At 47.2% G+C, this 57671-nt stretch carries 55 protein-coding genes and 1 tRNA gene; 21 read left to right on the top strand and 35 right to left on the bottom strand.

Annotated features, from left to right (window positions below):
* Window positions 1-90 precede the first annotated feature (90 nt).
* From NDA06_RS13445 to NDA06_RS13435, 3 genes are all read left to right on the top strand, one after another.
* Window positions 91-1023 (top strand): hypothetical protein, encoded by a 933-nt coding sequence (locus NDA06_RS13445; RefSeq protein WP_190985862.1) that lies wholly within the window; start codon window positions 91-93, stop codon window positions 1021-1023.
* 165 nt (window positions 1024-1188) lie between these two features.
* Window positions 1189-1362, top strand: a complete 174-nt coding sequence (rpmF, locus tag NDA06_RS13440; RefSeq protein WP_190410231.1) for a 50S ribosomal protein L32 — start codon at window positions 1189-1191, stop codon at window positions 1360-1362.
* Between the two features lie 124 nt (window positions 1363-1486).
* Window positions 1487-2080 carry a sulfite oxidase-like oxidoreductase gene (locus NDA06_RS13435; RefSeq protein WP_190440199.1) on the top strand — a complete coding sequence of 198 codons (594 nt, stop codon included), beginning with the start codon at window positions 1487-1489 and terminating at the stop codon, window positions 2078-2080.
* Between the two features lie 112 nt (window positions 2081-2192).
* On the opposite strand, the gene NDA06_RS13430 is transcribed toward NDA06_RS13435, so the two are convergent.
* Both NDA06_RS13430 and NDA06_RS13425 read right to left on the bottom strand, forming a co-directional pair.
* Window positions 2193-3569 (bottom strand): aldehyde dehydrogenase, encoded by a 1377-nt coding sequence (locus tag NDA06_RS13430; RefSeq protein ID WP_190985861.1) that lies wholly within the window; start codon window positions 3567-3569, stop codon window positions 2193-2195.
* Between the two features lie 78 nt (window positions 3570-3647).
* Entirely contained in the window at window positions 3648-4787 is a 1140-nt protein-coding gene (locus NDA06_RS13425; RefSeq protein WP_190985860.1) for a hybrid sensor histidine kinase/response regulator, read from the bottom strand.
* A 608-nt stretch (window positions 4788-5395) separates the two neighbouring features.
* Between NDA06_RS13425 and NDA06_RS13420 the strand changes: the two genes are divergently transcribed.
* Window positions 5396-5830, top strand: a complete 435-nt coding sequence (locus tag NDA06_RS13420) for a hypothetical protein (protein ID WP_190426776.1) — start codon at window positions 5396-5398, stop codon at window positions 5828-5830.
* Window positions 5831-5889: 59 nt separating this feature from the next.
* Here the strand turns inward: NDA06_RS13420 and ureC are convergent, their stop codons facing one another.
* The 7 genes from ureC to NDA06_RS13385 form a co-directional block, all read right to left on the bottom strand.
* On the bottom strand, window positions 5890-7614 hold the full coding sequence (gene ureC / locus NDA06_RS13415; RefSeq protein WP_190985859.1) for an urease subunit alpha: 1725 nt from the start codon (window positions 7612-7614) through the stop codon (window positions 5890-5892).
* A gap of 88 nt (window positions 7615-7702) precedes the next feature.
* The gene (locus NDA06_RS13410) at window positions 7703-8239 is read right to left on the bottom strand and encodes a DUF1349 domain-containing protein (protein WP_190985858.1); all 537 of its coding nucleotides are present in this window, start codon (window positions 8237-8239) and stop codon (window positions 7703-7705) included.
* Between the two features lie 18 nt (window positions 8240-8257).
* Window positions 8258-8716, bottom strand: coding sequence for a cupin domain-containing protein (locus tag NDA06_RS13405; RefSeq protein WP_190985857.1), 459 nt, complete (start codon window positions 8714-8716; stop codon window positions 8258-8260).
* A 20-nt stretch (window positions 8717-8736) separates the two neighbouring features.
* Entirely contained in the window at window positions 8737-9042 is a 306-nt protein-coding gene (locus tag NDA06_RS13400; RefSeq protein ID WP_190985856.1) for an urease subunit beta, read from the bottom strand.
* A 137-nt stretch (window positions 9043-9179) separates the two neighbouring features.
* Window positions 9180-9737, bottom strand: coding sequence for a DJ-1/PfpI family protein (locus NDA06_RS13395; protein WP_190985855.1), 558 nt, complete (start codon window positions 9735-9737; stop codon window positions 9180-9182).
* A 27-nt stretch (window positions 9738-9764) separates the two neighbouring features.
* Entirely contained in the window at window positions 9765-10067 is a 303-nt protein-coding gene (gene ureA, locus NDA06_RS13390; protein WP_190440229.1) for an urease subunit gamma, read from the bottom strand.
* Window positions 10068-10116: 49 nt separating this feature from the next.
* Complete coding sequence (locus tag NDA06_RS13385) at window positions 10117-11004, bottom strand: urease accessory protein UreD (RefSeq protein ID WP_190440233.1); 888 nt, start codon at window positions 11002-11004, stop codon at window positions 10117-10119.
* 112 nt (window positions 11005-11116) lie between these two features.
* Here NDA06_RS13385 and NDA06_RS13380 point away from each other — a divergent pair, with 112 nt between their 5' ends.
* Complete coding sequence (locus tag NDA06_RS13380; RefSeq protein WP_190985854.1) at window positions 11117-11938, top strand: hypothetical protein; 822 nt, start codon at window positions 11117-11119, stop codon at window positions 11936-11938.
* Window positions 11939-12061: 123 nt separating this feature from the next.
* Here the strand turns inward: NDA06_RS13380 and NDA06_RS13375 are convergent, their stop codons facing one another.
* The 11 genes from NDA06_RS13375 to holA form a co-directional block, all read right to left on the bottom strand.
* Window positions 12062-14182 carry an ATP-binding protein gene (locus tag NDA06_RS13375; RefSeq protein WP_190985853.1) on the bottom strand — a complete coding sequence of 707 codons (2121 nt, stop codon included), beginning with the start codon at window positions 14180-14182 and terminating at the stop codon, window positions 12062-12064.
* A gap of 178 nt (window positions 14183-14360) precedes the next feature.
* Window positions 14361-15062 (bottom strand): urea ABC transporter ATP-binding subunit UrtE, encoded by a 702-nt coding sequence (urtE, locus tag NDA06_RS13370; RefSeq protein ID WP_190688519.1) that lies wholly within the window; start codon window positions 15060-15062, stop codon window positions 14361-14363.
* A 62-nt stretch (window positions 15063-15124) separates the two neighbouring features.
* Complete coding sequence (urtD, locus tag NDA06_RS13365) at window positions 15125-15904, bottom strand: urea ABC transporter ATP-binding protein UrtD (RefSeq protein ID WP_190410217.1); 780 nt, start codon at window positions 15902-15904, stop codon at window positions 15125-15127.
* Entirely contained in the window at window positions 15879-17009 is a 1131-nt protein-coding gene (gene urtC, locus NDA06_RS13360; RefSeq protein WP_348251747.1) for an urea ABC transporter permease subunit UrtC, read from the bottom strand. Before urtC ends, urtD begins: the two co-directional genes overlap by 26 nt.
* Before the next feature lie 63 nt (window positions 17010-17072).
* Window positions 17073-18233 carry an urea ABC transporter permease subunit UrtB gene (gene urtB / locus NDA06_RS13355; RefSeq protein WP_190986281.1) on the bottom strand — a complete coding sequence of 387 codons (1161 nt, stop codon included), beginning with the start codon at window positions 18231-18233 and terminating at the stop codon, window positions 17073-17075.
* A 295-nt stretch (window positions 18234-18528) separates the two neighbouring features.
* Window positions 18529-19866 (bottom strand): urea ABC transporter substrate-binding protein, encoded by a 1338-nt coding sequence (gene urtA / locus NDA06_RS13350; protein WP_190986282.1) that lies wholly within the window; start codon window positions 19864-19866, stop codon window positions 18529-18531.
* 141 nt (window positions 19867-20007) lie between these two features.
* Complete coding sequence (ureG, locus tag NDA06_RS13345) at window positions 20008-20625, bottom strand: urease accessory protein UreG (protein ID WP_190524213.1); 618 nt, start codon at window positions 20623-20625, stop codon at window positions 20008-20010.
* 92 nt (window positions 20626-20717) lie between these two features.
* Window positions 20718-21419, bottom strand: coding sequence for an urease accessory protein UreF (locus NDA06_RS13340; RefSeq protein WP_190535981.1), 702 nt, complete (start codon window positions 21417-21419; stop codon window positions 20718-20720).
* 146 nt (window positions 21420-21565) lie between these two features.
* Window positions 21566-22009: an urease accessory protein UreE gene (ureE, locus tag NDA06_RS13335; protein ID WP_190410211.1), complete on the bottom strand. Its 444-nt coding sequence runs from the start codon at window positions 22007-22009 to the stop codon at window positions 21566-21568.
* Window positions 22010-22107: 98 nt separating this feature from the next.
* Window positions 22108-22587 carry a DUF4168 domain-containing protein gene (locus tag NDA06_RS13330; protein ID WP_190410210.1) on the bottom strand — a complete coding sequence of 160 codons (480 nt, stop codon included), beginning with the start codon at window positions 22585-22587 and terminating at the stop codon, window positions 22108-22110.
* A gap of 339 nt (window positions 22588-22926) precedes the next feature.
* Entirely contained in the window at window positions 22927-23946 is a 1020-nt protein-coding gene (gene holA / locus NDA06_RS13325; RefSeq protein WP_190986283.1) for a DNA polymerase III subunit delta, read from the bottom strand.
* A gap of 34 nt (window positions 23947-23980) precedes the next feature.
* On the opposite strand from holA, the gene NDA06_RS13320 reads away from it, so the two are divergent.
* From NDA06_RS13320 to cbiE, 3 genes are all read left to right on the top strand, one after another.
* Entirely contained in the window at window positions 23981-24766 is a 786-nt protein-coding gene (locus NDA06_RS13320) for a DUF1868 domain-containing protein (protein WP_190410208.1), read from the top strand.
* Between the two features lie 52 nt (window positions 24767-24818).
* On the top strand, window positions 24819-25436 hold the full coding sequence (locus NDA06_RS13315; protein WP_190426908.1) for a cobalt-precorrin-8X methylmutase: 618 nt from the start codon (window positions 24819-24821) through the stop codon (window positions 25434-25436).
* A gap of 94 nt (window positions 25437-25530) precedes the next feature.
* Window positions 25531-26814: a precorrin-6y C5,15-methyltransferase (decarboxylating) subunit CbiE gene (gene cbiE / locus NDA06_RS13310; protein ID WP_190986284.1), complete on the top strand. Its 1284-nt coding sequence runs from the start codon at window positions 25531-25533 to the stop codon at window positions 26812-26814.
* An 11-nt stretch (window positions 26815-26825) separates the two neighbouring features.
* Here cbiE and NDA06_RS13305 read toward each other — a convergent pair whose 3' ends face one another.
* Together NDA06_RS13305 and NDA06_RS13300 are read right to left on the bottom strand one after the other, a co-directional pair.
* Window positions 26826-27707 carry a type II CAAX endopeptidase family protein gene (locus tag NDA06_RS13305; protein WP_190986285.1) on the bottom strand — a complete coding sequence of 294 codons (882 nt, stop codon included), beginning with the start codon at window positions 27705-27707 and terminating at the stop codon, window positions 26826-26828.
* Between the two features lie 229 nt (window positions 27708-27936).
* Entirely contained in the window at window positions 27937-28362 is a 426-nt protein-coding gene (locus NDA06_RS13300) for an AbrB family transcriptional regulator (protein WP_190410204.1), read from the bottom strand.
* 453 nt (window positions 28363-28815) lie between these two features.
* On the opposite strand from NDA06_RS13300, the gene NDA06_RS13295 reads away from it, so the two are divergent.
* Together NDA06_RS13295 and NDA06_RS13290 are read left to right on the top strand one after the other, a co-directional pair.
* The gene (locus NDA06_RS13295; protein WP_190986286.1) at window positions 28816-29835 is read left to right on the top strand and encodes a succinate dehydrogenase/fumarate reductase iron-sulfur subunit; all 1020 of its coding nucleotides are present in this window, start codon (window positions 28816-28818) and stop codon (window positions 29833-29835) included.
* Window positions 29836-29865: 30 nt separating this feature from the next.
* Complete coding sequence (locus NDA06_RS13290) at window positions 29866-30066, top strand: chlorophyll a/b-binding protein (RefSeq protein ID WP_190426897.1); 201 nt, start codon at window positions 29866-29868, stop codon at window positions 30064-30066.
* 148 nt (window positions 30067-30214) lie between these two features.
* Here the strand turns inward: NDA06_RS13290 and NDA06_RS13285 are convergent, their stop codons facing one another.
* The 6 genes from NDA06_RS13285 to NDA06_RS13260 all read right to left on the bottom strand — a co-directional run bounded on the left by NDA06_RS13285 (window position 30215) and on the right by NDA06_RS13260 (window position 38019).
* Window positions 30215-31402, bottom strand: a complete 1188-nt coding sequence (locus NDA06_RS13285) for a TRC40/GET3/ArsA family transport-energizing ATPase (RefSeq protein ID WP_190426895.1) — start codon at window positions 31400-31402, stop codon at window positions 30215-30217.
* Window positions 31403-31435: 33 nt separating this feature from the next.
* Window positions 31436-31837, bottom strand: coding sequence for a DUF2358 domain-containing protein (locus NDA06_RS13280; RefSeq protein ID WP_190524184.1), 402 nt, complete (start codon window positions 31835-31837; stop codon window positions 31436-31438).
* A 23-nt stretch (window positions 31838-31860) separates the two neighbouring features.
* Window positions 31861-32430: a hypothetical protein gene (locus NDA06_RS13275; RefSeq protein ID WP_190410199.1), complete on the bottom strand. Its 570-nt coding sequence runs from the start codon at window positions 32428-32430 to the stop codon at window positions 31861-31863.
* Between the two features lie 99 nt (window positions 32431-32529).
* Window positions 32530-33798, bottom strand: a complete 1269-nt coding sequence (locus NDA06_RS13270; RefSeq protein WP_190426891.1) for a DUF4912 domain-containing protein — start codon at window positions 33796-33798, stop codon at window positions 32530-32532.
* Window positions 33799-34529: 731 nt separating this feature from the next.
* On the bottom strand, window positions 34530-35492 hold the full coding sequence (locus tag NDA06_RS13265; protein WP_190986287.1) for an AEC family transporter: 963 nt from the start codon (window positions 35490-35492) through the stop codon (window positions 34530-34532).
* Window positions 35493-35580: 88 nt separating this feature from the next.
* Window positions 35581-38019 carry an IMS domain-containing protein gene (locus NDA06_RS13260; protein WP_190986288.1) on the bottom strand — a complete coding sequence of 813 codons (2439 nt, stop codon included), beginning with the start codon at window positions 38017-38019 and terminating at the stop codon, window positions 35581-35583.
* Between the two features lie 169 nt (window positions 38020-38188).
* Between NDA06_RS13260 and pdhA the strand changes: the two genes are divergently transcribed.
* The 3 genes from pdhA (at window position 38189) to purF (ending at window position 43425) form a co-directional block, all read left to right on the top strand.
* A complete protein-coding gene (gene pdhA, locus NDA06_RS13255) occupies window positions 38189-39223 on the top strand; it encodes a pyruvate dehydrogenase (acetyl-transferring) E1 component subunit alpha (protein WP_190410195.1) in 1035 nt (344 codons plus the stop codon).
* Window positions 39224-39409: 186 nt separating this feature from the next.
* Window positions 39410-41767, top strand: coding sequence for a phosphoribosylformylglycinamidine synthase subunit PurL (purL, locus tag NDA06_RS13250; RefSeq protein ID WP_190986289.1), 2358 nt, complete (start codon window positions 39410-39412; stop codon window positions 41765-41767).
* Between the two features lie 164 nt (window positions 41768-41931).
* Window positions 41932-43425, top strand: coding sequence for an amidophosphoribosyltransferase (purF, locus tag NDA06_RS13245; RefSeq protein WP_190410193.1), 1494 nt, complete (start codon window positions 41932-41934; stop codon window positions 43423-43425).
* A 245-nt stretch (window positions 43426-43670) separates the two neighbouring features.
* Here the strand turns inward: purF and NDA06_RS13240 are convergent, their stop codons facing one another.
* Window positions 43671-44294: a chorismate lyase gene (locus tag NDA06_RS13240; protein ID WP_190536009.1), complete on the bottom strand. Its 624-nt coding sequence runs from the start codon at window positions 44292-44294 to the stop codon at window positions 43671-43673.
* 167 nt (window positions 44295-44461) lie between these two features.
* Window positions 44462-44542: transfer RNA gene (locus NDA06_RS13235), tRNA-Leu, on the bottom strand.
* 192 nt (window positions 44543-44734) lie between these two features.
* Here NDA06_RS13235 and accC point away from each other — a divergent pair.
* Window positions 44735-46087 carry an acetyl-CoA carboxylase biotin carboxylase subunit gene (accC, locus tag NDA06_RS13230; RefSeq protein ID WP_190672824.1) on the top strand — a complete coding sequence of 451 codons (1353 nt, stop codon included), beginning with the start codon at window positions 44735-44737 and terminating at the stop codon, window positions 46085-46087.
* Window positions 46088-46147: 60 nt separating this feature from the next.
* Here the strand turns inward: accC and NDA06_RS13225 are convergent, their stop codons facing one another.
* The gene (locus NDA06_RS13225; protein ID WP_190410190.1) at window positions 46148-46441 is read right to left on the bottom strand and encodes a YggT family protein; all 294 of its coding nucleotides are present in this window, start codon (window positions 46439-46441) and stop codon (window positions 46148-46150) included.
* A 271-nt stretch (window positions 46442-46712) separates the two neighbouring features.
* On the opposite strand from NDA06_RS13225, the gene NDA06_RS13220 reads away from it, so the two are divergent.
* From NDA06_RS13220 to NDA06_RS13195, 6 genes are all read left to right on the top strand, one after another.
* On the top strand, window positions 46713-46832 hold the full coding sequence (locus NDA06_RS13220; protein ID WP_190410189.1) for a photosystem II reaction center X protein: 120 nt from the start codon (window positions 46713-46715) through the stop codon (window positions 46830-46832).
* Window positions 46833-47069: 237 nt separating this feature from the next.
* Window positions 47070-47900, top strand: a complete 831-nt coding sequence (locus NDA06_RS13215) for a Ycf66 family protein (protein ID WP_190986290.1) — start codon at window positions 47070-47072, stop codon at window positions 47898-47900.
* 163 nt (window positions 47901-48063) lie between these two features.
* Window positions 48064-48558, top strand: coding sequence for a PD40 domain-containing protein (locus NDA06_RS13210; protein WP_199324142.1), 495 nt, complete (start codon window positions 48064-48066; stop codon window positions 48556-48558).
* Window positions 48559-48560: 2 nt separating this feature from the next.
* Complete coding sequence (locus NDA06_RS13205) at window positions 48561-49085, top strand: PD40 domain-containing protein (protein ID WP_190986291.1); 525 nt, start codon at window positions 48561-48563, stop codon at window positions 49083-49085.
* A 215-nt stretch (window positions 49086-49300) separates the two neighbouring features.
* On the top strand, window positions 49301-49786 hold the full coding sequence (locus NDA06_RS13200) for a PD40 domain-containing protein (RefSeq protein WP_190986298.1): 486 nt from the start codon (window positions 49301-49303) through the stop codon (window positions 49784-49786).
* A gap of 127 nt (window positions 49787-49913) precedes the next feature.
* Window positions 49914-51353, top strand: coding sequence for a trypsin-like peptidase domain-containing protein (locus NDA06_RS13195; RefSeq protein ID WP_190986292.1), 1440 nt, complete (start codon window positions 49914-49916; stop codon window positions 51351-51353).
* Here the strand turns inward: NDA06_RS13195 and dnaN are convergent.
* Both dnaN and dnaA read right to left on the bottom strand, forming a co-directional pair.
* Entirely contained in the window at window positions 51350-52522 is a 1173-nt protein-coding gene (dnaN, locus tag NDA06_RS13190) for a DNA polymerase III subunit beta (RefSeq protein ID WP_190986293.1), read from the bottom strand. The genes NDA06_RS13195 and dnaN overlap by 4 nt on opposite strands.
* A gap of 417 nt (window positions 52523-52939) precedes the next feature.
* Complete coding sequence (dnaA, locus tag NDA06_RS13185) at window positions 52940-54322, bottom strand: chromosomal replication initiator protein DnaA (protein ID WP_190688557.1); 1383 nt, start codon at window positions 54320-54322, stop codon at window positions 52940-52942.
* Between the two features lie 80 nt (window positions 54323-54402).
* Between dnaA and def the strand changes: the two genes are divergently transcribed.
* Window positions 54403-54939, top strand: coding sequence for a peptide deformylase (def, locus tag NDA06_RS13180; RefSeq protein ID WP_190986294.1), 537 nt, complete (start codon window positions 54403-54405; stop codon window positions 54937-54939).
* 67 nt (window positions 54940-55006) lie between these two features.
* Here the strand turns inward: def and argS are convergent, their stop codons facing one another.
* Both argS and nadC read right to left on the bottom strand, forming a co-directional pair.
* Window positions 55007-56764 (bottom strand): arginine--tRNA ligase, encoded by a 1758-nt coding sequence (gene argS, locus NDA06_RS13175; RefSeq protein WP_190986295.1) that lies wholly within the window; start codon window positions 56762-56764, stop codon window positions 55007-55009.
* On the bottom strand, window positions 56748-57671 hold a 924-nt coding region (gene nadC / locus NDA06_RS13170; RefSeq protein ID WP_348251745.1), incomplete at its 5' end, for a carboxylating nicotinate-nucleotide diphosphorylase. The genes argS and nadC, both read right to left, overlap by 17 nt.

Genomic DNA, 57671 nt, shown 5'->3' with positions numbered 1-57671 from the left:
CCCTCTACAGTGGGAGGTAATTCTCAGCCATGATGTAGATGAACTACATTTTTGTTGGGCATTATCTTTAAAGTAGGAAGGCGAAAATCGGTGATTCTAGGGCGGGGCAAAAACCGGGTGGCAACTATGCACGAATCGGGTTCTGATGGTTTGAAGGTTTTATCAGCAATCGAGTTTCAAGGGAGAGGGTGGAGTCAGAGGACTGCTAATTTGATGAAGTCTTTTGCTCGCAAGCGAATTGCACCCATTAGTTTAGTGACATTGCTCGGTTGTGGGGGAGCAACTTGGCTGGCAACGGCTGCTTTTATACCGCAGATTGCCCAAGCTTACACTGCTCGCTCTGAAGTTGCCCTGGTTCGTCAGCCAGCAGAAACTTACGAAGGTTTTGTCCGCAGAGCCGAGGTGGTGGCTAGGGCGGCGGCGCAGCGCAGCTTCGATCGCGACATCTTAGTGACTGATGTTGCCGTGATGATTCTGGGGCAAAATCAGGGAGCGATCGCACCGATTCTTTCTTTAAAAGTAACTCGTGGAGCCTGGAGAAGCCGCCCCGATACCCCCCGCTGGGCAACCTACTTTCCCAATACCAAGTCTTTACTCGGTTTTGTCGATGACGTGACGCCTTCCAATCAGCCCGTCCCCGCTACTGCCGAACCCCCCCCAGCACCAGCACAGGGGGCACCTGCTACACCTCCCCCACCAACCGCAGTGCCCGGTAACATTAGGGATGTCGCGCCCGGAGCGCCTACAGGGACTCCTCAGAACCAGACACCGGGAACAGCCGCTCCCGCAGCCCCCGGTACTCCTCAGAACCAGGCACCCGGAACCGCAGCCCCAACTGCACCAAATGCACCAACTGCTCCCACCTCGCCAACGATTCCCTCTTCACCAGCATTTCCTGGCGGTAATGTAAATCCCACGGAAACGATTCCCAATCCAACAGAAAACATTCCCAATCCAACAGAGAACATTCCCAATCCCACTACGCCAACCACTGGAACGGGAACCACCGGACAGGGGCGATAAAAACCGCCCAAATCAGCGTGTGAACCACCGCGCACACCTCTCTGCTCAGTGCCTCATCGGGAACGAACAAGGGTGAGACAGTCGAGAAATTCGCCCGACTAGATTGAACTGGTCAAGGGATCTCTTAGAATAGGAAGGCTGTAAACGATTGCTGGAGTTACGATCATGGCGGTTCCTAAGAAGAAAACATCAAAATCCAAGCGCGATAAGCGCAAAGCCACCTGGAAGCACAAGGCGACAATTCAAGCTCAGAAAGCTCTGTCTTTGGGCAAATCGATTCTGACTGGGCGTTCTAAGTTTGTGTATCCAACCCAGGAAGAAGAAGCCGAAGAAGAATAATTATCCTAGAGGTTGCTTTTCGTCTCAGCCTCCTAGAATTTCCGAGCGCCTTTGGGCGCTATTTTTTTGGATATAAGTGCATATTAAGAATTAGAGTACACAAAACGCCATCTCTACTAGACTCATGCTAGGAAAATTTTTCAAAAAACCAGAATCGGAGCAGAGCGAACGGGTTCCTCCCGGTCAATATCTGACGAAAGGCTTCCCGGTGCTGACCTACGGCAACACTCCGCAGATCGATACTGACAACTGGCAATTTCGCGTCTGGGGTTTGGCAACCGAAAAGACTTTCAGCTTGGCAGATTTTATGGCTCTGCCCCAACATAACTTTACTGCCGATTTCCATTGCGTCACCCGCTGGTCTAAACTCGACGTGCAGTGGACTGGCGTTAAGGTGACAGACTTTATGAAGCTGGTGGAAGTTGACCCGAAAGCCGTTCATGTTATGGAACACTGCTACGGCGACTACACCACGAATATTCCTTTAGAAGACTTTCTGCGAGAAGAAAACTTTTTTGCTCACACTCTATTTGGGGAACCCCTACCGGCGGAACATGGCGGACCGATGCGGCTAGTTGTCCCTCACCTTTATGCCTGGAAAAGCGCCAAATGGATTAACGGCTTAGAATTTCTCCCGCAAGAGGAATCGGGTTTTTGGGAGCGCAATGGCTACCACCGGCGGGGAGAACCGTGGGCAGAAGAGCGATATAGCTATTAAGGGACTAGGAAAAGAGAGTTTTGAGTTTTGAGTTATAAAAGAATTCTTTAATTCAAAACTCAGACGCAATAAATCGCGCCTCTACAATTTAAAACTTTTTTCTCATTACTAATTATTTCATTAGCCACTTCAGGATCTTGAGCTTGTCTTTATAGGGAGCGTATCTCAACTTCACATCAACGAGAAAAGATTTGTTGAGTACGCTTTTTTGATGGGAGAATGTCTCAAAACTTGCCTTGCCGTGATAACGACCGATGCCGCTCTCTCCAACGCCACCGAAGGGTAAATCTAGGACGCCAACTTGCATAACGGTGTCATTGATGCAAACACCCCCTGAAGAGGTTTGTTGCAAGACGGTTTGTTGCTTTTGTTTGTCTTTCGAGAAGAAGTAGAGGGCTAAGGGTTTCGGCTTGGCGTTGACAAGCGCGATCGCTTCGTTCAACTCTGTATATTCTAGGACTGGCAGAATTGGACCAAAGATTTCTTCTTGCATGACTGGATCTTCCCAGCCCACGCGATCGATGACGGTAGGAGCAATGTATCGCTCAGATGGATTAGTCTCTCCACCAATCAAAACATCCCCATCTAGATATTTACAAAGACGGTTAAAGTGTTTTTGATTAATAATTCTGCCATAATCAGGGCTTTTTTCCGGTTCATCCCCATAAAAATCGTGAATACAATTTTTGATTTGTGCGAGCAAATCTCTTTTAATTCTTTTATCTACTAAAAGATAATCTGGGGCAATACAAGTTTGACCTGCATTCATGAATTTACCCCAAACAATCCTTTTGGCAGTGTATTCCAGATGAGTATCGGCATCTACAATACAAGGACTTTTGCCGCCCAATTCTAGGGTAACGGGCGTCAGATGTTTGGCTGCTGCCGCCATAACAATTTTTCCAACTTCGCTGCCGCCTGTAAAAAAGATATAGTCAAACTTTTCTTCCAGTAGCTGCTGGCTGGTTTCGATACCGCCTTCTACAACAGCCACTACTTCTGGATTAAAGTATTTAGGGATAATCTCAGCTAATAGATGCGATGTATTTGTAGCGAGTTCTGACGGTTTTAGAATCGCACAGTTACCGGCTGCGATCGCACCCACGAGAGGCGAAATTAGTAGCTGCAAGGGATAGTTCCAAGCTCCGACAATAAGAACTACGCCCAACGGTTCAGAATAAAGCTGAGCTGAGCCTAAAAATTGGGTAATCGGTGCCTTTATCTTTTTAGGCTTTGTCCAGATATTAATATTTTTTAAAGCATAATTAATTTCCTCTAAGCAAACTCCTATTTCTGATAAAGCAGCTTCAAACACTGACTTGTTCAGGTCGATTTGCAGAGCCTTAAAAATAGCGGCTTCATTCTCTAATAATGCTCTTTTTAAAAGCTTTAAATGGTGAATTCTAAACGATATGTCTTTAGTTTTTCCAGTTGCAAAAAACTTTCGTTGCTGAAATACGATGTTACTAACTTTTGGTGGTACTAGCATTTTTTCTCCAATGTTGGATTTTAAATTTTAGACTCTATACCCTTTGAAATCCAAAATTTAAAATCCAACAGTAAAATTTCATATTTGAGCAGGCAAGCGAACTCTAAATAAACTACCTTTACCCAACTCGGATTTGACCTCTATTTCACCTTGATGAGCTTCCACAATTCTACGCGATAGATGCAGCCCTAAACCGCTGCCAGAACGCTTGTGGTTCCCTTGGCGAAATCGCTCAAATAAAACTTTCTGGTCTTCTAGGGTGATACCAGGGCCTGTGTCGTTAACGTCAATAACAATGGCAGGATTAGCGGAGTTACTTGTATGGGAGCCTACCGACGCATGGACAGCAACTGAACCGTTATCTGTAAATTTGATAGCATTTCCGATTAAGTTCGTTAAAACCCGATGGATTTCCATGCGATCGCCGACTACTTTGAAATCAAGCGGATGATTGTCGGCGCTGTCCCCTAAATCCAGCTTCAGGGTGAGGTTCTTTTCCTCTGCCAAGGGAGAAAGTTCTTGAACTACTTCCTGAAGTAGTTTCCGCAGGTCAATTGGTGAGAAGCTCAGGGTTTTACGACCGGCTTCATAGCGATAGACTTCTAATAAAGTATTCACCATCGCCAGCAAGTTGCGGTTGCTGCGATCCATTGTAGCGATCGCTTCTTGCATTCCTGGCGAGAGTTCTCCTAAGGCTCCTTGCCTAAATAAAGCCAGCATCCGCTCTGCGGCGACGATCGGCGTCCGCAAGTCGTGGGTGAGCCAGGAAACGAAATCTTCTCGCTGACGGGCAATTTGATCGCGTTCGTCCACACTATGCTTCAGCCGCAGAAGCGATCGCACCCGCGCCAGCAATTCGTCAACTTGCACTGGCTTGCGAATAAAATCATCTGCTCCGGTATCTAATCCCTCTACCACGCTGGCGTGATCGTGGGCTGTGATCAGTAAAATCGGGATAAATGGCAACTTAGTATTATCACGGACTCGCCTCGTGACTTCATATCCATCCATCCCCGGCATCATCACATCCAACAAGACCAAGTCTGGTGGAGATTGTTCAATCTCGTTTAAGGCAGAACGACCATTTTCCGCCAAGGTAATTTCATATCCCTCTTCTTCTAAAATGGTTTGAACCAAAAACAAGTTATCGGGAGAATCATCCACAACGAGAATGCGGTCAGTTTTAGAAGGTTGATTGAGACTCGAATGATTCTTCATGGAAGCGATAGGTTAACAACTCAAGTTTATTGAAATTAATTTTTGTAAATTAATCGTGCATCACGTAACATTCTTTACGCCTAAGGTATCATTTTGCCTCATTCTACAGAAGGATTGTTGGGGATCTTTACCGAATCTTTGCTTCTTTGGCTTCTATCCAGTGTTTGGACTAGCCCAATGACCTTAGCAACAGAAAATTAATTATAAACCTTTAGGATGACGGTCATACTTTTCTGTCATCTGATACATCTGGCTGCTCATTGCTGGAAAGAAAAAATCGCAGATATCTAGTTTATTTACATCTATAAATTAAGCAAAACGGGAAAGATAGGCAGTAGCGAAGTCAATTTCCTCGTGCGGATGGATAGGTAAAAGAGGTCTTTTGGGCGATCGCGCTCAAGATAGAAATTTGAGTGGTTGGTAATGAGACAGCTTTATCTACAGGATGGACGTGGAAGCGATCGCTTTAAACTCTCCGCTACTTGGCGGTCTGCGTTCTATGTTGACTGCGTTGTTTCCCCTCTGTTTAAATTTTTACGCCTCCGGATAGATTGACCGACCCCCCCAATTTCAGTCATCAATGAAGAGCAGATTCAAAGTTGGAAAGTATGGGTCGCTTAGCACCTGAATCTAGTCGAACCATTCGCAAACAACAACGCCCTGATTATCGTCCTTCGCCTAAAGTTCCTGTAAAACTGATCGCGGGCATCTACTTTTCTATACTTTTATCTATCTTTCTAGGGGTGCTACTGCTGAGCAGTGGCAGGATGACGATTGGCGGGGTTCCGTTGCCAATCTTGATGAGCTTCTTGAGCGATGATGCGGCACGAAATGCTTATTTAGCAGGAGAACCCGCAGCACTTCACGACCGTCTTGAGGTGATGGGCATCGAGGAGCAAATCAAAGAATATTATCGACCTCAAATTTCTGATGAAGCAAAACTAGACCAACACATTCACCAAATTCTGTATGACCGCACTGGTTATGTGGGGGCACAATACGAGGTGAATCCGGAAGGGGTATTAGTTTTGAAAAATAGATAAGTAGAGAAGCGATTAGTTGCATCTCTAGCAAGTTAATCGCTTCTCTACTACCAATTTAATCAGAATAAAAAGTAGCGTTGTGCTAATGGGAGAACGGTTGCCGGTTCGCAAGTCAGCAATTCCCCATCGGCTCGCACTTCGTAGGTTTCCGGATTTACTTCCATGTGAGGCAGGGCATCGTTTAATTTCATGTCTCGCTTACTGAGCTGCCGCGTACCGCTGACGGCAACGGCTGGCTTTTGTAGCTTAAGCTGGTTGGGAATCTCTTGTTCGAGTGCCGCTTGGGAAATAAAAGTTAGAGAAGTGGCAGCGATCGCGCCTCCAAAACTGCCGAACATTGGGCGCATATGCACGGGTTGCGGTGTGGGGATACTAGCGTTGGCATCGCCCATTTGAGCGTAAGCGATCGCACCCCCTTTGATGACTATCTCTGGCTTGACGCCAAAAAATGCCGGACGCCAGAGGCACAAATCCGCCAATTTCCCCGCTTCTACGGAACCAACATACTGCGAAATCCCGTGGGTAATGGCTGGATTGATTGTATATTTTGCAACGTAGCGCTTTGCCCTGAAATTATCTGCTCTTTCTTGCCCCTCTCCTGCCAGCAATGGAGAGAGGTTTCCCCGCTGCACTTTCATTTTGTGTGCCGTTTGCCAGGTGCGAATGATTACCTCGCCTACCCGCCCCATCGCCTGAGAATCAGAGGAAATCATGCTGAATGCACCCAAATCGTGCAGGATATCTTCAGCGGCAATGGTTTCCCGGCGAATCCGGGACTCGGCAAAGGCGACATCTTCGGGAATGCTGGGGTCGAGGTGATGACACACCATTAGCATATCCAGGTGTTCGTCTAGGGTATTGACGGTATAAGGGCGCGTCGGGTTAGTGGAAGAGGGCAGGACGTTCGCTTCGCCGCATACTTTGATAATGTCCGGCGCGTGACCTCCACCGGCTCCCTCGGTGTGGTAAGTGTGAATAACGCGATTCTTAAAGGCGGCGATGGTGGTTTCTACAAAACCGGCTTCGTTCAAGGTATCGGTATGAATGGCTACCTGCACATCATAATTATCCGCAACGTTCAAGCAAGTATCAATCGTCGCGGGTGTGGTGCCCCAGTCTTCGTGCAGTTTTAAACCTATCGCCCCGGCTAAGACTTGTTCGATTAGTCCTTGGGGTTGGCTGCTATTCCCTTTCCCCAAGAAGCCTAGATTTACCGGGAAGGCGTCAGCGGCTTGCAGCATCCGGTACATATTCCACGGGCCAGGAGTGCAAGTGGTCGCATTTGTACCCGTAGCGGGGCCAGTACCACCGCCGATCATGGTGGTGATGCCGGATGCGATCGCGACTTCAATCTGTTGCGGACAAATAAAGTGAATGTGGCTGTCAATCCCGCCCGCGGTGAGGATCATTCCTTCCCCAGCAACGACCTCGGTTCCAGGGCCAATAATAATCTCTACGTTGTCTTGAATATAGGGATTTCCCGCTTTCCCAATTTTGAAAATATTGCCATCTTTAATGCCAATATCGGCTTTGACAATCCCCCACCAGTCGAGGATTAAGGCGTTGGTAATCACCAGATCGACGGCACCGTCGGCATTAGAAATGGGGGATTGTCCCATACCATCCCGGATGACTTTGCCGCCACCGAATTTCACTTCATCGCCGTAGGTCGTGAAGTCTTGTTCGACTTCGATGAATAATTCGGTGTCAGCAAGACGAACGCGATCGCCGACTGTCGGGCCATAGGTTTCGGCGTAAGCGCGGCGATCCATTCTGTAACTCATCCTTGACTCCTCTAGAGTGGTATATTTTTAACGCAAAGGTTAGCGCAAAGGTACGCAGAGTTTTGGGTTATTCTTGGCGTTTTTTGGGCTACAAGCGATTAATTTTGAATCCCTCAAATTTCATTGAGAAGCCATTTCCCTCTGGAGAAGCGCACATCACCCCCACATTCACCGTCTCAGCCGGGGTGAGATAGCCAAGGCGAAGCATTGTGTACTGAGTGCCATCCAGAGAGTATTGCACCTCTACAGCGGTGCCGCGTCGATGTACGCGCATCCAAAGTGAAGCCGGGTTATCTGGCAGCGGGACAACAGACCAATCTGAGTAATCTCTTGTTACCACAGCGCTGACTTGTTGTACACCCTCGACAAATTCAATGCCACATTTTAACCAATTCGCCTCATCTAAGCGCAGCATCAATCCGGCTTGATCGTACAAATCTCGATACTCACCGCTAACTTTCACCTCAACCATGAAGTCTTTGTTCGCTTGCTGATGAAAAAAGTGACCGTTATCTCGAATGAAGCCGTAGTGAGTCTCTCGCCAAAAATCAGTTTTTCCAGCGGAAGTGATAGTAATTGTATTGCCTTGGACGTTCCAAATCGGCGGTTCGTTATACCATTCCATCGCCATTCTTTTCTAAATTTATACTGGTTCTTGGTCGAATCTCCGCATTAACTCAAGCAAAGCTTTCCGATCGGGTTTTTGTCCGTCTTTCATCAGTTCAGCCAGCCCCTCAAAATACTTTTCGCGTTCCCCTCCCGGACAAAACATTATTAACAGCTTTGCTGGCTTTGTGCTGCGGTTAGCGAATCCGTGAGGTGTACCGCGAGGGACAAGCACAAATCCCCCTGGTTGTCCTTTTACTGTTTTATCCCCAACGAGGATTTCCACTTCGCCTTCTAGGACATAAAACATCTCCTCCATCTGACGATGGATATGTGGTTGCGCCCCCGTTCCATCTAGTTCTAGGCTAAACTCAAACAGCCCTAAGTTTCCGTGAGTATCGGCACCAACTGCTTTAAATGTAGCTTCGCTGTTACCAATAGTAAGGTGCCTGCCTTCTCCAGGCGCTAGTACAATTTCTTGTATCGGTAAAGTCATTTAATTATCCTCATTGATCGCTATAGCGAACCATTTATCTTGCCATTGAAGCCATATACTTGACGGCTACCAACAAATGGCACTAATTCTACTTCTTTTTCATCTCCAGGTTCAAAGCGTACCGCCGTGCCTGCTGGAATATTCAGGCGCATTCCCTTTGCTTGTTCTCTATCAAAATCTAAAGATTCGTTCACCTCATAGAAGTGGAAATGAGAACCAACTTGAATCGGGCGATCGCCTGTATTTGCTACTTGTAGTTTTATACTAGGGCGACCCGCATTCAGTTCTATTTCCCCTGCTTGTACAAGCATTTCTCCAGGAACCATTTCAACTTCCTCTTTTAGTTTTTTATAAAAACGGCTAACTACTGTATAAATTCAACCATAGGAACCGGATCGGTGTCGTAAAAAGCTGAGTATAATTCGCTCCGTAAATTGCTCATAGTTACCTTATTTTTGTAAGATTATGTCTGATAATCCATTTGCTGACGGATTTTCTCTTTAATCTCGTATCCGGCGAACTTTTCACAAAGATATAAACCTAAATCAATTGCCGAAGTAACTCCTCTGGCGGTAATTACGTCACCTTCGTCAAAAACTCTTTTGTTGACGACAGACTTACAATATTTTTGAAGGTCTTGGAAAGCATTGGGATGGCTTGTTGCTGTTTTTCCTTGTAAAAATCCCGCTGCACCGAGTAGTAAAGAACCCGTACACACAGAAACTTTGAACTTGCAAGTTGCTGAGGTTTTCAGCCATGTCATTAACTCAGGATTGTCAACTAAGTTTCGGGTGCCAATTCCACCGGGTACGATAATCATGTCGTAGGGTTGGAGAGATTCACCTACTTTGATCGGAGTAAAACGAAGTCCAGCGTTATCGCTGACTTCTTGAGAATGGGCACAAATATCCCATTCTAAATCGGATATAAAATTCATTGTCTTGAGACGAGTAACTGGATCGTAAACTCCAATAAAATCTAAGGCGGTCATTCCGGTGTAAACGATAAATGCAACCTTCATAAACAATCCTTCAATCTACGAGATTATCTAACGAATTGGGTTGTGAACTGTAACCAACTTTGTACCATCGGGAAATGTAGCTTCTACCTGCACTTCATGCACCATCTCTGGCACACCTTCCATTACTTCTTCCCGTGACAGTAGGGTTGTCCCATAACTCATTAAATCGGCAACGGTGCGTCCATCTCTAGCGCCTTCCAGAATAGCAGCAGAAATATAAGCGATCGCTTCTGGGTAATTCAGCTTTAAACCTCTTCCCTTCCGGCGTTCCGCTAATAGTGCCGCTGTAAAAATCAACAGCTTATCTTTTTCCTGTGGCGTCAGTTGCATTGATAACCTCTTACATTCTTTCGTGTTCTCTACGCCTTCTACGATTCGCTCAAATTTGCCAAACTCTCGGTGGACAAGCAGGGCGTTCTAAAAAGTGCAATCGCAGCAAATTCCAAATATCTATAAACCAGTTTCGCACCTGGGAAGTAGAAGAACCACGATATCGACACAATAGCCCAGCCGGAAGACGAGTAATGCCTGCTTGGTGAAGATTTTCTCCTGTCCCTTTCTTAAAAAAGGGTGAATGATTCCCTAGATTTCGTGCTTTTTCTACAATCTCTGGTGACACCGCTTGCCCAATCCAGACTAAACTCGCTACAACGGATTGCCCAGCTAAACCGTGAGGACTGTCGAGGATTTCTGTCCCGCCGGGTAACCATTGCCTGTCAATCCACAGAGGGCGTCCTTGCTGCCAGATTTCAGTATGCGATCGCCACTCTCCGTGTAAGAATCTCTCCCCTCTGGCACTGCGTCCAAAGCGTGTAATTTCCCAACCCAGCCAACTTGCTTCTGGAGCTAATTCTACCCGCAAGTCTTGTCGATACATCGCACCGTCAAAAATAATTGTTTCCTGCGGTAGCCACTCCAAAGTAGCACCCGCGTTCACCTCGATTTCAATCGTTTGACTCGCTGGCAATCCATTGCTGCGATAAACCTTACCGGCGGCAGCGGTAGTGATTAAGGCTTGGGCGTTGGGTTGGAGGTGGAAATTAAGCGATAAGCGATCGCCCCCCACAACACCCCCCGCTGTATGCAAAATTACACTATGACAAATCTCCGACCCTTCTGGATAAAATGGGCGCTGTACCTTCAGCGGTGCTTTTACGCGATCGCTAATCACCTGGGTTTTGCTTTGGGTTTTAGAAAACTCCAAGTTAAGAATGCCGTGCCATCCAGAGGATGAGGGATTTGCTACTGCCGGATCGAGGTCTTTCATTAAATTTGGTGTATAAATTGTTAATTTTTTACTCCGGAAAATCATCTTAAACAAAAATACCATTAAACTCGATTCAACCGAATATTCTTAAGTCTTTATACTGGAGATTCTTATGGCGGCTATCAGCTTTGAAAGCTTAAAAAACGAATACCAGCAACTCTTTGATAACTGCAAAATCACTAAAAATAAAATTGAGCAAGTAGATAATATTTTAGATACCATTGATACAAATCGGGCTAGGTATGATGCGGTAGGGAAAAGACTGGCGATTCCCTGGTATGTGATAGCCATTATTCACAACATGGAATCTTCCTTAAATTTCAACACTCACCTGCATAATGGAGATCCGCTGACAAGAAAAACTATACGCGAACCAAAAGATCGCCCGTCTAGTGGGAATCCTCCTTTTACATGGGAAGAAAGTGCTATTGATGCTTTAACTTTTGATAAATTTGACCAATGGAAAGATTGGAGCCTTCCAAACATTCTTTTTAAGTTAGAAGGCTACAACGGTTGGGGTTATCGCCTCTACCATTCTGATGTTCTTTCACCTTATTTGTGGAGTGCTTCAAACCACTATACTAAAGGAAAATACGTTGACGATGGCACCTGGTCAAATACAGCCGTATCGCAGCAATACGGTGCCGCCGTACTTCTCCGCCGAATGATCGATCGAGGAACAATTACTTGGGATAATCCAGAAACCAGTGAGGTTGGAGAAAAAGATGTAGATATCCAACCTGGCGAAAAGCAACCTTTGGTATATTATTCACCAGATTCTAAGATTGATAACGGCAAAGAACTGCAACAGTTTTTAAATCAATTTTCAGGAATTTATTTAAGTGTAGATGGTTGCCTTGGTGATAAAACTTCCGAGGCTTTTAAAAAAGTTACTGGTTACTATCTCTTTGGAGATCCTAGAAATAAAAATTAATTTTAAATAGCAAATAAAATAGTAATTCTCTAATTTGTAAGTATTACTTATCAAGTGCAAAAAATCCGATAAATTAAAACTTACTAGCTTGTTGATTGCTTAGAAAAAGGCAATCAGCACCTTTTAGGGATTACCAATTGGATTGTTTAATTTAATGGGTAATTCAATGATAACTTCTGTTCCCTGCCCCGGTTCGGAGATAATAGCAATACGTCCTTGATGATGTTCTAGTATTTGATAACATACAGTTAGTCCTAAACCTATGCCTTTTCCGACAGGTTTGGTTGTAAAGAAAGGGTCAAATATTTTTGATTTAATCGCTGTTGGAATCCCGAAACCATTATCTTTAATTTTGATAATTATTTGCTTAGCTGCACTAAATTCAGTTTTAATGTAAATCCGTTTTTCGGGTTGATCTTTGAAAGTTTCCAGAGCATCAATTGCATTGCTGAAAATATTCATAAATACCTGGTTAAGCTGCGCCGGATAGCATTCAACGGGTGGCAGAACGCCGTACTGCTTAACTACCTGAATCTCTGGATTTCCCTCCGCCTTCCAGTCTCCGCCTGATTGCAAGCGATGCTGCACAATTAGCAAACTGCTATCAATTCCTTCATGAATGTTGACGCGCTTCCTTTCAGCTTCATCGAGTCGGGAAAAGTTTCGCAGTAATAGAATAATTTGACGAATACGATCGCTGCCAGCCCTCATTGAAGTAATAATTTTAGGTAGATCGCCCGTCAAAAAATCGAGATCGATGTCCTCAATATATTGCTGTATTTCAGCATCAGGATAACTTTTTTGATAGCGTTTTACGAGGTTCAGTAGATTTTTTGTGTAGTCACTGATATGGGGAAGATTACCATAAATAAAATTAATCGGATTGTTAATTTCGTGGGCAATGCCAGCAACAAGTTGACCCAAACTAGACATTTTTTCAGTTTGAATGAGTTGCGCCTGCGCCCTTCCCAAATTGCGTAATGCTTGACTTAGCTGTTGAGCGTTGGTAGTTAATTCAGTATTCAGTTGCTGTAGTTGGTCGTGGGCTTGCTGTAATTGCTGGTTTTTTTGCGAAAGCTCTTCAGTACGCTGTTGCACCCGTTCTTCAAGAGTCTGACGCGCCTGTTCTAGTTCCTCAGTACGCTTTGCAACTCGTTGCTCTAGGTTTTCGATGAGGGCTTTTAGCGCCTGAGCCATTTCTTGATAAGCATGAGCAAGTTGACCGATTTCACCACCCGCGCCGATACCGGGAATGGGGGTAGTCAAATCGCCTGCGGCTAAGGTTTTACTGCGTTCGGAGAGCTGGATAATCGGGTTGCCGATTTGTTTGGCTAGCAAATGTGCGATCGCAATCGATAACAAGGTAGCCAATCCCAGTCCTAGCCAAATCACACGGTTTAGGTTGATGGAAGCTTGATTAAAATACTTTGAGACAATTTGAATTTTGGCAATGGCAATAGGCTGATTGCGGGAAGTAATCGGAGCATATATCGTATTCAAACCAGATTTTGGTTCGATCCGATAAACTGTTTTACCTTTTTGAATCTTGCGTAACACCTGCGACTTTAAATTTGCTTGTTCCCAAGGCTCAATGCTGGATTTGGCATTGCTAGAAATGATTGATTTGCCATCTAGAGAAATAACTTGCAGTTTAGTGGTAGGTTGAGAGAAATTAAGAAAGTTACGCAACCAAGTTTCATCTAAATTTTGCCCTAAAATCAAAGTTCCGGGTGACTTCCCCGTACCATCGCTGTTGTAAACAGGCGCTGTTGAAAAGAGCAATATCTGAGGCAAGCCGCTATCAATCAACATCGTCGTTGGCTTGTTGGTAGCGATCGCATCTGTTATCCGCTCAGCTACATTCGGAATTCGCAAAGCGTCACCCCGCTCTCCCAAAATCTCTCCCCTACGATCCACCACTTTCACATGATCGACATCGGTAGAAAGAACAAGTTGCTCGGAGACTTCCTTTTTTATCCAAGCCTCATCTCGCTTCCCAATTGCGTTGTATAAATCTGTCCAGATTGCATAGCTAGAGGATAAATTTTGCAATCCTTTCTCAGTAGCCGCAGTGTATCCCCGAAAGGCTAAAACTTGATCGTCGAGCCGAGTCTTTTCTAAGTCGATGAGCGGCTGCTGCACAAACCGCCACGCTACAGCACTCAGGAACATCACGGGTAGCAAAGATGCCCCAAAGGTAAAAATTAGCAGCTTGGGTTGAAGCTGTTGCAGCCGCTTGAACATCTCTGAGTTAATATAGATGCGGTGTTTCGTCCTCCAGACAGATAATCTGTCACAAGGCTCTCCACAGTTTAGCGGCTGTGAGAGTAAACTGACCGCTCTATTTTCGGAGGCGTAAAAGCGCCTATCTTGAGAACTGTAAGTTCTACGGGTTCCTCGCAAAGATTGTTAGCGATCTGCATCAGACAGCCAGAAACCGTTGAATTACATCCTGACTGAGTTCGCTAGTCGAGCCAGACGCGACGATACCGCCTTTTTGCATCGCGTAGTACCGATCTGCTTGTCGGACAAAATGCAAGTGTTGCTCGACCAATAAAACAGAAATGCCGGTAGATTCAATAATGCGGCGCACTGCTGCTTCTATTTCTAAAATAATCGAGGGTTGAATGCCTTCTGTGGGTTCATCCAGTACAAGTAACTGCGGCTTCCCCATCAAAGCGCGAGCGATCGCGAGTTGCTGTTGTTGTCCTCCGCTTAAATCGCCGCCCATCCGAGACAGCATTGTTTTTAAAACAGGAAAGAGGGAAAATATTTCTTCTGGGATTTCTTCCTTACCACTTCTGCCCTCACGTCGCGCCTCCAAACCTAGCAACAAATTTTCTTTCACCGTCAAGCGCGGAATAATTTCCCGTCCTTGAGGAACATAACCAATTCCTAGCCGCGCCCGTCGATCTGGAGATTTGTCTATTATTATCTCATCAGCAAAAGTAATCGTGCCGCTACGGGGTTTAAGTAGCCCCATAATTGTTTTGAGTAGAGTGGTTTTGCCAACACCATTACGTCCAATTAGACACACCATTTGCCCTAAGGGGACGCTCAAATCTACATTGCGGAGGATATGGCTTTCACCGTAATAGACATTTAAATTAGAAATTTTTAGCATTTTATTGTGCTTGGTTGAATAAGACGCGATCGTTTTTTAATTGCTTAATTTAGCGCTTCTTTTTACTCCTCAATTTCTTTAAGCGGTTCTCCCTGAGGATCTAACTGCTCTCCTAAATAAACTTCTATAACGCGGGGGTCATTTTGTACTTCCTCAATCGTGCCTTCACACAACACCGAGCCTTCATGCAACACAGTTACTTTACGAGCAATTTGGCGCACAAATTCCATGTCATGTTCAATGACCAAAATAGAATGACTGTGAGCTAAAGCGATCAGTAGTTCCCCAATATTGTCAGTTTCTTCATCAGTTAGCCCTGCAACGGGTTCATCCACCAACAATAAATCGGGCGACTGAGCAACTAACATTCCAATTTCTAAGCGTTGTTTCTCCCCGTGAGAAAGTAAACCAGCGCGGATATCTGCTTTTGCACTTAAACCAATCGTTTCGAGCAAACTCATTACTTTACTACGTTCGCCAGTAGCAGGACGCCCAAACAGTGTTGCTAAGACATTTTTATTACGATTGCAGCTAAGTTCTAGGTTTTCGCGGGGCGTCAGGTTGAGGTAAATGCGGGGGGTTTGAAATTTACGACCAATTCCCAGACGGGCAATTTGATGTTCGGAGAGTGCTTTCACGTTTCTCCCCTTAAATAATACCCGTCCCTCAGTCGGTTGTACTTTGCCGGTAATGACATCCAAAAAGGTTGTTTTCCCGGCACCGTTTGGACCAATTACGACCCGTAATTCTCCGACATCCATGCTGAAATTCAGATGGTTCAGTGCTTTAAAACCATCGAAATTAACTGTTAAATTCTCAGTTTCTAATATTTTCGCGTTCATGCTGTACCTCTGGGTCTTCTTCAAGGCTGGGATAGGTTGCTACCTGCTTTCGCCCTAGAAGAGTCAGCAGGTGCTGGAAACCTTGATAGCGCAGCCAGCCGACTACACCATCGGGAAGAACTGTTACCACAATTAGGAATAATGCTCCCTGGAAAAATACCCAAATACCCGGAAATTGCTCGCTCAAAAGACTTTTGGCAAAGTTGACTAATAGCGCTCCGAATATAGCTCCGATTAAGCTAGCACGACCTCCCACTGCTACCCAAATTACCATTTCAATAGAAAAAGCAATATCCATTGCTTTTGGTGAAATCAAACCCGATTGAAGGGTGAATAAAGCACCCCCAATTCCAGCCAAAGCGGCGGAAATCGCAAACACCACAACTTTAAATCCAGTGGGATTATAGCCAGAAAAGCGCATCCGGCTCTCATCATCCCGAATCGCAACCAGAACTCGTCCAAAGCGATCGCTTGTCAGCCATCGGCACAAAGCATAAGCACCTGCTAAAAATAAGACTGTTAGCGCGTAGAAAACAAATTGCGTCTGACTATTACTGACTGTTGCGCCTAATAATGTTTTGAAATTGGTTAAACCATTGGTGCCGTTAAAAAATCCCTGTTGCCCGTTAAAGAAATTAAAAAATACAATCGTCGCTGCTTGAGTCAAAATTGAGAAGTAAACGCCCCGAATCCGGTTGCGAAATACTAAATAACCCAATATTGCGGCTAATACAGCCGGAATTATCACAACGGCTGCGGCGGCAAAACCAAACGAATAAAACGGCTGCCAGAACCAAGGCAATTCTGTTATGCCGAAGAGGCTCATAAATTCTGGTAAACCGTTCTTGAGAGGAGCTAATTGCAAGTGCATTGCCAAGGCATAGCCACCAAGTGCAAAAAATACACCATGCCCCAAACTGAGCATACCCGTGTAGCCCCAAATTAAATCAATGCCGAGGGCAGCGATCGCTAATGCCAAGAATCGCGCTAGCAAGTTGAGACGAAAGCCTGTGAGAACTGCTGGCATTACGAAAATGAGCAGCAAAGCGATCGCAATCGTCACCCCCACTTCCATCAGCACCGCTCGTCTGCGTTGCTGCTTCATGCCCTTAACTTCAAGAACCGCATCCAAAATCATCGCCTTGAGCCTCTACTCGATTGTCTTTGTTTAAGCATCAACGCTACGTCCCTTCTGTGGAAAAATCCCTCCTGGCCGCACCTGAAGGAACGCAATAATTAAGGCGAATACCATCACCTTCGCCATACTGGTTGTGCCGAAAAACTCAAAGAAATCCACTAAAGGCTTTATCGGTGCCACCATCGGCACTAAGACTTTAGAACTGATTAAGTAGTTAATCGTGCCAATTCCCATCGCTGCCACAATACTGCCCACCAGCTTACCGACGCCACCGACAACAACCACCATAAATGTATCGACGATGTAGTTCTGGCCTGTATTGGGTCCCACAGAACCCAGCAAACTAATCGCACAACCGGCAATTCCAGCCAATCCAGAACCCAAAGCAAATGTAATGGCATCAACTTTAGCAGTCGGAATTCCTAAACAAGCACTCATACTGCGATTCTGCATGACTGAGCGAATTCTTAATCCCCACGGAGACCGTTGCAAAAATACATAAATTCCGGCTACACAAACAATGGTTAGCGCAATAATAAATAGCCGCGTATAAGGCATCTGCAATGTGCCCAGCCGCAGCCCTCCTCGTAACCAGCTCGGTGCCGTTACGTCCACATTTTGAGCGCCAAACCAAGGCTTGGTGACAGCCAGTTTATAAGTTTGTCCCAAAACTGCACTTGTGGCACTCGCAACGCCTAAAGATATCGGCAACATGATTGCAATTACCCAGTTACGAATACGCTCAAAATCTGGGCGGCGGGACAGAATCCAAAAAGCGCCAAAAAACAAAAGGCAAAATATTCCAATGCCAATGACTAACACCCAGCTAACACTGCGAGCGAACTGCTGCAAAATCAGACTAACGCCCCAAGTTGCTAACAGGGTTTCTAGAGGGCGTCCGTAAAGATAACGAATTACCCCCCGTTCCAAAACTAATCCCACACCTGCTGTCACCAGGAAAGCCAAAATTAGCGCAAAAACAATATAGGTTTCAGACCAAGGCTTACCCAATATTTTGAAGCCATTTTGTACAACAAACGTTGTGTAGGCTCCTAGCATCATCAACTCACCATGAGCTAAGTTAATGACGCCCATGAGTCCAAAGACAATGGCTAGTCCCAACGCTGAAATTAACAAAACCGCGCCGATGCTAATTCCATTAAAAATCCCATCCAGCAATCCTGCTATCACACCGCTTCCTCAGCCATTAATCATGGGTCATTAGTCATGGATCGTGAGTCATTAGTTATTAGCTTTCAAATCCCCTAGGTTAGGTTGAGGTAACGGATGCTGTTGGCATTAATTTTTGACCTCTCCCCACCCCAAACTCTTCCATACAAGGGTAGAGGCTTCCAGACTCCCCCTTCCCTATGAGGGAAGGGGGATGGGGGGTTAGGTTCTTAATTAGCCAACACCATCAGGTAACGAAACCCAACCAATCTTCTCAAGATTGACGACTAATAACTAAGGACTAATTTTTAACCGCTTAAATTTTGTACTGACCACCTTTTTTGGAATCTGACCAGTCGCATCCCAAACCCTTAGTTGCAGCAACGAATTGGTTCCAAGGAACTGGCTTCACTGCTGATTTCGTCTCATAGACAATCTTAAAGAGACCATCATCTGCGACTTCACCTAGCCGTACAAACTTAGAAATGTGATGGTTACTTTCCATCGTTACAGTGCCTTCTGGAGCCTCAAACTTCTGACCAACCGCAGCCTTTCGCACTGCCTCTAAATCGTCAGCGGTTTTTGCTTTCTCGACAGCTTGCTTCCAAAGATAAACGGCAATGTAAGCTGCTTCCATCGGGTCGTTCGTTACCCGATCTTGACCGTATTTTGCCTTAAAAGCTTCGACAAATTTTTTATTTGTTGGGGTATCCACCGTTTGGAAGTAATTCCATGCAGCATATTGACCCTTGAGATATTCTGTGCCAATTGCTTTGACTTCTTCTTCGGCAATACTGACAGACATTACGGGATATTTATCTGGTCCCAACCCTGCACCTTGCATCTGCTTGAAGAAAGCCACATTACTATCCCCATTCAGGGTATTAAAAATGACCCCTCCATCAGGCAGAGCAGCTTTAATTTTAGTGATGATGGGCGTAACTTCTGTATTGCCTAGGGGTAAGTAATCTTCCCCGACGGTTTCGCCGCCTTTTGCCTTTAACTGCTCTTTAATAATCGTATTCGCGGTACGCGGAAAAACGTAATCTGAGCCAACTAGGAAGAATTTTTTACCCTTATTCTGCAATAGCCAATCGACTGCTGGCTCAATTTGTTGGTTGGGAGCAGCACCCGTATAGAAAATATTTTTGGAACACTCTTGACCCTCGTATTGCACGGGATACCAGAGCATATGACCTTTTTCTTCAAATACTGGCAGCACTGCTTTGCGGCTGGCGGAAGTCCAGCAGCCGAAAACGGTGACAACTTTATCCTGATCGATTAGCTTTCTCGCCTTTTCTGCAAAAGTAGGCCAGTCAGATTGACCATCTTCCTCAATTGCTTGAATTTGCTTGCCGAGGACGCCACCGGCTTTATTGATCTCCTCAATTGCCAACAGTTCGGCATCTACAACGCTGTTTTCGCTAATCGCCATCGTGCCGCTGCGAGAGTGCAGAATCCCCACTTTGATGGTGTTGCCTCCACCGGCAGCCGCAACGGTTGTCGCACTGGGAGAGGGAGACGCTGCTGTTGGGCTGGCAGTCTCAGAGGTGGAAGAGGGGGGAGTGCTGCTACAAGCTTTGAGAAGAATACTGGTTCCCAGAGTAGCAGAACCGTATAGAAGAAATTTACGTCGCCCTAATCGCCTTGCCATACCGTCACCGTACTCCTGGCTGAATCAGCCTAATGGTAGAGAACATACACAGTTAAGCAGTGATATTAGAGCGATGTTCTGGGAAAAAATTGTTATCAAAGATACAAAGAATCGAATTTTTGTATCTTTATCTAAGAAAGCTCAGCTTGCTGTTTTTGAAATTTCGCCCAGATTTAGGCGGATAAAGTCCACCACAGCGGTTAATCCTTGCTGAGTCTTCAAATTCGTAAAGATAAAGGGTTTTTCTCCACGCATCCTCCGCGCATCGCGTTCCATGACCCCTAAATCTGCTCCGACTTGAGGAGCAAGATCAATTTTGTTGATTGCTAAAAGATCGGATTTAGTAATTCCGGGACCACCTTTGCGCGGAATTTTGTCACCGGCTGCAACATCAATGACATAAATTGTCAAGTCTACAAGTTCTGGGCTGAAGGTAGCCGCTAAGTTATCGCCGCCACTTTCTAAAAACACTAAGTCTAAATCGGGAAATTGCTGTTCCATCTGTTCAATGGCGGCGATGTTCATGGAAGCGTCTTCGCGGATGGCGGTATGGGGACAGCCGCCAGTTTCGACACCCAGGATGCGATCGCTCTCCAAGGCGTGACTCCGCACTAAAAACTGGGCATCTTCCTGGGTATAAATATCATTCGTGACTACAGCAATTTGATATTTTTGCCGCATCGCCTTACATAAGGCTTCAACCAAGGCAGTTTTTCCCGAACCCACTGGGCCAGCTACTCCAACCCGAAAAGCATTCATAAAATTTTCTGAAAGCGAATGGCTAATTGCTCATCGTAGCAAGGCAATTAATCATTCGCTATTGACAGCTTTCACAAGCGGTTTGTCTTTGTTTAACTCCGAAATAAGCGCGTGTACTGTGTTTCGTGAGCGATACTCGCCAATGCTAATCCCCAGCCGCAACTACTCAGGGCGTCATCTTCTAACCCTAAAATTTCCTTGGCAGCCTGAATCAGGGTAGGTTGTAGTTCTAGAAGTAGCTGTTGCCCAGCCGTTTGTCCGAGGGGAATCAATTTGACCCCGGCTGCGATCAAATTGGTTGCCCAGCTGTGTAAGTAGCCCAAGAGGGCAGATGCAGCGTCGATTTGCCAATGGGCGGTGGCAATGCCGAAAGCGATCGCATAATTACAAGGACTCCCAATTGCATCCACCATTGACCGAACCTGCGGCTGTAATTCCAAAAGCAATCGGATTAGCGATCGCCCCATCTGCCAACTTTGTGCTTGCAACTCCTGTGTTTCCTTAGCAGCAGATAACCAGACATTCCAATAACTTAAAGCCTCCAAATCCCCAGCAATTGCCCCCCGATATCCCCGAATCATCACCGCCGCTTCCAACCGAATTGCTCCATAACCCAGTTCCTGCTTGAGCCAGTGTCCCAGATGTTGCAGGTTCTCAATTACACCAGCATCGACGAGGGTTTCCAGCCCTTCGGAATAGCTATAAGCACCTACCGGCAACGCGGGACTCACCAGTTGCATAAGACACAGCAGGTTAACTGGAGAATGGGGAATCGGTAATTGCTCGTTGGTCATTGTTGGTACGTAGGGAGTGGGGAAGAGTTTTAGGATGAAGCCTAGAGTTTTGTATCGGTTCTCGTTAAAACTCAGACGCGATTATCGCGTTTCTACAAATCAAAACTCAAAACTTAAAACTCCCCCATTACCGATTACCCGATTAACTAAGCGTGATGATGGTGTCCATAGGCACCCATTTCTGGATAAAAAGGCGAGATTTCCTCTCGTACCTCCATCCCCAGATGTTCCAGCATTGACTTTAAAACTGGGTCGGGAGACAACCGCAAATGAGTGGCAGCGATTTCTATCGGTACATGGCGATTGCCTAGATGATAAGCCGCCCGCAGCAAATCGAGGGGTTTCTGGGCAGTCGCAGTGAGAACGGGTTCCGGTTTAGCCACGATTCTCACGACGATATCACCGATTTCAGATTGAAGGAGATCGCGATCGCGCAACACGGTTCCTCTGGGTAAGCGCAGATACAAAGCTTGTCCCTCAGCAGTTTCAAAGCGATAGCGGCTGCGCGTGCGCTCCTCGGCAGTCAGAAAAAGAGTAAAGTTGACCGATGCATCCAAATTGGCGGGAAAGCGTTGCGTTATCGTTAGCATCACTGGAATCTTTAGTCAGCAAGTTATGGTGATGCTACTAACATCAGCACAGATGACATCAAAATCCGAGTCAAGCAGGGTCAGCAAAAGTTTATTTTTTACTGAGCTTGCAGACGGATCATTTCATTTTTTATCTGTGCTGCTACCTCCGAATTTTTTTGCGCCTCCACCGTAATTTGATTAAATAATCCAATGGACAAACCGTTGCTCTCAACAATCTTTTGAGACTGTTTGCAGTAATTGATGGCAATGGCCTGTGCATTTCCTGGAAGCGATCGCAGGCTATTCGGCTGGCTGCAAGCAATATTTGGAGGACTGCCCACGATTCTTTTGATCTCGTTATAGGCAGCTTGGCGACCCGGTTCCATCGCCAAAACAGCCCTGGCGAAGTTGCTTAAGTCCTTAGAGCTGAAGGGTGATTGAGCGTATGCCTGAGAACTAAAGTCAAGGCTATGAGAGCGCTCGGATAGACCGGGTGCAAAACCTAACAACAGACTTAGAGCAGCGAGAGTACCAACACTCAGGCATTGAGATAAGACTCGATTCAGAGAGCGACGTGAACTGTATAAAGTCATCATGATCTAGTGCGACCAAAAAATAGAAAATCAAAACACACACGGATTACTTTTTCTGAACTGTTTTAAGGGTGAGAAGTTCCAGCTAGGGATGGGCATTCGTAGATTTACATCTCGTGTTGGTACCTCAGAAAACAGAAGCCTTCTCCCTACGGAGTAGGGATCGAGTAGTAATCTACAACTAACTACGGATATTAAGAGTGTGTGGATTTTACCATACTTTCGCATAAAAAGCGGGGCGTTACCAAAGCTGTAACGATTGGGTGGTATAGGTAGCGCTTTCCTCCCTACCTCTAGGTGTAGAGGTAGGGAGGAAAGAAGTCTTCCTACGTGTTTATGCCTTCATTGATACAATTGACACAGTTCGATAACTTTCATTTGTAACGTTGAAATGGGGTCCGCTCCTCGCTTGAGGGCGACTTCCAATTCCAGGAGTAAGGGTAAGGTTAAGGTGAGGTGACGCACAGAGAAGTCTTTGACTTCTTGGCGCAGAAAGTAAATTCGTTTGGGGTTGCCGATTTCTGCCGCAGTGGCGATCGCTCGTTCATCTCGCTCACCGCTCTCTACCATCAGTTTCACCCACAACCAGGTACGAAATTGACCGATGAGGGTAGCGACAATCCGCAAAGCGGGTTCGTTATGACCGATTAAGTCGGCAACCAGCGAACAGGCGTGGGCGGTATTCCCCTTGGCGATCGCCGATGCGAGCTGCAAGCTGTTTTGGGTGTTAGAGGTTACTAGGGCAGCAACGACTTCAAGGGCGATCGCGTCTTGGGATACGCCTGCTTGGTCAGAAGCGGTGGGAAGAGGCTTCGGGATACCGGCGTAAACCTGCAACTTTTCCAGTTCGTTCCAAAGTTGTCTGGTATCATTTCCCACAGATTGGGCTAACAGTTCGGCAGCTGCGGGGGTTAGTTTTACACCGACTTGCTGGGCAACCTGACGCACCTTTTTTAGCAGTTCTTCAGTTTTCCAGGGCGGGATGAGCGAAAATTCTCGAATATCAGCATGGTTTTGCAGCAGCTTTGTAGACCGGAGACGCCCATCGGGTTTAGAGCGAGTCGTCAGCAAAAATACTGAAGACTCAGGAATCGCCGGTATCGTACGCTCCAGTTCAGCCAGCAGATCTTCCGAACAGTGCAGGCATATAGTAGTATCAACCAACCATACCAAACGGTAGGCGCTGCCAAAGGGTGGTGTCATTGCTTGGTTTAAAGCAGTGATGACCGCATCGGGTAGCGCTTGAGAAATTTTGTCATAGTTAAAGTTAGCCCATTGGGGGTCGAGAATGCGATCGCGCAGGGAGTCAACAGCTTTTTCCAGGGCAAAATCATCCTCACCCCAGTAGAGGTAAATTGGCATTAAAGCATCTCTGAAAAGTACGAGGCTATTAAGATTGGACGAGACTTATCACACTTATTTAAATCGGGTAGCACGGCTAACACTACCTGCAACCTACGAGTCCCAAGTACAGCATATACAGGAGTCTCCGAAGTTTAAGCCCTCCCCGTCAGGGACAAGACAAGCCGTGCCTTTCCCTGGCTATTCGGCGATCACGCCACCTGCGGGAGAAGAATCCGAGAATGCGACGTTTTACGAAAGCTTGAAAGCGTGCCAAGAGCAACTCCTACAGCAGCTAGATCCTGGTTTTATTGTGCCAGTCCCTGCTGAGAGTTTTCATGTGACCTTAGCAGATTTGATTTGGGACAGTGCTTATCGGCACACCACGAGTGAGAATCCGGAGTTTGAAGAACAACTGCGCGATCGCATTGCTCAAATTTTCGAGCAGTCCCAGCCATCTCTCACTGGCGGCAATCCGATGCTTTGGCAGTTGCTGGGGTTGATGGTAATGCCCCGTGCAGTCGCGGTTTGTTTAGTCCCCAAAGACGAAGGCACTTACGAGCGAATGTTGAAGTTTCGCCGGTTTATCTATCAAAGTCGGAGTTTGATAGAGTTGGGGATTGAACAGCAATATCGTTTTACTGCCCATGTGACGCTGGGCTATTTTGGCGATATTTCACCAGATTTGAACCGCGCTCGCTTGTGTGAAAAACTTTCTCAAATTAACAACCAATGGTTGGAAAATTCTCCAGAAATTTGGACACACCAAGCGCAATTGCGAAAATTTGACGATATGACCCGGTATTATCGGGAACCTGATTGGCCCGTTTTAACTTTTTAAAAACAATCGGCTAATAGCGGCTTACAAATCGCTATTAGCTGACTCCTGATTTATGAGCTTACCCATTCATCCCATCCTCCAGCAAAGTTTTGCTCTCATCGATCGAGAAATTGGCGAACACCGCTTTAGCCCCTCCGAGTACGCAATTGTACGTCGAGCCATCCACAGCACCGCTGATTTTGAATTTGCCCAATTAATTCGATTTAGTGAGGGGGCGATTGAAAGCGCGATCGCTGCCTTGCGGCGTCGTGTGCCGATTGTTACAGACGTTGGCATGGTCAAACAGGGAGTGGCGGGAATGGTGGCGCAAACCTTTAACAATCCCCTGGTTGCCGCTGTGGAACAAGCAAGCGTTGCTCTTCCTGGCAAGACGCGCACGGAAACCGGCTTACTAAAATGTTGGCAAGAATTTCCAGAGGCAATTTATGCGATTGGTAATGCTCCCACTGCTCTGCTGGCTTTGTGTGCAGAGTTACCCTCGGCACCCATTCAACCGGCTTTAGTGATTGGCGCACCCGTTGGATTTATCTCCGTCGTAGAGTCTAAAGCGGTACTAGAAAAGACGCCCGTACCCCAAATTCGGATTGAGGGGCGCAAGGGCGGTTCACCGATTACCGCTGCGATTGTGAATGCTTTACTTCTGTTGGCTTGGGAGGCAGAGGAATGTTAGGGATTCGCTGCCTATTTAGGGTCACGAAAAACCGATTTGCGTTGAGTCGGTATCGCAGCGACTTTCCGCCATCGGGTGCATTCAGCCGCTATTCATGACACTGGTACACGTTGTTGGAATTGGCTTGGATGGTGCAGATGGGCTGAGTCATGGTGTGCGGGAGATTGTAGAGCAAGCGACGCTGTTAATTGGGAGCGATCGCCATCTCTCTTACTTTCCCAATTCCTCAGCCCAACGTTTGATTCTGGGTGACTTGACAAAGGTAGTTGTGGAAATTCGCGATCGCCTGTCTGCGGGTTCTGGCGGCATTGTCGTATTGGTGAGTGGCGATCCCCTCTTTTTTGGACTAGGACGGCTGTTGGTGGCACAACTACCCTCAGCAGAATTAACGTTTCATCCGCATCTGAGTTCGGTTCAGCTGGCTTTTAACCGGATTAAGGTTCCCTGGCAGGATGCGCGTGTCATCAGCGCCCACGGGCGATCGCTGGATGAGTTAACCCAAGCGCTGCAACAGGGCATTGAGAAGATTGCTGTATTAACCGATACTCAAAATACGCCGGAAGCGATCGCTCGTCTGTTACTCGCTTTAGATTTACCTAGCACTTATGAGTTCTGGGTTTGTGAAAATTTAGGCGGTGCCGATGAGCGAGTTCGGTCTTTTCCCTGTGTCGGAAGACAATTAATTACGGCTCTACAAGAGCAAGATTTTGCTTCTTTGAATGTTGTTGTCTTGCTACGTCCCTCTGATTCAGGGAGTAAGAGTGGGGACGCATTCCTACCGAATCTGGATGCCCTGCCGATGCTGGGAGTCCCGGATGGGAGTTTCTTGAGTTTTAGCGATCGCCCTGGCTTGATGACGAAGCGGGAAGTGCGGGTTCTTGTACTGGGAGAACTGGCGCTACAGCCGGGACAAATTATTTGGGATATTGGGGCAGGTACTGGCTCAGTTTCGATTGAAATTGCCCGTTTATTCCCCACTTCTCGCGTCTATGCGATTGAGAAAACGGCTGCTGGCACGATGTTAATTCAGCAGAACTGCGATCGCTTCCAAGTAGAAAATGTGATTTCTATTCATGGCAGCGCCCCAGAAGCTTTGTACAGCCTCCCTGCACCTAACCGCATCTTTATTGGCGGTAGCGGCGGCAATTTAACTGAAATTCTCGATACCTGCAATTCGCATTTAACGGCTTCAGGGCGCTTGGTACTGGCACTCGCCACACTAGAACACCTGAATGAGGCTTTGAGTTGGTTATCGCGTCAGCAATGGGATTATCACTTGTTGCAAGTGCAGTTATCGCGTTCTGTGCCGGTGGGATCGCTGACTCGGTTTTCCCCGCTGAATCCGGTCACGATTCTGGCAGCAAATCGCTCATTTTAAAGATGCTCATTTTAAAGATAAATTTGCCAGATTAAAATCCCAGTTCCCAGCAGACAAAAAATTCCCGCCGCACCCGCCAGAGGCTTTTCTCCCAAACCAGTTACCCAAGCCGGAACCATGCCAGTGTAGCGAATCACTCTCGTCGTATCCAAACTTGCGATCGCCCAAATCCATCCTGCATGAAGTCCCCATGCCAAGCCTAGATTCCCATCATCACAGACACGAGCCAGCACTAATACCATCCCCATCAGCCATAATCCCGGTAGCTGAGGCAATGTTTCCTGCTGTTCCCAAACCAAATGAAGCAGCGCAAAAATTAAGCTAGAAACTGCCGCCGCTACCCAAGTTGAATAATCTTGCTGGAGTTCCGTAAGCAGAAATCCCCGAAAAATTAACTCTTCAATTCCACTAATCAATAATCCCAATAACAATGTTGGGAGTAAGACAGATCCGACTACCGACCACAGATTTTGCGGTGGGTTCTGTGTATCTTCAGGGAGGGGATTCTCTTGAGATCGCCACTCGATCCAGCCCAACGCTTTTTGGATGCCAAACACCACTAGCAGACTTAGCACCCCTAAAGCGAAGCCTTGTCCTAGTGAAATGAATATTGAAGCTTTCCAGTCCAACCCATAATCCGAAAAAAAAGCCCCCTCCACCCAAGCGGCACCCCAGACGATCGCAGGGGCAATTAAATAGAGCGAAGCTAATAAAGGAAGCTTTTGCTCTACAGCCAAGGGGTGAAAGGGTCGCCATTTCAGCACTGCTGCCAAAGGAATCGCAACTGGCAACCAAAGAACTAACCAGACAATGAAGAAAGCGATCGCCTTCAACACAGCAGGAGTTTGTGGAAGTGATACCAGCCACCAATCGGCTCGTTCAAAAATAGGCATTGTTAAAGACAGCTTTCATTGGCTCAAGCGTAACACCTCAAGTTTGGGAAAAAACTGCCTTATTTACCGCTGGGGGTAAGCATGAACCCCCGCAGCTTTTATGTCTAGTCCACAAAAGATGTATTTGCTTTCCCTAGGATGCTCCCTTGAAAGGAGAGGCAGTTGGTTCTTTCAAATTTCCCGATAAATTTGTTAGAAGCAACGCCTTATCAGAAAGCATTACCGCTTATCATGCAGTCGCCTCCTCACTTTCGCTTTCATCACTGGTATCGTCTCCAGTCTTACTGCCGCCATCCACCTGAATTAGGTGAATATGCTTGTAACCCAGCTTAATTTCAAACTCATCACCAGGCTTTAATCCCATTGCCTCAGTGTAAGTTGCACCAATAACAATTTGACCATTTTTGTGTACGCTTACACGATAGGTTGGTTCGCGACCCCGACCATCTTTTGTTCCTTCTGGATCGAGGGGAACACCTTTCGCGCCTAAAACTGCGTCATAAAAGTCTGTTAAGTTGACGCGAGTCTGGTTGTTCTTTGTTACGGTGTAATAGCCACAGCGTTTTGCTGTTTCTCGCCGTGGTAAGTGTGAAAGCTCTTTTACTTTTTGAAGCAGTGCTTTCCCTGTCAATGGAGCTGTTGCGGTTTCACTCATCGCTATATGCAAAATACACTTCAATCTACAGTATAGTAAAGAGTGTCTAATGCCAATATTTGGCTGACTAAAAAAATATATCGTTAAATCACTCAACTTTCACAAGGATATTTACAAGAGCATCCTCCAAATTCTTAGATTGCAGCAAAATTGCGTAATTGGGTAAAAGTTGAGGTTCTTACTACCAGATAGCAGATGGTTAAAGGACAGACTAGAGACTAGAGACTAGAGATTTTGTAAAGTTTAAAGTATAAAGTGTAAAGTATTTACTTCTGAAAATCTATCTTTTGGAGGGGAAGACAGGAGAGCTGTCTGTTTTATCCTTCAAGCCTTCGGCATCTAAAAATCAGCTACACCCATTAGTCTAGTCATGCCAAACAAAGCTTGTATTTGTCTACAGATCCTAAATTCAGCTTTAGACTAGAAGTTAAGAGCAATGAAGAGCTTTGAAGCATGCAAGTCCTTTTTAAGGTCATCCGGCAGGAGCAAAATTCCTCTCCTGTAGTACAGACTTACACGTTGGATGTCGATCCTGGTAACACAATTCTGGACTGCCTAAATCTTATTAAGTGGGAGCAGGATGGAAGTTTAGCTTTTCGCAAGAATTGTCGCAACACAATTTGCGGCAGTTGTGGAATGCGAATCAACGGTCGTTCCGCTTTGGCGTGTAAGGAAAATATTGGCAGTGAAGTGCAAAGGCTGCAACAGATAGCAGCGAGTGCTACCCTTTCAGATGCCCCGCAAAAACCTTTAGATGCCATCCCAGAAATTACTATTGCACCAATGGGCAATATGCCGGTCATTAAAGATTTGGTGGTGGATATGCGTAGTTTTTGGGATCATCTTGAAGTAGTTGAACCCTATGTGAGTACGGGGGCAAATCCTATACCGGAACGAGAGTTTTTACAAACACCCGAAGAACGCGATCGCCTTAATCAAACAGGCAATTGTATATTGTGTGGTGCCTGCTATTCTGAATGCAACGCCCGTGAGGTTAATTCGGATTTTGTAGGACCTCACGCCCTTGCAAAGGCTTATCGAATGGTAGCGGATTCTCGTGACGCCGAAATAGAATCCCGTTTGGAAAATTACAACGAAGGCACCAAAGGCGTCTGGGGTTGTACCCGCTGTTTTATGTGTAATACGGTTTGTCCGATGGATGTGGCACCAATGGATCAAATCGGCAAAATTAAACAGCAAATTCTCGACCGCAAGGACGAGCAAGCCAGTCGTTCAATCCGTCACCGGAAAGTATTAATTGATCTAGTGAAGGAAGGTGGTTGGATTGATGAACGTCGGTTTGGTTTACAAGTCGTGGGAAATTCTTTTAGAGACATCAAGGGGATGATTAGCCTGGGACCACTCGGATTAAGAATGCTGGCTCGCGGTAAGTTTCCTTTGGGGTTTGAGCCGTCTGCTGGGGCTGAGGTAGTGCGATCGCTCATTGAATCTGTCCAAAGCCTTGAGTCTTAATCATATTGAATCACGATTGAAGTAAAAACAATGAATCCTGAAACAACTTCCCCAGAACAATCACCCATAGAAACACCCGCAGAAAATTACAACCAACCAGAGCCTGCTTTCGGCTGGACGCTCTACTCCGAGCAAATCAACGGACGATTCGCAATGGTAGGGTTTGTTGCTTTATTGGTGCTGGAATTTTTCACCCATCAGGATTTTTTTACCTGGCTGGGTTTGCGCTAATCCGCACTTAAAGACATGGATTGGTTAACCGCCAATTCCATCCGTAGGGGCGTGGATTTGTGAGTTGCTAATTCCATCCGTAGGGGCATGGTATAAACACGCCCCTACGCATCTAGATTCTGCCTTAATATCTACCCAAATTAACTGGCTACACCTGAACCGGAGTGCTAAACCGGATTTTAAGATAATCATCCTCCATCTTTGCTCCAGCCGGTTGCAGGGCTGCCAAGGCTTGCGGTAACACCAAATTGCGGCGGTGATTGCCTATCGTAATGTTTAATTCATCGCCGGTTTTACTTAGTTGGATATTATCTTTGGCAATACCGGGCAAGTAAAGTTCTAAGCTGTAGTTATTTTGGTCTTGCACAACCCTCAGAGTAGTTTCCTTGTAATACACCTGAGTGGGATCTTCATCTTTATAGAGCGTTTCCTTTAACCGTTCTAAAGCCTCTAACCCACACATTTCTTCTGAGTAAAGCGGAACTTCCTTGACTGGTAAGGGATGGAAGTTTTCGTGAATTTCCTGCCGATATTGCTGCTGGCTTTCTTTCCAACGTTGAAAGAAAGGGTCGGTCACTTGATCGGGGATAATCCGATTTGCCACCACTAAATCCGTAGCAACATTGTATAAACTTAAATAAGCATGGGCGCGGAGAGACTCTTTAATCACCATTTTTTCGGGATTGGTGACGAGGCGCACCGAAGTCTGAGTATTGTCACTCAATACTTTTTCTAAAGCTTCAATCTGCTCGTAGAATTCAAAGGGAGCGTCCATTACCTCTTTATCGGGCAAGGAAAAACCGGCAATTGGTCTGAAGATCGGTTCAACTAGAGGTCTGAGCGCTACTGATATCCCCTGTAACGGCTTGTAAAAACGTCTCATATACCAGCCGCCGACTTCCGGTAGACTGAGCAATCTTAGAGCCGTACCAGTAGGAGCTGAGTCAATAATTAAAACGTCAAACTCGCCTTCATCGTAGTGGCGCTTCATGCGTACCAAACCGAAAATTTCATCCATGCCGGGAAGAATTGCTAATTCTTCCGCTTGTACGCCTTCCAAGCCTCTTGCCTGCAAAACTTGGGTAATATAACGCTTAACTGCGCCCCAGTTGCCTTCTAATTCCATCAGAGCATCTAATTCAGCCCCCCACAAGTTTGGACGAACCTGTCGCGGATCGTGCCCCAGTTCCAAGTCAAAACTGTCGGCGAGAGAGTGAGCGGGATCGGTACTTAAAACAAGGGTTTTGTAACCGAGTTCGGCACAACGCAAGCCAGTAGCGGCGGCTACAGAAGTTTTGCCAACGCCACCCTTGCCGGTCATCAAAATTACGCGCATGAATGCTTTTTTCCTATCTGAGAATTGTTTACGTTACTTATTATTTTTTCCCTGTTTTAAGGGTAACAAATGTTGTTTCAACACATCAAAACGCGAACATTTCCAGTAGTCGATATGGGAAGCAATCATTCCATCAGTGTTGAGTTTCAACTCACTCCAGCCTGGGATGGCGATACGAGGTTTCCACGGCAGAGGGGTATTCCAGCTCAAAGTCCACTCAAGTTGGATTGTATCTCCGGATTTGCGAATGTCATGTAAATCCATCTTGACGTTCATAAACCAGGTTTTGATAAAGCCAATCATGAGTTTGTAACGCTCAAGACCATTAAATTTGTTCAGCGGATCTTTGAAAAAAACGTCTTCTGCATAGATGCTGTAGGTTTGGTTTTCTGGAAATCTTTGGTAGTCGTCTTTGAGGATTTGAATGATGTCCATAAGACTTAGAGGGTGACAAGAAGCTACGGTTCGATTTCAGTCCAGAGGCGTTCTAGCTGACGCCGCCATGCTGCCAGCACTTCTTCACGAGCCTCTGGAGGCAGATCCAAATCGCCCATGAGACCTTCTTCATAGAACCGATCGAGGGTTTGGAGTGTGGCTTCGAGGGATTGTCCTTGCTGCTTGGCAGCCAGGATAATTTGACTAATTCGACTTTCAACGAGCTGATTAAAGCAGTCAGATAAACCTGTCTGATGCAGAGAAATGAGTCGCGCGATCGCTCCTGAAAAATCCTCTACATTTAAAGTCTCAAGATTGTGCTGAAATACACCCCATAGCACTCCCTGATTCAGGGCGTAACGAGTCTCCTGAGTGTCATCAAAGTTGGCTTCCAGCAGCTGTTCTACAAACGGTTGGGCTTCTTGAGCGGGTGCAATCGGTAAGAGAACTCGCAGCCAAGAACTGTCATCGGAAAGCAGCACCAACAGACGCATCTGAGTCGTTTCTACTTGCCACAAGCCGGGGGCAGTTGCTTCAATCGCTGCGGCATCAAATAGTTCTGTAAGGGTTTTGGTAATGTCTTCAGGTTTCATAATTTCCAAATAATAAACCCCCAGCCTTAGCCGGGGGAAACTTCAAAAGACAGAAGATTGAGGACAGAAGGAGGAATTTATTCCTCATCCTTCATCTTTTCAAGAGAGCCATTCCTCAACAGCGTCTTCTTTGGTGTTGGTATTGCGCGATGGCGTTTCGCGGTTAAACTTCATGTGAATCGACCGAGTTTGCTCGCCATCAGCCGCCACTGCCATAATTGGGTAGTCAATCAGACCATCTTGGAAGGACATCTGGAAGCGGAAGGTGCCATCTGGATTCAGCTTGATGGGACGACCGCCAATTGTGACTGTAGCATCTGGCTCAGTAGCACCGTAAACAATGAGTTCAGCATCGGCAACCAACCAGAACTGGCGAGGACGCATCGGGATGCCGGAACCTGAGAAGCCAGCGCCGGACATTCCCACACCAGACATGGTAAGACCAGATACGGTAGGAACTGCCCACATCCCAACGCCAGAGGGGAAGACGTAGGAACTCAGAGCTTGTTCGGCAAGGGACACTGACTGCATCGAACCAGGTACTTGCTGCATGGAGCCAAACAACGAACCGGCTACCCGTTGAGCTTCGACGGTCTGAGCCATGCCGAAGATTTCGTCGTAAATAGGATTGCCACCTGTGGCTACACTACCGTAGCCAGCCATTGCCATTTTCTTGGCAGGGGGAACCAGTTCGAGGAAAGTCTTGCCGCGTAGGTCTTCTTCCCAAGCAACGGTGATGAATTGGTCTTCAATCCAATCTGAAGGATAAACGGGAGGAACGCGGACGGGAGCGGAACGAGCTAAGACGAGCCAGCGACCATCAGCACAACGGTAGCCGATGTCTACAGCATAGTCGCGATCGCTCACGGGCATCGGCAAATACCATTCCCGCGCTAGCTCATCGCAAGGATATTCCTGAATGCTGTGAGGGCTTTGATATTCCAGATTCACGTCGGTGACATCATAGAGTCGCAGCGCGAGTTGTTGTCCTCCCTGACGGCGTAAATCTTCTTTATGATCGTTGGGGATATCCCAGTAGGTGTATGCCCATTGGGGGTCGCGAGGCATCAGGACAACCCGGCTTTCACCGTAGCCACCCGGAAGATCCCCTAGACCTTCATCTACGGATGCAAGGGTTCCACCTGTGCGATCTTCCTGTCCCAGTTCAAATTTTGCTGCTTCCACTTCTTCTTGCGCCTCCACTATACGAGTTGAACCGAGAGAAATCTTGGTGCGTTGAACTTCTTTAATTGCTGTTAGCAGTTGCTCTTTACGCATTCTGCTGTATCGAGAGATGCTGCATTCGCTAGCAACTTTACGGAGTTGCCTTAATGTCATCTCTTCCAATGGTGGGCGTTCTTTTGCCATAACAAATAGTCTCCGGTAGTTTGGGCGGCAGTTAGGTTACTTCTCTAGAGACTGACTAGCAAAGCAGCACAAAATGCTATTTCGCATCTCTTCAACTTCGGAAAGTTGTGCCATGTTATCCCCTTTCTGAAATCCGTAACGTCTCAATGGTTAGCTGCGGTCTTGAATGAGCCGGTGTCAGTCTTGAATAGGGGCTGCTTTTGTGACGCCAAGAAGACTGACTGGCTTTCTTGGCTGGATTGAGAATCTAACTGAGCGCCCAGGATTTTAGAAATTTGCTGATTAGAGCATTTCTTTGGGATCGCGGGATCGCTTTGTTAATTTCATGTTGCAGAAAAATACCGGGTTAGGTCAAGGGGTGTTTCAGCCGATTATAGGTATATCTACGAAGTTATAAGGGACTTGGGGATCGAATTGTCATGAGATTTTGACATTGCAAACGGATTGGGATCGCCGTAACTTGTCAATTTGTCGGAAACGTTCCCATGCAGATCTACAATGTCAGATAATCTTGACAAAATAAGCGAAACCCATTCACTTTTTTGGGGCAATCGTTGAAATCTGTCCTTGCCCCAATCCTTCCCCAATCATTAGAGGCAAAGAGAGATTGGTCTCATTCTTAAGGTCCCCTGCCTTGGGAACGCTTTCTTCAGAGGCTCAACTTTTGGTAATCAGCAAGAAAGCTAGATTAATGAGGCAGAAACGAGAACTCCTGTATTGGCGTTTTCGGATTAACCATATACAAGCAGCCAAACCGGAATCATCAACAGTAGCAGTCCGATACTTAGGACAATACTGCTGGCGGCTAAATCTGGGTCGAGATCGTACTCCTCCGCCAGGATCAAACTCGCAAAGGCAGTGGGCACACCTGCCATGAGAACCATTGCCAAGCGGGCATCGCCCGATAAACCAATTAGGGTGGCTGCAATACCCACCAGTCCTGGCATCACCACAACTTTCACCAGGGCAGGGAGTAAGGCAACCCGAAAACTCTTCCATCCTTGCAGCTGAGCGAGCCGTATCCCCATTAGCACAAAGGAGCTAGCAATGACAAACCCTACAGAAGCTTGCAGTCCTGATTCTAGTAGAGTCGGCAGTTCAACCGAGCGAGTGAGGTATCCGAAACTAAATGTCCACAAGGCAGGAACGGTCAAGATATCTCGAAGTTGAATCCACCAATGATTTCGCTTTGCGGGTCGCCCAAAGTAGCTGGCGATAAAGACACCAATTCCATAGGTACCAATGATGTTATTCGTGACGCTGTAGAAGACGGCTAAACCCACAGCTTGAGCGCTAATCAAAGAAGGAGCGATCGCTAACCCCACAAAACCTGTATTGCCCAGCATGGCAGACAGGATGAAACTCCCACAGTGAGGTCGGTCTAAGAAAGGCAGGACAGAAGACTTTTTACTGTCGCCATTTTCACGGCTGAACCGTTTCCAGACCTGCAAACTTAGCCATGCAAAGGTCAAACCGACCGCCAAAGCTCCTATGGCAAGCAGCGGAACCACTCCAGCATTTTCCGATAAGTTTGCCTGACGAGCCAGCGTCAGAATTTGTAGCGGCACCCCAACCCAATAAAGACCGCGACCCAGCAACCTGGGTAAGGAATTAGGGATAAATCTAAAGAGTATAAAACCGAGTGCCGTCCACAGGATGATGGGGGTATAGGCATGAAATAAGGTTTCGGTCATTCGTTATTAGCCACTGGTTATCAGCCACGGTCAAGCGTTAACAATCGGTCGCCTAATGACGAGCCGACTCATGACTAATCCCCAATGACTACCTCAGAACCTTCATGTCCTGGATCAGCCACTGACCATCTTTGCGTACCAGGTCATAACGCACGCGCAGGCTTTCATCATAGGAAGAAGCTTGATTGAGCTTACCTGCTTTATAGAAATCTGCGGCTTCATTCACCTGTGCATCCACTTTGGCGCGATCGGGATTGCGATCGCTCATTTCAACAGATTTTACCTCGACCTTGTGCCTGTACTTCCAGTACGAGTTACTGTTCTTTGTGCTTTGAGAACGTTTTTGCCAACGAGATAAAGCGGGATCGGCAAGGATTTGCTGTAATTTTTCGACGGTATGCTCTTCACCTAAGGCATCGGCTTTACTAGCAAGCCAAATCTGAACCAATTGTCGAGCTGTTTCCTGGGTTAGAGGGCCAGATGGACTCAGTAGTTTACTGCCTGGTTCGGGAATGGGTACTGGAGGAGCAGCTAGCTGTACCATTGGTTGCTCTCCTTCTAAGAGCGGGCCTGAGAAACTTCTCTGGAGCCAACTGAAAGCAGCGGTCGCTAGCATTAGCAAGACTCCCAAACTGAGAATCCCGGCAAGTCCCAGTAAAAGAAGCCGTCCAGTTTTTGCCGAGCGCAAGGAAGCTGTAGAACGTTGAAGACGACCGCCTGAACGACGAGCTGATACATCTCCTCCTGTGGGGGATGCCTTGGACACAGAATCTGGTCTCCGCAACCGACTCGCGATTGTTGCCCGTGGTTGTTCATTTTGTTCCAGTGAATTCCCTCGGCGGCGCTGACGCTTCGAGGCAGAATCCCCAGGCAGGCCCGGATCGTTGCCTTCTGGTTCTGGAGACCGAGAAACTCGTTCTGCCGCCGGTAAATTCGATCCTCCCCCTGTTTGCGGGCGATCGATTGTAGCGGTCATGGTCGCCGTTCGATGAGCCGCACCAGATTGCTGTTCCACCAATTGTTGAAGGCGATCGCGCGACGAACTTTCTTCAGCCGTGGGACGCGAGGGCGCATTGGGCGATGCCGTATCGCTCACTCTGCCCCCATTCTCTCCACTGCCGTTCCGCGAACTGGAACGAGATACCACACTCTCCGGTCTGCGAAATCCTGGGGAGTCACTTGTCCCTCGCGAGACGGGAGTCGCAGCATAAGATACTTGCTGAGTCGGCAATACCGCCCACTCATTGGTTGTATCTTCCTCTACTGGCAATTCTTCTAAGTAAGCCTGAACCTGGTCATCGGCAAAGTAATCCTTCAAGGAAGCTCGCACCGATGCCAAATCTCGGAAGTGGGGAAACACTTCTGCTTGCAACCAACGCTCCCCGTACAAACACAACCCAGGTAACAAGTCTGGGGCACCCTGAGAATGTTCTCGAATGAAGGCGAGGGGTTCGTACTCTTGGCTGAGTTCCAAGGCTCGACTGGCTTCTTCCGTCTGACCGAGAAGGAGAGCGCACACCGCCTGTTCCAAATGCACATCCTGACGCTTGCCTAAGCGCATCAGCATCTGCTTAGCTTGTCTAATTAGACCCGGCTGTCGTTGGGCAAACCCGCGACCTAGTAAAGCATAAACCGCTAAATAGGTAGCCACTGCCGAGGGACGACGCGCTTCTGCTTCAAAGAGATTCTGCTGTTCGGCGGAGGTCAAGTAGCTCCGCAGCTGCTGAATGAAGCGGAGAAAGTCATCAATGTTCAGTCCCGATTGATCGTCTCCGGTGCCATCAATGCCGCCGCGTTCTTGCAACATTTCTTGCAAATGCTGCAATCCTTTACGGCGTTCGGTTACTTTGTCTTCACTACTCGCGAGTAATTCCAAAATTCGGTACGGGCGAAGCTTGTAAAGATCCGCCTGAATTTCACCCCGCAGGCTGGCAAAGATACCTTCTCTCAATAGTAATTCTTGACCCGTCTCTAGGGAGGTGGCGGCGTTTTCATATTGACCTTGCTGCCATTGCTCTCGGCCTAGTTCCAGACACGCCAATGCCAGCGTCAACACAATATCTGGTTGCACTAGCTGAGGGTTGCCCAAACGACCCTTTTCGATACTGGTGCTAGCACGGCTGAGGAAGGGACGTCCCAGCTTCAGCACCAGTTCGTATTCTCCTAGCTCCTGTAAGATCAGCAATGCCCCAACGAATTGCTCATCTTGAATTTCGATGCTGGGCGTATAAGGGTCAAGGTCGGCGTCTGCTGTACCGTTTCCTTCCTGACGAGTTGCTGTTCCTGATTCTGAATCCAGGTCGTATGTTTTTGTCAGAAATGTAGCGTCGTAAGCGGAACGCTGTTCTGAATCGCACAGAATCGCATAAGCTTCGTCTAGCAGTTGTTTTCGGGCGGCGATCGTGATTTCTGAATACTCTCGTCGAGGAAGTTGCAGAGCGCGATCGCGATACGCTTGCTGCAACTGCTCAGCCGTAGCCTGAATCGGCAGGCCCAGAATCCGGTAGTAATCGAGCGGAATTCTCACAGTCTACTTCCTCAGCCCCAGGCAACTAAATTAATCTGTATCTGTACGAGCGAACATAAACGATAGAATAGGTGCGATAATTATACCCCCTAGCTTCTATAGTAGAAGCTTATCTTGGTAGATAAAAACCGCCGTTCAACCAATCACGTCAAGTTTATCCCTTAAATCAATGGTTCAGGAACGCATTTTACCCGTCTTTCACGCCGATCAAACCCAAATCACCAAAGAAGAAGGATTGATCCTTTACGAGGACATGGTCTTGGGGCGGTTTTTTGAAGATAAGTGCGCCGAGATGTACTACCGGGGCAAAATGTTTGGTTTTGTCCACCTATATAACGGTCAAGAGGCTGTGTCAACTGGCGTCATCAAGGCAATGCGCCAAGATGAGGATTATGTTTCCAGCACCTACCGCGACCACGTTCATGCTCTGAGTGCTGGGGTGCCTGCAAAAGAGGTAATGGCTGAGTTGTTTGGTAAGGCAACCGGCTGTAGTAAAGGGCGCGGCGGCTCGATGCATATGTTTTCCTCGGAGCATAAACTGCTGGGAGGTTATGCTTTTGTGGCTGAAGGGATTCCTGTTGCTACGGGTGCGGCTTTTGCCAGTAAGTACCGCCGCGAAGCCTTGGGAGATGCCGGTTCCGATCAAGTAACCGCCTGCTTTTTCGGCGACGGTGCAGCGAATAACGGTCAATTTTTTGAATGCTTGAATATGGCGGCGCTGTGGAAACTGCCAATTTTGTATGTTGTGGAAAACAACAAGTGGGCAATTGGTATGGCGCACGAACGGGCAACTTCTGTACCAGAAATTTTCAAGAAAGCTCATGCCTTTGGTATGGCAGGTGTTGAGGTTGATGGGATGGACGTGTTAGCAGTTCGTGCAGTCGCCCAGGAAGCGATCGCGCGTGCCCGTGCGGGTGAAGGGCCAACCTTGATTGAAGCCCTAACCTATCGCTTCCGAGGTCACTCTCTCGCTGACCCTGACGAACTTCGTTCTAAAAATGAGAAGGAATATTGGTTCGCCCGCGATCCAATCAAAAAGTTGGCTGCTCATCTTGTAGAACACAATCTGGTAGACCAAGAAGAACTCAAAGAAATTGACCGGAAAATCCAAGCCGTCATCGACGATGCGGTGAAGTTTGCCGAGGAAAGCCCAGAACCCGATCCTAGCGAACTGTACCGTTATATTTTTGCCGGTGATGATTAACAGTTAGCGTTAATAACGGTAGTCAAAAATAGAGTAGGCGATGCCTACTCTATTTTTTTAGATGCGTTTTAAAACTCTTTAAAATTGACACAATTTTATATCCGTTAAAGTTACAAGCACATTTACCGCATAAGTAGCGGGGAAATATCGATACAATTAACCCTGTGCCGTTCGTGCAAGGGTTCCATGTCTACAATCTCATCCGCTCCGTTTACCCCCGAAGAAATTGCCGCAGAAGGTATAAAACCAGAAGAATACGAAGACATTGTCCAACGGCTAGGGCGTCATCCGAATAAAGCTGAGTTAGGGATGTTCGGCGTCATGTGGTCGGAGCATTGCTGCTACAAGAACTCGCGACCGCTACTGAAGCAGTTTCCGACAGAAGGCGATCGCATTCTCGTCGGGCCAGGAGAAAATGCTGGTGTTGTAGACTTGGGCGACGGACTGCAACTCGCATTTAAAATCGAATCTCACAATCACCCCTCAGCAGTTGAACCGTTTCAAGGGGCTGCAACGGGAGTCGGCGGGATTCTCCGGGATATCTTTACAATGGGTGCGCGTCCCATCGCCTTGTTAAATTCCCTCCGCTTTGGTTCTCTGGAAGATGCCAAGACGCGGCGACTGTTCAATGGTGTGGTGTCGGGAATCTCCCATTATGGCAATTGTGTGGGAGTCCCCACTGTGGGCGGTGAAGTTTATTTCGATCCAGCTTATTCGGGCAATCCCCTGGTAAATGTCATGGCACTGGGATTGATGGAAACTACGGAAATTGTTACATCTGGAGCCGTAGGGATTGGAAATCCAGTGCTGTATGTGGGTTCTACGACTGGGCGAGATGGCATGGGCGGGGCGAGTTTTGCGAGTGCGGAACTCAGCGATGAGTCGATGGATGACCGTCCAGCGGTACAAGTGGGCGACCCTTTCCTAGAAAAATCCCTCATTGAAGCTTGCTTAGAAGCATTTAAAACGGGTGCTGTTGCTGCCGCGCAAGATATGGGTGCAGCAGGCATTACCTGTTCCACATCAGAAATGGCGGCTAAAGGTGGCGTTGGGATTGAACTGGATTTAGACAAAATTCCCGTGCGGGAAACAGGGATGGTGCCTTATGAATATTTACTATCCGAATCTCAGGAACGGATGCTGTTTGTTGCTTACAAGGGGCGCGAACAGGAGTTAATTGATATTTTCCACCGCTGGGGTCTACAAGCTGTCGTTGCAGGCACTGTGATTGAGCAGCCAATTGTGCGGATTTTGTTCCAAGGCGGCGTGGCGGCAGAAATCCCAGCAACGGCTTTGGCAGATAATACGCCCATTTATCACCGAGAATTGTTGACCGAAGCGCCAGAGTATGCGCGTGTAGCTTGGGAGTGGACAAGCGATCGCCTTCCGACTTGTACCAGCGCAGGCATTGAAATTCAAGGTCGTTCTCTCACCTGGAATGAGATTCTCTTGACTTTGTTAGATACTCCGACAATTGCCTCTAAGCGTTGGGTTTATCGTCAGTACGACCATCAGGTGCAAAACAATACTGTGATTGTTCCAGGTGGCGCAGATGCCGCAGTGGTGAGGGTACGACCCCTGGAACCCTCCCCCAATTACTCGATTAACCAGGGGGACAATAAGGGGGTTGCTGCCACTGTCGATTGCAATGCTCGTTACGTCTATCTTGACCCCTATGAAGGAGCCAAGGCAGTCGTCGCAGAAGCGGCTCGTAATCTTAGTTGTGTAGGAGCCGAACCTTTAGCAGTCACGGATAACCTAAATTTTGGGAGTCCAGAAAAGCCGATAGGTTATTGGCAACTGGCAAATGCTTGTCGGGGAATCGCGGAAGCTTGTCGGGAATTGGGAACGCCGGTGACTGGCGGCAACGTGTCTCTCTACAATGAAACCCTGGACGCTGACGGGAATCCCCAGCCAATTTATCCGACGCCCGTGGTGGGGATGGTGGGGTTAATTCCTGACATTACACGAGTTTGCAGCCAAGCTTGGCAAGCCGAGGGAGATTTAATTTATTTACTGGGAAAACGTTTGGATTCACCAGAGGGAGTCACGTTAGGTGCTTCCGAGTATTTGTCAGCCATTCATGACATTGTCGCTGGTAAACCGCCCACCGTAGATTTTGATTTGGAACGTCGGGTACAAGCTGCTTGCCGCGAGGGAATTCGTCAAGGTTGGATTCGCTCAGCTCACGATTGTGCTGAGGGAGGAGTTGCGATCGCTCTCTCGGAAGCTTGCATCGCTAGCAATTTGGGAGCCGAAATTCACTGGAAACTTCCTCCAGAACCCTCTGTACGCTTGGATTCTATCCTTTTTGGTGAAGGGGGAGCGCGAATTTTAGTTTCTGTCGTGCAAGAACATCAAGAAATTTGGGAATCCTATTTAAAGGAGCAACTGGAAAATTGCTGGGAACAAATGGGTCGCGTCGGAAAACCGGACAGCGAGTTACGGGTTTTTACCACTCAAAGCCAAACTTTGATTGACGTTAGCATTAAGAAAATGGGCGATGCTTATCACAATGCTATCCAACGCCGTTTAACCGTTTAGCCAACCTTCCCCAATTTACTTCCAGAAATCGCTGACCCAGACAGAGCTAAATTCCTGGTCTATGTCTTCGGCTAGCGACATTAACGCTTTGTTATGAGATTATTAAGAATTACTAAGCCTGGTTAGTTTTTCTCTGCCTCAACAAGTAGGAGCCAAGTTCTCAAATGATTCCCAACCATCCCTTTGCAAGTGATGAGTCTCCAGCTGAGTCTAACCACTTGAACGATCAGCGACCTGATAAGCCAGAGGAAGCCTGTGGCGTTTTTGGGGTTTATGCACCAGGTGAAGATGTCGCCAAACTGACCTATTTTGGTTTGTATGCGTTACAGCACCGGGGTCAGGAATCTGCTGGTATTGCCGCTTTTGACGGCAAGCAGGTTCATTTACACAAAGAGATGGGCTTGGTTTCCCAAGTCTTTAACGAATCCATTTTGAACCAGCTACCAGGGAACTTGGCAGTTGGTCATACCCGTTACTCCACGACGGGTTCCAGCCGCGTTGTTAATGCTCAGCCAGCAGTTGTAGAGACCCGGTTAGGAACCCTTGCGCTGACACACAATGGGAATTTAGTCAATACTGGGAAACTGCGGGAAGAGTTGCTGCGACGCGACTGTAACTTAGTCACGACGACGGATTCTGAGATGATTGCCTTTGCGATCGCAGAAGAAATTAACGCAGGCAAAGACTGGTTAGAAGGAGCGATCCGAGCCTTTCGGCAATGCGAAGGAGCCTTTAGTCTGGCAATCGGAACGCCAGACGGCTTGATGGGTGCCCGCGACTCCAACGGTATTCGTCCCTTAGTGATTGGCATTTTAAACACGAATCCTCAGCGCTATGTCCTCGCATCAGAAACTTGTGGCTTAGATATTATTGGGGCTGAGTACCTGCGGGATGTTGAACCGGGCGAGTTAGTTTGGATTACCGAAGAAGGTATGGCTTCCTTCTTCTGGGCAGAACAACCCAAGCGGAAACTATGCATCTTTGAAATGATTTACTTTGCTCGTCCGGATAGCGTCATGCATGACGAGAGTCTCTATAGCTACCGGCTGCGCTTAGGACGGCAACTCGCTCAGGAATCTCCAGCGGATACCGATATCATTATTGGCGTACCCGATTCCGGCATTCCCGCCGCGATTGGGTTTTCCCAAGCATCCGGCATTCCTTACGCCGAGGGATTGATTAAAAATCGCTATGTTGGTCGCACTTTCATCCAGCCGACTCAGGCAATGCGAGAGTGTGGCATCAAGATGAAACTCAATCCTCTTAAAGATGTGCTGAGTGGGAAACGAGTCGTTATTGTTGACGACTCTATCGTGCGAGGAACGACTAGCCGCAAACTTGTCAAAGCCCTCAGAGATGCTGGTGCCACCGAGGTTCATATGCGAATTTCCTCTCCACCCGTAACTCATCCCTGCTTTTATGGCATTGACACGGATAGCCAAGATCAGTTGATTGCGGCAACAAAGTCAGTCGAAGAAATTGCCGAACAAATAGGTGTAGACTCGCTAGCTTATCTCAGCCGCGAGGGAATGTTGAAAACTACCGGCGAAGATCCCAACAATTTTTGTTCTGCTTGTTTTACGGGTGACTATCCCATCTCAATTCCAGAGCAAGTTAAGCGTTCTAAGCTGATGTTGGAAAAAGCAGCTAGCTGTTAGCTTTTTGTCAGTGGTTAAATAAGTTTGAAAAACTTACACGGGAAAGAGGTCAAAACTTCATTCCCGTGTAAGTTTTTCACTTTATGTTTGCTTTGCGTATTTATGCCGGAGAGTGTCAAGAAGATGGGAGAACTGAATAAAACTCCGTCATTTTGAAGTTTGGGCGATTGTCCACCCAACATTGTCAATGTTGGGTGGTTTCGCTCCTGCTCTACCCATCCTACAAATTAATGAAGTCTCTCTAATTAATCCCCTGGCTTCACCGGCTGCATTGGCCCCAAGTAGTTTGTCAAATAGGGTGAAAAAACTTCATAAATCAGCGTCAGCGGACGCCCATGATGCCAAAATAGGTAGTGACGCCCCCAGAATGGGCCTGTTTGTCCAAAGGCAGATTCTAAAGCATCGGACTGACCGTAGTAAATTCCCTGGACATCCCGATATAACTCGGTACGCAGGCGAGCCAAACTTGCCCAAATTGGCAAGGAACGGTTTTGTAAATACTCATCTACATGACTGGCTTCCCACCAGGAAGTCGCGTAAGCCAGCCGCTGACCGGAGGTGGTACGCAGCCATACCTGTCGTCGCAACCTAGGTCCTGGTACAGCCTGGATTTGATTGGGTGCCGCATCAGCATCCATGCCAACAGGCGACATATCAATGACATCTACTTCTGTTGGTTCACCCGTCAAAAGTTGCAGGTGGCGCGTCGGGGAGCCATCTCCCAGTAAAAGCATCTGCCATGCTGGTGCTAGCTGTGTGTGAGGCAGTCCTTGCTGCACCACTTCTTCGCCTCCCTGCCAAAGCGGGCTGAGAGCATACCAATTTCTTGGTAGGCTAATGCTGTTTGTAGGTATAACAGTTGAAGTCAAAGCTCTTTACAAAACTTCATTTTCTTATATAAAATCATAAACAATTTCTTGCCGGAAACCTATTCCAGCAAAAAAAATTGAGTGGTGAGTTTAGTTCTTTTGCAATTTCAGTTCTCAGTGCATACTATGCGTTGATGCGCTTGCAGCACTGAGAACTGAAAAAGTAATGCGGATGGCGAGACTCGAACTCGCAAGGCAAAGCCACACGCCCCTCAAACGTGCGCGTATACCAATTCCGCCACATCCGCTTGCATATATACCAATTGTATCATCTTTGAGGCAATTTCGTTCTCTTTGGAAGAAACAAGACTTTCAATCAGTATCAATAACTGTTCTAATGCGAGGTGATGCGATCTATATATTGTACTGATGCTGAAGGCAACATCCTGAAATAATAATGATTGTTCCTTGCGCTACCCCATTTCTCTAAAAACTAGAAGATGCGTTTTTCAAAGATTTTAATTGCTAACCGAGGGGAAATTGCTCTCCGCATTCTCCGTACCTGCGAAGAAATGGGGATTGCGACTGTTGCAGTTCACTCGACGATCGATCGACACGCCCTTCATGTGCAATTGGCTGACGAAGCCGTTTGTATTGGTGAACCCCCCAGTATCAAAAGTTATCTGAATATTCCCAATATTATTGCGGCAGCTTTGACGCGCAATGCGATCGCTATTCATCCGGGCTATGGTTTTTTAGCAGAAAATGCCCGATTTGCGGAAATCTGTGCGGATCACCAGATTTCTTTCATTGGCCCAACGCCGGAAGCGATTCGGGCAATGGGCGACAAATCCACTGCGAAAGAAACGATGCAACGGGCGGGTGTGCCTACAGTGCCGGGAAGTGATGGGATATTAATGTCCGATCGGGAAGCATTAGCGATCGCGGATGAAATCGGCTATCCTGTCATGATCAAAGCCACCGCCGGAGGTGGAGGGCGAGGAATGCGTTTGGTGCGGGAAGAAAGCGAACTCGTCAAGCTCTTCCAAGCTGCACAGGGAGAAGCAGAAGCTGCATTTGGCAATCCAGGCGTCTATCTGGAAAAATTTATTGAACGTCCCCGTCACATCGAATTTCAAATCTTAGCCGATAGCTACGGCAACGTAATTCACCTGGGTGAACGCGATTGCTCTATCCAACGGCGTCATCAAAAGTTACTAGAAGAAGCCCCTAGTCCAGTTCTCAGTTCAGAACTGCGCCAAAAAATGGGCACTGCCGCTGTCATGGCTGCTAAGTCTATCAACTACACGGGTGCCGGGACTGTTGAGTTTCTGCTTGCACCCTCTGGGGAATTTTATTTTATGGAAATGAATACTCGGATTCAAGTCGAACACCCGGTGACAGAAATGATCACTGGGTTGGACTTGATTGCCGAGCAAATCCGCATTGCTCAAGGGGAGAAATTGTCGCTGACTCAAGATCGAATCGTTCTCCGAGGCCATGCCATTGAATGTCGAATCAATGCGGAAGACCCCGACCACAACTTCCGTCCTCATCCGGGGCGGATCAGCGGCTATCTGCCTCCTGGCGGCTTTGGTGTTCGGATGGATTCTCATGTCTACACGGACTACGAAATCCCTGCTTACTATGACTCCCTGATTGGTAAGTTAATTGTTTGGGGTAGCGATCGCCCTACTGCAATTAAGCGGATGAAACGGGCATTGCGGGAGTGTGCCATCACGGGTTTGCCCACAACCATTGGCTTCCATCAAAAAATTATGGAGACACCGGAGTTTTTACAAGGCGAGGTTTATACCAATTTTGTTGAGAAGTTAATGCAGTCCCAGCAGTAAGTAAGGAGTGGGTAATCGGTGATTTTTCCGTTACCCACTTTTACTAACCTCCGAAGCGCCTTAATGAGTATGAGCAAACATCGTCAGCAGTCCTTGCTGACCCAAGAGAATCTCTCGCACTAGGCTAAAGATCCCCACCCAAACGATCGGGGTAATGTCCACACCACCGATAGGGGGCACAATTTTCCGCAATGGCACTAAAAAAGGTTCTGTAGGCCAAGCAATCAAGTTAAAGGGAAGCCGATTTAGGTCTATCTGAGGATACCAGGTAAGGACGATCCGAAAGATAAACAGCAAAGTCATCAAGCCCACAAGCGGGCCAAGAATCCAGCTAGCAAGCGAAACAGCGTCCATTGGTTCTTAATCAAGAAATTTCCAGGCGTCAAAACTTTAGCCGTGTCGCGTATTTGTCATGCAACTGACGCGGCAAGGCATTATAGTTAAAGTTTTGTAACCAAATCTCTCATTATTCTAACGCAGCGTGGCACTCAATCCTATTCAGCCAGACTGGTACAGGGGTATAAGAGACGTAAAAACAAAATGAAGCGACAAATAGGCTTCTCAAGTTCATAACATATCGTTAAAATTGATCAAAAGAAATCGTTGTCAAAGCGAGCGAAAAAAAATGACGCCTTCATTAGCGAATTTTCTCTATAGTCTGCTCTGGGGTGCTGTAATTGTTGTCATCCCAGCCACGGTGGCGCTGATTTTTATCAGTCAGAAGGATAAAATCCAACGTTCCTAGATTTCGGAATAGCCGGAAACCTCAGTTTATCGAGAGAGTAATTATTAAATTAGTTGCTCCCTCTAAAAAAACTGAGGTTTTATATGTTAAAGGGAGAAGAGCTGATGCGATGCAGCAAGCCAGTTTCTGCCCGCTCGTTCTCCTGCTGACCCAGGATACTTAGAATTAAAATTCCCAACCTGCGTACCAATTTCTGCGGTTAACTCGTTAACATAGATTTGTCTTGGGAAAACAGCAATGGTAAACTTCGGGCTTAACTCAGCCAGTCTTCTGGGTATTTTTCTGGCAGTGGCAGGGGCAGCACTGTACTTTCTGCGTACCGTGCGTCCAGAGCTAGCGCGAGATCACGATATCTTTTTTGCAGCGGTCGGTCTCTTGTGCGGCTTCATTCTTTTATTTCAAGGATGGCGACTCGATCCGATTTTGCAATTCGGTCAATTTCTGTTGACCGGCTCTGCTATCTTTTTTGCATTTGAAAGTATTCGGATGCGTGGAGTAGCGACGGAGGTTGCAAAGCGAAATACGCAAATTGTCGATGACGATCGTCCCGTAAGCCGCGTGTATCGAGCCGAGTTGGATCAACTCGAAGCGATGGATGAGGAACCACCGAGACGCCGGATTCGGGGAACGCAAGAATCTCGCAATAGCCGAACGGTAGAGACTTACGACGATGAACCGCGTCGCCGTCCATCCAGTCGGAGTAACAGTAATCCTAGTAATAGTAATCCTGAAAGGCTGGGACAAGGAGACCGTCCTCGCAAGCGTCGTCCCCGTCCAACAGAAACTCGCCCAACCGAACAACCGGACGATTGGGAAGTCTCAGACACATGGGAGGAAAAACCGTCTCGCAGTAGCCGTCCCAGCTCGACTCGTCCACCCAGCCGAGATCCAGAGACTGCTGCCAAGCCACGAAGAAGTCGTCCACCTAGGGGAGAATCATCGGAGCGATCGCCTAATCGAGAGAGCCGGGAAGATGTAGAAGCAACCCCAACCGACTATGTGGACTACAAACCCATAGACTACCCGGAAGACGAAGGCGGCAACTCCAGCAATTTTGACCAAGAATGAGTCTGGTAAGGGCGGTGTCTTCGTGTCTGCCCCGCGTTTCATGAGACGCATCTGGTTCATTGGGTCGGGTTACTTTTGCAAGCAACAATGCAACTTTGACGTGAAAAGATTGACGTGCGGTCTGGGAATCCATACCTGGGTCAAATGGGGAATCTGGTTTAGCATGGCTGGGTTAGTCGTTGCCTGTACCCCAGTCAATCGCTCAACAGGACCAGTTGCCCTCAACAGTCGTTATACAGATGAGCAACCGGCTTTGAGCGGCAATGGTCGGTTGCTTGCCTTTGTTTCTAACCGCAATGGCAGCCGACAGATTTGGCTGTATGACTTGCAACAGCGACAGTTTGTAGATGTACCGCGCTTGAACCGGCAAGACGCGATCGCAGAAAATCCCAGTCTCAGTCAGAACGGTCGTTACATTGTCTACATTGCCAGCGACCAAGGACGCCCGGAAGTTGAACTTTACGATCGCAGCACCAAATCCTCACAAATTCTTACAATGGGCTATCGCGGTTGGGTGCGAAATCCTAGCATTAGTTCAGATGGTCGCTATATTGCCTTTGAAAGCAGCAGTCGCGGTCAGTGGGATGTAGAGGTGCTAGACCGGGGGTCTAATATTGAGTTAGATATCCCCGATGGCAGTCCATCTGCCTCTCCCTGAGCGTGAAACGTAACCTTTTTGTATCAGTATTTGTTACCTTAGCCAGTTTATTGAGTAGTTGTACTGGCTCAGGTCGTCTCGTGAGTTTTCCCTTTGATTCAGGGGGGCGAAGTTTAAATAGCCCCTCGTCTGACATCAATCCCCAAATCGCCAGTCGGTACATTGTGCTAATTTCTGACCGGCGCAGCAGTCAGGATGTTTACCTTTTCGACACGGTGGATCGGCGTTTGATTGATTTGCCTGGATTAAATTCCCTGGATGCGATCGCATCTAACCCTGCTGTTTCCGCTGATGGTCGTTACATCGTCTTTGCTGCAAGTCGTCAGGGTCGGTCGGGAATCTACCTCTATGACCGGGAAACTCGCCAGTTAAGGAATCTCGCGGAAAACGTGCAAGCAGAAGTGCGAAATCCAACGATTAGCGCTGATGGCAGTACGATTGCCTTTGAATCTAGTGAAAATGGTCAGTGGGATATTGTAGTTAGCGATCGCTCTGGACAAACGCTGAATCTTCCAGCACCTCCTTGAGGATAAAAGTGCTGAGTATTTGGGAAGGAATGGTTGGAAAAAGTAAATACCCGCTTATCTGAATACACAGCTTTGGCGAATCAGGGGATTTTTTTAGCCTATAAAGGCAGGCTTGATTCGTGTAGTCGCACTTCACAGCTACAGTCATCAGGTATTTAGGCGCAAGTGATATGAAATGGCTAATTAACTGGCGCTGGCTAACGATTTTATTCACAATGGGGATAACTGGTTGTCTTGATACCCAGCTCTTCAACCCGCCGCAAATATTGACTGGCGGTATCAACAGCCAGACCCCTGACGAATATCCCGCCTACAGCAGTGACGGTCGCTATCTCGTCTTTGCTTCTGACCGCAATAATAATCGAGACATTTTCCTTTACGACTTGCAGCAACGCCGTCTCGTCGATCTTCCCAATATCAATCGTCGCGACTCCAGACAGGATCAACCCGCTTTGAATGCTGATGGTCGATTTATTGCTTATGTTTCTAGCGAACGAGGCAAGACGGATATCTTTGTCTACGACCGTCAAACTCAACGCTCCGAATTGCTCACTAGCAGCATCCGAGGCTCGGTACGCCATCCCACTATTTCCGGTGATGGTCGCTACGTCGCGTTTGAAACTAGCCAGCTAGGGCAATGGCATATTGCAACTGTAGAAAGAGGAACTTCAGCGACAAGTTCTGGCTCTTTACAAGAGTAGAAGATAAATGAAATGAGCGAGATACCGCATTGTTACGGTATGCCCTTCTTCTATAGAAAGAGCTTTGCTAAAAGCGATTGCTACTAAATATGCTAGAACAGTCAAAAAAACTTAAAAAATTAACATAATGAGTACCAAAGTTCTGCGTATTGCCACTTCGGGCATCATCGCAGCCGCCGCTGCCATTGGTGCTAATGCAATCGACGCAATCGTTCCCTTTAACTGGCAACAGTCAAATATCGCTGTTGCCCAAGACGCTGAAGAACAAACAAATATTCAGGTTTATAGACGCGCTAGTCCAGGAGTGGTATCCATCCAGGCTGGTGACGGTAGCGGCAGCGGTAGCATCATTAGCCGAGACGGCCTGGTATTGACCAATGCTCACGTTGTGGCAAATGGTCGCCAAACTGTCACCGTTATTCTCTCAGATGGCAGAAGACTCCCAGCCGATATCATTGCTTTTGCTAACAACAGTCTAGATTTAGCTGTCCTTAAAATTCGCGGACAGAACAATTTGCCCACTGTTGCGATCGCTCCTCCAAACTCTGTACAAGTCGGTCAGCGGGCATTTGCGATTGGGAATCCTTTTGGTCGATTTCAAGGAACCTTCACCGTTGGTATTGTTAGCCGGATTGACCAACAGCGCGGTTTAATCCAAACCGATGCAGCCATCAACCCAGGCAATTCCGGTGGTCCTCTTCTCAATAGCCAAGGAGAATTGATTGGCGTCAATACTGCTATTTTTACCAGCGGTCAGACTGCGGGAAACATTGGCATTGGATTTGCGATTTCTGTAGACCGGGTACAGCCGTTCTTGACCGCTGTGCGCCAAGGACGCGCCCCTACCACTGCTCAACGGCAACAACCCGCTTCTGGAAGACAACCGCCTCAGCCCATTGTTTTGAATGGTGCGGTGATTAACGCCACTCTTAGCAGTGGTGATAATGTTCTCCGAGCGGATAATAGCTATTTTGACCTTTACACCTTTCAGGGGAGAGCCGGTCAGCAAGTCAGAATTGATATGGCGAGTCAGCAGATTGATTCCTACTTAATTCTGCTTGGCCCCAATGGCAATGAAGTTGCACAAGACGATGATAGGGGCGGTAGGGGAAACGCTAGCCTTGTGGCGACACTGCCTGCAAGTGGCACTTATCTAATCATTGCCAATTCCTCTGAGGGAAGACAAGTAGGTGCTTACCGTCTTCGAGCAATGGCGGCTGCCGGAGGCGATCGCTATCAAACTTCCCAAAGTCGTTTGCTGATGCGGCAAGCGGGTATTCTGGGTCGGGGTGCCAAGGTGCTTTCTGATGGCAGTTTGTTTCAGGAATATTCCTTTCAAGGTCGTGCCGGACAGCCTCTGACGATCGCACTTGCCAGTCCTGATTTTGATACCTATCTGATTTTGGTCGATCAAAATGGCCGGAAGATTGCTGAGAATGATAACATCAGCCGCAGCAATCCCAATTCTCAGATGAGTGTGACTTTACCCCGAACAGGCGTTTATCGAGCGATCGCCACCGCCTCAAATCCGCGCGGTCGAGGTCGCTATCTCTTGACAATTCGTTAAGCACGAATCTGCACCGGCATCACTAAGTAAGTCATTTTGAGACCTCCTAGCGGTGTCAAAATCACCGGGCTATTCCCTGTATTCATTTGCATTTGAATCTCGGAGGATTGCAGCGCCTTCAGTCCATCTCTGAGATAAGTGATGTTGAAGGCAATCTCTAGATCCTTTCCCGATATCTGTGCAGGTAGAGATTCGCGTCCGCTACCGACATCCTGTGCTTCCACTGATAAGGCAATCTGCTGGTTGGTGCTGTCTATCGTGAATTTGACAATATTATTTTTTTGGTCAGCTAGCACGGCAATTCGTTCTAATGCATTGAGTAGCTGACGCCGATCGATTGTCACCTGCCGCTCAAATTGTTGCGGAATCAACTGACGATAAGCGGGATATTGCCCTTCTAGGGTGCGGCTAGTCAAACGTTGATCGGCTAACTCAAATACGACCTGCCCTTGGTCAAGATGGAGAGCGATCGCTTCCGCCGACTGGCGCATCCCTAAGATTCGTTCTAGTTCTCGCAGTGCCCGCGCTGGAATTGTGACTTCTAACGGAGCCGTCTGACTAATCGGTTCCGAGGATTCTTCATCCGTTTGACTTTGGTTAGTCGTTTCGACAACTGATAAACGATGACCATCGGTCGCAGCAAATTCTAAATATTCTGGCTTGACTGTTAAATGGATGCCCGTGAGAACCTGCTTCGTTTCGTCCGGACTGGTGGCAAATAAAGAACCCCGCAAGCCATCAATTAATGCCGCAGCAGGTAATTGGGCAGCTTCGCCATTTTCAATCACTGGCAGTTCTGGAAATTCTTCTGCTCCCATGCCCCGGACTTTATAACGCCCAGAGGCAGAAGTCAGCGTGGCAATAATCCCTTCGCTCGTAGCTTCCTCCCCTTTATCCTCTAAAGTAATTTCTCCCTCTGCTAGACGGGAAACAATATCGTTTAACAGCTTAGCGGGTAACGTGAGAAAACCTTCCTCTTCCACTTGTGCTGGAAAGCTGGTCTGAATGCCAAGGCTGAGATCGAATGCCGTCAAACTGACGAGCTGAGTTTTTTTGTTAGCTTCCAGCTTGACATTTGCGAGGACAGGATGTGTCGGGCGCGATGGCACTGCTCGGCTGACGAGAGAAAGGTTGGTACTGAGATCGTTTTGGGTGCAAACCAGTTTCATAGATGTTCAACCTTGGAGTTGTTCAGCCAACCGACGCTCATAGCGCGGTACTTTTGGCACAGAAGGAGATCGTAGCACCCTTGTCCTCAGCAATCCAGATTAGCCTGCTTACCTGCTTCAGGCAAAACTGCTGGAGCTGTGGAAAATGTGGAAAATGTTGTCAAATGAATTTCCTGTGTATGTTTTAGCAGCTCTAATGAATTGTGGAAACCTTGTGGAAAAAAGAGTCACTTTTCCACAAGGTATTTATACTTGTCATTGTTTTCCACTGATGGCACAAAATTTTTCACGGCTTTACCACAAGCTTTTCCACAGAAAACCAGGAGTTTTCCACAACCCTTCTAAAGGTGAATCATTCTTTATAAGTACTTTCCGAAAACTTAAATTAACGGCTACTGGCTAGCTGTGAGAGGAGTATCAGGATTTATTTTGGCTTCTGCTAGCAAAATTGATGCGATCGCTAAGTTGGCGTAGCGTTCTAGCTACATCAGGATCGCTATCCTTTAATTGAGTAATTTTCTCGCAGCTATACATTACTGTGGTGTGATCTTTACCTCCAAATTCCTCACCAATCCTGGGTAAACTCAAATCTGTGTGCTGACGCATTAAATACATACCAATTTGTCGCGCCCAGCTAATTTCTCGACGGCGAGAATTACTTTTTAAATCTTCAATGCGAAGCTCAAAAGTTTCTGCGATCGCTATCATTACCGCTTCTGGAGAAACCGCTACTTTTTCCGCAGGTGGATTCAAAACTGGAGCAATATTTTCGACAGTCATCGACAAACCGGAAATTGAAATATAAGCCACAGCCCGAATTAAAGCGCCCTCCAATTCCCGAATATTTGAAGTATAGTTAGTCGCTATATATTCAATAACATCTCGCGGTAATCGCATATTTTCATATTCTGCCTTTTTTTGTAAAATTGCCATCCGTGTTTCTAAGTCTGGGCGCTGAATATCGGCAATTAATCCCATAGAAAAGCGGGAGCAAAGACGTTCTTGCAGGCGAGGAATCTGATTAGGAGGGCGGTCAGAAGCGATTACTACTTGCTTTCCAGCTTCATGTAAAGTATTAAAAGTATGAAAGAATTCTTCTTGAGTATATTCCTTTCCTTCTAAAAATTGAATATCATCCACCAACAGTACATCGGCAGCTCGATAATGTTCTCGAAACCGTTGCATACTATCTTTACGAATTGCTGCAATCAAGTCGTTTGTAAACTGCTCAGTAGAAACATAAAATATTTTTGAATCTGGGTGAATTTCCAAACGGTAATGCCCAATTGCTTGCATTAAGTGAGTTTTTCCTAGCCCAACACCCCCACACAAAAATAATGGATTAAACTCACGTCCTGGAGATTCTGCCACAGCTAAAGAAGCTGCATGAGCCATCCGATTATTAGAGCCGACAACAAAGCGTGAAAAAACGTATTTAGGATTTAATTCGGTCGGTCTGGGTCGCTGGTTAGGAGAAATTTCGGGGACACTGGTTTCTATAGGCAGCGACCAGGAAATTTCGGCATCATCAGCGCTAGAGATTTCATTTCCTTTGGCAACCGTGATGTGAATTTCCACCGGCTGTCCCAGAATATCTTGTACGACATCAGCAATTGTTTTGATGTAATATTTCTGCAACCAATTCCGGGCAAACGGGTTAGGCGTGCAAATCACCAAGCAGTTATTTTCCAGCTCTTGAGCGCTGGCAGTTTTGATCCACGTTTCAAAGGTAGGACGGCTCAGTTGTAGCTGTAGACGCTCTAGCACTTGGCTCCAGAGCTGTTCAAGAGAAATATCCACGCCTCACCTCTACGGCTTTGTGCAGAATAGTATTATCCATTCTTGTGAAGAGCGATCGCTCTTTTAAACCAGTCTCAACTATGGCTGAAATCCTGCCAATTACTCAACTGGGAAATCCCATCCTGCGCCAACAAGCTCAAATTATTGAAAATGTCCACTCTGGACAGATCCAAAAGCTGATTGACGACCTAATTACAACCGTTGTTCAAGCAAGCGGTGTTGGCATTGCAGCACCCCAGGTAGCTCAATCTTATCGCTTGTTCATCGTCGCATCTCGTCCGAATCCTCGGTATCCCACCGCTCCTGAGATGGAACCAACCGCCATAATAAATCCTCGCATCATTGCTCACTCTGATGAGGTGGTGAAAGGCTGGGAAGGGTGCCTCAGCATTCCAGGAATTCGAGGGTTGGTTCCCAGATATCAGGCGATTGATGTGGAATACACCAGTCGGGATGGTAAATTGCATCGTCAACAGTTCACAGATTTTGTCGCCCGAATTTTTCAACACGAATCCGATCACCTGGATGGCATCGTGTTTGTAGATCGTTTACAAAGCACGCAAGAGATGATGACTGAACAGGAATATCAGCAACAAATTGTTCAACAGCAGCACTGATATCCTAGATTGTTGACGATTGTTTGGTTTGACTGATTAGAAGCGTGAGCGATCGCTTCCACCCTGCCTACATACGCTCTAGCACGGAAATGCCAAGTAGGGATAATCCTAACTTCAAAGTTCGCGCTGTTAGATTGCACAAAACCAAACGAGATGTCCGCACTGGTTCCTCCGCTTTAAGCACCTGACACTGGTCATAGAACTGATTAAACTTTTGGCTCAGTTCAAATAAATATTGACAAAGGCGATTGGGCAGTAAATCTTGCTCAACGTCACTGAGAACTTCGCTCAGTTGTAGTAAATGCTTCGCTAACACTAATTCTGTTTCTTCCTGCAACAGAATTTTGGCATTCATTCCCAACTGCTCAAAGTCAATATCGCCTTTGCGGCTAATTCCCTGTACTCGTACATAGGCATAAAGCAGGTAAGGTGCGGTATTGCCTTGGAGAGACAACATCTTGTCATAGCTAAAGACGTAGTTGCTAGTGCGGTTTTGGCTGAGGTCGGCGTACTTAACCGCACTCATGCCAATCACTTTAGCAACATGGGCGATAAACTCTTGTGTTTCCTCGCGTCCTTCTTCTTTCAGTCTGGTTTCTAAATCAGCACGGCCATGCGCGATCGCTTCATCCAGCAAATCCCGCAACCGTACCGCTTCTCCAAAACGAGTTTTTATTTTCTTTCCATCTTCCCCCAGCACCAACCCAAAGGGGACGTGTACCAACTCTAAATTTTCTGGAATCCAGCCAGCCCGTTGCGCTACCTGAAACACCTGAGTAAAGTGATTGGCTTGTCCAGCATCTGTAACGTAGATTATCCGCTCGGCTCGATCTTGTTCAATTCGGTAGCGTAAGGCTGCCAAATCAGTAGTGGCGTAGTTATAACCTCCATCAGACTTTTGGACAATCATGGGCAAAGGTTCACCTTCTTTGTTGGTAAACCCTTCCAGAAATACGCATTTAGCCCCATTGTTTTCCACTAGCAAGCCCATCTGGGCGAGGTCTTCCACCACTCCTGCTAGCAAAGGGTTATAGAAAGATTCACCTCGTTCTGTCAGATAGACATCAAGTCGCTCGTAGATAATCTGAAACTCGCGCCGAGACTGTTCGCACAACAGCTGCCATGCCCGCCGAGACTCTTCGTCACCCGCTTGCAATTTGACAACTTCTTGTCGGGCCGTTTCTTGAAACTTCTCATTCTCATCAAATCGCTGTTTTGCTTTGCGGTAGAAAGCCACTAAGTCGCCCAAATCTATAGCATTAGCAGTCGTCAAAGCCTCTGGACAAACTTCTCTTAAGTAGGCGATTAGCATTCCAAACTGGGTTCCCCAGTCGCCTACATGATTCAGTCGCAAAACATCGTGATTTTGAAATTCCAAAGTTCGAGCAATGCAATCTCCAATGATCGTTGAACGCAAGTGCCCAACGTGCATCTCTTTAGCAATATTAGGGCTAGAAAAATCCACCACTACCCGCTGGGGATGTTTTGCCTTGCTGATACCCAATCGGGAGTCTGCCTGAATAGCACTTAGCTGCGCTTCCAAATATTCTGGTTTCAGGGTGAAATTGATAAAACCAGGACCCGCAATTTCTGGCGGACGACAGAAATCGATGACATCTATATACTCAACGATTTTTTGGGCGATCGCTCGTGGCGGCTGACTCAACTTTTTAGTTAAAGACATTGCCACATTAGACTGATAATCGCCAAACTTGGCATTGCTAGCAGGCACTAACATTGGGTCTACCCCAGCATAGTCACTGCCGAAAGCGGCAACTAAAGCCTGCTCAAATCTATTTTTAAGTTGTTCAAGGGTAGAGTTCATTGGGTTTTGCCGAAACCTCAGGCAGCGTACTTCTCTCCTCCATCGTACTAACGTCTATGTTCATACTCAAATCGAGCCATGTTGAGCGAGTAATCGGGGCACTACTGGAAATGTAGTCTACGCCAGTTTCAGCCACAGCACGAATAGTTTCTAGAGTAATGTTGCCCGATGCTTCAATCTTGATCCGGTCATTGCTATGGCGGATTATCTGCACTGCCTGCCGCATCATCTCCAGCGGCATATTGTCCAGCATGATGATATCAGCGCCGTGCTGTAAGGCTTCTTTCACTTGATCTAGGGTTTCGGTTTCTACTTCTATAGTCAATGGATAGGGCATTTGGGAGCGAATACAAGGGATCGCCTTGCCAATCCCTCCAGCCACAGCAATGTGATTATCCTTGATCATCACAGCATCATCTAACCCCATTCGGTGGTTCATCGCTCCCCCCACCTGTGTCGCGTACTTTTCTAAAATTCTCAGCCCCGGAGTCGTTTTGCGAGTATCCACCAATTGAGCTGGCAAATCCGCAATTTGCTCAACATACTTACGGGTGAGTGTAGCAATCCCACTCAAACGCATAGCTAGGTTTAAAGCAACTCGTTCTCCGAGCAGCAGCGCCTCTAGCGAGCCATCAACGCGAGCAACCAACTGTCCTCGCTGGCACTGTTCCCCCTCAGCGACAACAGCAACAAAACTGACTCTATCGTTCAACAGTTGGAATATCCGACTAGCTATCGGCAATCCGGTAATGACTCCTGCCTCCTTAGCAGTCCACTCAGCTTGCCCCACACGTACCTTGTTGCCTAACAAACCTTGACTCGAGCGATCGCCGCGACCGACATCTTCCAACAACCAGCTGCGTAACATCGGGTCTAATACGATCGAGGGAGGTAGAACAGCCCTGGG

Source organism: Trichocoleus sp. ST-U1 (genome assembly GCF_039961835.1).
Taxonomy (GTDB): domain Bacteria; phylum Cyanobacteriota; class Cyanobacteriia; order Cyanobacteriales; family FACHB-T130; genus FACHB-T130.
Note: the sequence above shows the minus strand (reverse complement) of the source record. Positions and strands in the feature narration are given on the sequence as shown.

What these genes read in the sequence shown, in the direction of transcription:
- rpmF (WP_190410231.1), top strand. Translation starts at nt 1,189, where the DNA reads ATGGCGGTTCCTAAGAAGAAAACATCAAAATCCAAGCGCGATAAGCGC.
- NDA06_RS13435 (WP_190440199.1), top strand. Translation starts at nt 1,487, where the DNA reads ATGCTAGGAAAATTTTTCAAAAAACCAGAATCGGAGCAGAGCGAACGG.
- NDA06_RS13430 (WP_190985861.1), bottom strand. Translation starts at nt 3,569, where the DNA reads ATGCTAGTACCACCAAAAGTTAGTAACATCGTATTTCAGCAACGAAAG.
- NDA06_RS13425 (WP_190985860.1), bottom strand. Translation starts at nt 4,787, where the DNA reads ATGAAGAATCATTCGAGTCTCAATCAACCTTCTAAAACTGACCGCATT.
- NDA06_RS13420 (WP_190426776.1), top strand. Translation starts at nt 5,396, where the DNA reads ATGGGTCGCTTAGCACCTGAATCTAGTCGAACCATTCGCAAACAACAA.
- ureC (WP_190985859.1), bottom strand. Translation starts at nt 7,614, where the DNA reads ATGAGTTACAGAATGGATCGCCGCGCTTACGCCGAAACCTATGGCCCG.
- NDA06_RS13410 (WP_190985858.1), bottom strand. Translation starts at nt 8,239, where the DNA reads ATGGAATGGTATAACGAACCGCCGATTTGGAACGTCCAAGGCAATACA.
- NDA06_RS13405 (WP_190985857.1), bottom strand. Translation starts at nt 8,716, where the DNA reads ATGACTTTACCGATACAAGAAATTGTACTAGCGCCTGGAGAAGGCAGG.
- NDA06_RS13400 (WP_190985856.1), bottom strand. Translation starts at nt 9,042, where the DNA reads ATGGTTCCTGGAGAAATGCTTGTACAAGCAGGGGAAATAGAACTGAAT.
- NDA06_RS13395 (WP_190985855.1), bottom strand. Translation starts at nt 9,737, where the DNA reads ATGAAGGTTGCATTTATCGTTTACACCGGAATGACCGCCTTAGATTTT.
- ureA (WP_190440229.1), bottom strand. Translation starts at nt 10,067, where the DNA reads ATGCAACTGACGCCACAGGAAAAAGATAAGCTGTTGATTTTTACAGCG.
- NDA06_RS13385 (WP_190440233.1), bottom strand. Translation starts at nt 11,004, where the DNA reads ATGAAAGACCTCGATCCGGCAGTAGCAAATCCCTCATCCTCTGGATGG.
- NDA06_RS13380 (WP_190985854.1), top strand. Translation starts at nt 11,117, where the DNA reads ATGGCGGCTATCAGCTTTGAAAGCTTAAAAAACGAATACCAGCAACTC.
- NDA06_RS13375 (WP_190985853.1), bottom strand. Translation starts at nt 14,182, where the DNA reads ATGTTCAAGCGGCTGCAACAGCTTCAACCCAAGCTGCTAATTTTTACC.
- urtE (WP_190688519.1), bottom strand. Translation starts at nt 15,062, where the DNA reads ATGCTAAAAATTTCTAATTTAAATGTCTATTACGGTGAAAGCCATATC.
- urtD (WP_190410217.1), bottom strand. Translation starts at nt 15,904, where the DNA reads ATGAACGCGAAAATATTAGAAACTGAGAATTTAACAGTTAATTTCGAT.
- urtC (WP_348251747.1), bottom strand. Translation starts at nt 17,009, where the DNA reads ATGAAGCAGCAACGCAGACGAGCGGTGCTGATGGAAGTGGGGGTGACG.
- urtA (WP_190986282.1), bottom strand. Translation starts at nt 19,866, where the DNA reads ATGGCAAGGCGATTAGGGCGACGTAAATTTCTTCTATACGGTTCTGCT.
- ureG (WP_190524213.1), bottom strand. Translation starts at nt 20,625, where the DNA reads ATGAATGCTTTTCGGGTTGGAGTAGCTGGCCCAGTGGGTTCGGGAAAA.
- NDA06_RS13340 (WP_190535981.1), bottom strand. Translation starts at nt 21,419, where the DNA reads ATGACCAACGAGCAATTACCGATTCCCCATTCTCCAGTTAACCTGCTG.
- ureE (WP_190410211.1), bottom strand. Translation starts at nt 22,009, where the DNA reads ATGCTAACGATAACGCAACGCTTTCCCGCCAATTTGGATGCATCGGTC.
- NDA06_RS13330 (WP_190410210.1), bottom strand. Translation starts at nt 22,587, where the DNA reads ATGATGACTTTATACAGTTCACGTCGCTCTCTGAATCGAGTCTTATCT.
- holA (WP_190986283.1), bottom strand. Translation starts at nt 23,946, where the DNA reads ATGCCAATTTACCTCTACTGGGGTGAGGATGATTTTGCCCTGGAAAAA.
- NDA06_RS13315 (WP_190426908.1), top strand. Translation starts at nt 24,819, where the DNA reads ATGAGCTTACCCATTCATCCCATCCTCCAGCAAAGTTTTGCTCTCATC.
- cbiE (WP_190986284.1), top strand. Translation starts at nt 25,531, where the DNA reads ATGACACTGGTACACGTTGTTGGAATTGGCTTGGATGGTGCAGATGGG.
- NDA06_RS13305 (WP_190986285.1), bottom strand. Translation starts at nt 27,707, where the DNA reads ATGCCTATTTTTGAACGAGCCGATTGGTGGCTGGTATCACTTCCACAA.
- NDA06_RS13300 (WP_190410204.1), bottom strand. Translation starts at nt 28,362, where the DNA reads ATGAGTGAAACCGCAACAGCTCCATTGACAGGGAAAGCACTGCTTCAA.
- NDA06_RS13295 (WP_190986286.1), top strand. Translation starts at nt 28,816, where the DNA reads ATGCAAGTCCTTTTTAAGGTCATCCGGCAGGAGCAAAATTCCTCTCCT.
- NDA06_RS13290 (WP_190426897.1), top strand. Translation starts at nt 29,866, where the DNA reads ATGAATCCTGAAACAACTTCCCCAGAACAATCACCCATAGAAACACCC.
- NDA06_RS13285 (WP_190426895.1), bottom strand. Translation starts at nt 31,402, where the DNA reads ATGCGCGTAATTTTGATGACCGGCAAGGGTGGCGTTGGCAAAACTTCT.
- NDA06_RS13280 (WP_190524184.1), bottom strand. Translation starts at nt 31,837, where the DNA reads ATGGACATCATTCAAATCCTCAAAGACGACTACCAAAGATTTCCAGAA.
- NDA06_RS13275 (WP_190410199.1), bottom strand. Translation starts at nt 32,430, where the DNA reads ATGAAACCTGAAGACATTACCAAAACCCTTACAGAACTATTTGATGCC.
- NDA06_RS13270 (WP_190426891.1), bottom strand. Translation starts at nt 33,798, where the DNA reads ATGGCAAAAGAACGCCCACCATTGGAAGAGATGACATTAAGGCAACTC.
- NDA06_RS13265 (WP_190986287.1), bottom strand. Translation starts at nt 35,492, where the DNA reads ATGACCGAAACCTTATTTCATGCCTATACCCCCATCATCCTGTGGACG.
- pdhA (WP_190410195.1), top strand. Translation starts at nt 38,189, where the DNA reads ATGGTTCAGGAACGCATTTTACCCGTCTTTCACGCCGATCAAACCCAA.
- purL (WP_190986289.1), top strand. Translation starts at nt 39,410, where the DNA reads ATGTCTACAATCTCATCCGCTCCGTTTACCCCCGAAGAAATTGCCGCA.
- purF (WP_190410193.1), top strand. Translation starts at nt 41,932, where the DNA reads ATGATTCCCAACCATCCCTTTGCAAGTGATGAGTCTCCAGCTGAGTCT.
- accC (WP_190672824.1), top strand. Translation starts at nt 44,735, where the DNA reads ATGCGTTTTTCAAAGATTTTAATTGCTAACCGAGGGGAAATTGCTCTC.
- NDA06_RS13225 (WP_190410190.1), bottom strand. Translation starts at nt 46,441, where the DNA reads ATGGACGCTGTTTCGCTTGCTAGCTGGATTCTTGGCCCGCTTGTGGGC.
- NDA06_RS13220 (WP_190410189.1), top strand. Translation starts at nt 46,713, where the DNA reads ATGACGCCTTCATTAGCGAATTTTCTCTATAGTCTGCTCTGGGGTGCT.
- NDA06_RS13215 (WP_190986290.1), top strand. Translation starts at nt 47,070, where the DNA reads ATGGTAAACTTCGGGCTTAACTCAGCCAGTCTTCTGGGTATTTTTCTG.
- NDA06_RS13210 (WP_199324142.1), top strand. Translation starts at nt 48,064, where the DNA reads ATGGCTGGGTTAGTCGTTGCCTGTACCCCAGTCAATCGCTCAACAGGA.
- NDA06_RS13200 (WP_190986298.1), top strand. Translation starts at nt 49,301, where the DNA reads ATGGGGATAACTGGTTGTCTTGATACCCAGCTCTTCAACCCGCCGCAA.
- NDA06_RS13195 (WP_190986292.1), top strand. Translation starts at nt 49,914, where the DNA reads ATGAGTACCAAAGTTCTGCGTATTGCCACTTCGGGCATCATCGCAGCC.
- dnaN (WP_190986293.1), bottom strand. Translation starts at nt 52,522, where the DNA reads ATGAAACTGGTTTGCACCCAAAACGATCTCAGTACCAACCTTTCTCTC.
- def (WP_190986294.1), top strand. Translation starts at nt 54,403, where the DNA reads ATGGCTGAAATCCTGCCAATTACTCAACTGGGAAATCCCATCCTGCGC.
- argS (WP_190986295.1), bottom strand. Translation starts at nt 56,764, where the DNA reads ATGAACTCTACCCTTGAACAACTTAAAAATAGATTTGAGCAGGCTTTA.